We start from the raw sequence: 53,954 nt of genomic DNA, 5'->3' as shown, positions 1-53,954 counted from the left end.
TACAAAGACGCACTCATTCCGTGTTTGAAAAGAGGCGCGTGGCGGAAGCATTCCGAGCTGATCCGCGGGAGCCGGATGGTGGAACTCGAGGACGGGCCTGGGACGGAACGGGACCTCGAAGCGGTTCGATCCGTGCATTCGGACGTATGTATTTCCGTGGGCATACCGCTAAACGGTGGAGCGGCTTTGCGGGCCCTCGAACTCACCCGCTCGGGCGTAGACACGCTGCACTTTTATGCGGACGATCACGGCAACGAGCGCGGCGCGGAAAATCCCCGCTTTCTGAAAGAGACGATCACCGAAATACATAATCGCCTGGTGGACGATTTGGTCCGACAACAGGTGAATCTCCTGTTTTCCGGCGGCATCGCCATGGCCGAGCATATGGCCAAGGCGATTATTTGCGGCGCCGACGGGGTCACGGTGGACTATCCCCTGCTGATCGCCCTCGAATGCCGTTTGTGCCGCAGGTGCGTGCAAGGATTGTCGTGTCCTGTAGAGATGGATCGGGTGGAACCGGAATGGGGACGGCAGAGGATATTGAATCTCATGGGAGCTTGGCGGAATCAGTTGATCGAAGTGATGGGCGCCATGGGCATGCGCGAGGTTCGAAGGATGCGGGGCGAGACCGGTCGGTCCATGAGTTTCCAGGACCTCGAGCGGGAAAACTTCGGGCCGCTGTTTGGCGAACGGAAAGTACCGGGACTGGGAATATAGATGAGCAACAAGAACGCCACATACCGACTTCCCGAAGCGGTGGAAACGGTTTCCCGATTCAGGAATAGTATCGGTAAATATACGATCCGAAGAAACTCGAGGTGCATCTCCTGCGGAACGTGCGCCGAGGTTTGTCCCTATGGAGTGCATCCGCGATACGATGCATATTCCAATACGCTGCGTCCAAAGGAACACAAGTGCATCGGATTCGCCTGCCGGACAAGCGAATACTTCTGTGTGGATCGCTGCCCCGAAAAGGCCTTGACGCTGAGGCTCAATCCGATTCTCGAGACGCTGGGCGATTATCGCTGGACTCCCGATATGCTGATTGCCCATTGGGAGATGGCTGAGACGGGCAAGTTGCCGATTCCCGATCTCGAATACGAGCTCGGTTCCTCGGGGGGAGGATTCGACAAGATCCGGTTCAGAACGCCGCTCCCGGGCGAACAGGTGGATATCCGGGACGAGGACATCGACACCGGCATCACCCTCAACAAACGACGGGACGGCGCACCTCAGAGAGCGCTTTCCATTCCCTGTTACGGGGGCGGGATGTCCTTCGGCTCCACGGCCTTGCCCGTTATGGTGGGCAGAGCCCGCGCGGCTAAAGCCTTGAACACGCTTACCTGCACGGGCGAGGGCGGATATCCTCTGGACCTGGTGCCCTATTCGGAGCACGTTATCACCCAGGTTGCCACGGGCCTTTTCGGAGTGAGAGAGGAAACCGTGCTCTACGCGCCCATGGTGGAATTCAAGTACGCCCAGGGGGCTAAACCGGGACTGGGAGGGCATCTGCTGGGCGACAAGGTGACGCCCGAGGTGGCCGCCATACGGGAAACCGTGGTGGGGAACTCCCTGTTTTCGCCCTTCCCGTTTCACAGCGTCTATTCCGTGGAAGATCACAAGAAACATGTGGATTGGGTCAAAGCCATCAATCCGAAAGCCCTGGTCTCCGTTAAGGTCTCGACTCCCACGGACGTGGATATGGTGGCTGTGGGCAGCTACTATGCAGGCGCCCATGTGATTCATCTGGACGGAAGCTACGGGGGAACCGGAGCGGCGCCGGATATCGCCAAAAAGAACATCGCCATGCCCATCGAGTACGCCATTCCAAAAGTGCATCGGTTTCTGACCGAGGAAGGCGTCCGGGATCGGATCTGTCTCATTGCCAGCGGCGGCATACGCAATGCCATGGACGTGGCGAAGGCCATCGCCCTGGGAGCCGACGGCGCGGTCATCGGCACGGCGGAACTAGTGGCCCTCGAGTGCGTCCGATGCGGCAACTGCGAGAGCGGACGCGGCTGCGCCCGAGGCATCGCCACAACGGATCCCGAGCTGGGTCACATGATCACCGCCAAATGGGCCGGGCAGCGCATCGTGAACATGTACCTGGCCTGGCGAACACAATGGTGCAACCTGCTGAGGACCTACGGTTTGACGAGCATGCGGGAACTGGTGGGTCGTACCGACCTGCTGGTGCATATGGATTACCTGGAGGAAGCGGAACGGGCTCGATACAAACGCGCACCCGAAGTACATCCCGTAATTTAGTATTAACCAGTCCTAAGCCGAAGAGTGTTCGGCCGCTCCGCCGAAGGCGGTGCGGACACGCTCAAAACATTTGAAGGGAGTCTGAGGGAAACTTAAAAAAGTTTCCCTCAGTATCATAAAATATGGGCCAATGTCTTGAAACCGTTCTTGAACGGATACTCACTTCCAGGGGTACACTGCCGAACGAAAAGAACGTTCGGGGAAAATCCGCCGAAGAAGGCGGTTGCGGCGTCACCGGCTTCATCTCGTCCATTCCCGTCAGCGGCCGGCACATCTTCGAGCCTTCGGTGCAGATGCACAACCGGGGCAATGGTAAGGGCGGAGGAATCGCGGCGGTGGGGTTGTTCCCGGACCACCTGGGAGTCAGCCGGGACGTATTGGAATCCCACTATCTGCTGCAAGTCGCTCTCCTGGACCCGGAAAGCCGGCTCGAAGTCGAGGCGTCGTTCATTGACCCCCATCTCGAGGTGCACAAAGCCGAACGTATTCCCACCGTGGACGATTACAGAGATATCGAGGGGTTGGAGGTCCGACCTCCGGACGTGTGGCGCTACTTCGTGAGGGTCAAGCCCGAGGTACTGGATCGCTTCGTTTCCGGGCATCGGCTCCTGGATCTGGATCCACGCAAAGCGGAAGATGAATTCATCTATCAGAACTCGTTTCGCCTGAATCAGCAGTTTTACGCTTCGCTGGGCCGGCAGCGGGCCTTTGTCCTGTCCCACGGCCGCAACATCATGATTCTCAAGATCGTCGGCTATGCGGAACAGGTGGCCCAATACTATCTTTTGGACGATTTCAAAGCTCACGGCTGGATCGCGCATCAGCGCTATCCCACCAAAGGCCGCGTCTGGCATCCCGGCGGCGCGCATCCTTTCGCCGGCATGGACGAGGCCCTGGTGCACAATGGCGATTTCGCCAACTACCACGCCGTGTGTCAGTATTTAAGGCAGCACAACATCTTCCCCCAATTCCTTACGGACACCGAGGTCTCGATCCTGTTGTTCGACCTGTGGAACCGTGTGTTCGAGTATCCCTTGGAGGCCATTATCGAGGCCATGGCGCCCACCACCGAGCACGACTTCGACCTGCTTCCCCCCGATAAGCAGAGGATTTACAAAGCCATCCAATCGGCTCACATGCACGGATCTCCCGACGGTCCCTGGTTCTTCATCATTGCCCGGAACGATCCGTATCGGAGGCGCCTCCAGCTCATCGGCATCACGGATACGGCTATGCTGCGTCCCCAGGTATTCGCCATTCAGGAAGGCGAGGTACAGATCGGTCTCGTGTGCTCGGAAAAGCAGGCCATTGACGCTACGCTGCAGAGTCTTTCCAGGGAGGACGCCCGCTTCGGCCCCATTGCGGACAAATACTGGAACGCCAGAGGCGGCAGCGCCACGGACGGAGGTGCGTTTATTTTCACCATCGAAGACACCGGCAACGGGGACGGAACCAAAAAACTGGTGTGCACCAACAAGTTCGGAGACGTGGTCCAGACTCCCGCCCATCAAACGTCCTCCGGAGTGTATGAACTCGCGGCTCCTTCGCCGGGCGCGGACCGGATTGACCGGACCGTTGCGGACGCGTGGATCGCCTCCGACCTTTCCACCTTGAAAGAACTCCTGCACCGACACCTGGCGACGTGGAGCTTTGAGTCCATCCGTCACCTGTGCGAGGGCGTCGTTAAAGAGTCCCTCGAGGGGGACGACCGCAGAGCCAAGGCGATCGAGATCCTCACGTACTTGAATGACCGGAGGATCGACACCGGCTCCAAAAAGCGAAGTTCCATTTTGAGTATCGTCCGGGAAACCTTGTCTCGGGTCTTTGCCGCCTGCCCGAAACTCGATGAAAACAGTTCCAGTTCGTACCGATCCCTGGATTGGGCAAGCCGATCCACGCTGCGCGGTCCTTCAAGTGGTGAGGACGTACTGGTCATAAACGCCCATGACTTCCCACCGGAGGGACCCGACTGCGACGCCATGTGGCTTCGCAAAGCCAAGGACCTGGGTTGGCGGCGGTTCATCTGTTACGGATACAAAGGCCAGCGTTTTTGCGGGTGCGGCCTCACCAGCTCCGACGATATCCGGATCGACGTGTATGGAAGCTCCGGAGATTACCTCGCTTCCGGCATCGACGGCCTCGAAATGTACGTGCACGACAGCGCTCAGGATCAGCTCGGACAGATCATGAAGCGGGGCAAACTAGTGGTGCATGGAGACGTGGGGCAGACCTTCATGTACGGCGCCAAAGGGGGAAACGTGTACGTCCTGGGCAATGCGGCGGGGAGACCTCTGATCAACGCCGTAGGCCGGCCCCGGGTGGTGATCAACGGCACCTGCCTGGACTATCTGGCCGAATCCTTCATGGCCGGAGATCCCTTAAGAGGCGGAGGATTTGTCGTCCTGAACGGCATCGGGTTCGACGACCATGGAAACATCCGGGATCAGCCCACACCCTATCCGGGATCCAATCTCTTCTCGTTGGCCTCCGGGGGCGCCATCTACCTGCGTGATCCCCACGGCAAAGTAGTGAAGGCTCAGCTCAACGGGGGCGAATTCATGGACATGAAGCCCGACGATTGGGACCTGATCCTGCCGTACCTCAAAGAAAACCAAGCGCTTTTCGGTATATCCGTGGAAGACCATTTGCTCACTGTGGAAGGCCGGACGCGGGATTACGGGGCCGTGTATCGGAAAATACAGGCCGTGAAACTCGACGTGCTGGCCAAAGAATCCCAGGTGGTCGAGGAATACGACGAGGACTGGGAAGAGGGAAAACAGTAGAATCCTTGTGGGGGAACGGTGTTCCCCCTGTCACCCTCCGTCAAGACTTCGCTCCCGGCTGCGCCTGATAAACCGGAAGCCCTTGTTATGACTTCCAGTCTTTGGTAACGACGGGGTGAGGGCCTGAAGTATTACCATCTGCTGAAGGAGATCATCCTTTTAGGAGTGTTCGAAAAGGCTACGGCCTAACCATTGCACATTTATTCGCCAACTCTTTTGCTTTCCATTCTCACGTTCTTCGGTAAGTCAAATTACTTTACTGTTTGTAAAAAATCTTGACAGTCCGCGGGTTTCGTGGTCTTGCGGAAGTACATCACAGATGCGCACACAGGGCTTGGTCGAGCGGGTTTCGGGCTCCGGTCGTTTGCTCCTTTGATGGCACGACCCTTGCTGCTTCGAGTCCAAGACATTCCTTCTTCGCAGCATGGGAAGCGGTTGCGCATACGCGGGGTCCCCCCATCCTCCAGAGGCCTGGTTTGACATGGAACCAAAAGATACGTTTAAACAAGAGAGCGAATTCCTGAATGCCGTTCTCGATACGGCCGGCGCCATGATCCTGGTGCTGGACCCCAAGGGACGCGTGGTTCGTTTCAACAGCGCATGCGAACAATTGATGGCCTGCACCTATCCCGAAGTTCGGGGAAAACCGGTTTGGACCCTCTTCCCCAACGAAGAAGATGCCGAGTTCCTGAGGACGGCTTTTAACGATCCGGGAGAACACGAATTCCCGGTGGAGTTCGAGCAGCACTGGAATCTGCCGGACGGACGCTACCGAAAGGTCCTATGGTCCAACAGAACCCTGAGAGACGGAAACGGCGAAATTGAATTCATCGTGGGTACCGGGTGGGACATAACGGACCGCCATCGCGTGGAAAAGGACTTATCTCGAGCCAATCGGGCCCTTAAGACCCTCAGCAAGTGTAACCGGGCGCTGTTTAAAGGCGCCGACGAGCAGGATTTCCTGACGCATGTCTGCGATATCATTGTAAACCAGGGCGGCTACCGTATGGCATGGGTGGGATACGCGGAACACGACGAGAAGAAGACGGTTCGACCCGTGGCTCAGGCGGGCTACGAAGACGGCTTTCTCGAATCGATCAGCGTGACCTGGGCGGATACGGCCCTGGGACAAGGGCCAACCGGAAAAGCCATTCGGTCCGGCAAACCGTACGTTCGGCGCAACATCATCATTGACCCGGACGGCTCCCCGTGGAGGGAGGAAGTCCTGCAAAGGGGATACGCCTCATCCATTTCTCTCCCGCTCAAGGCGGAGGGCCAGACGTTCGGCGCTTTGGGCATCTACGCGAAAGACCCCGACGCCTTTGACAGAGAAGAGCTGAAGCTGCTCAGCGTGCTCGCGGACAGCCTCTCATTCGGCGTGGTAGCCATCCGTAACCGCGCCCAGCGAAGGCAGGCCGAAGCGGAACTGCGACAACGCACGAAAGATCTCGAGCGCACGGTCAGAGAACTGAATTGTTTCTATGCCATTTCGAACCTGGTGGAAGAAAACGACGTCTTTCTGGACAAGATCCTCCAGGGCACGGCTGAATTGATCCCAACGGCGCTACGTTTTCCTGAAAAGGCATGCGCCAGGATTACGGTGCAGGGGCAGTCTTTTCAAACATCCGGTTTTAGGGACACCCCGTGGAAACACACGGAAGAGCTGTTGGTTAATTCCGAGAGGGTGGGAATCCTCGAACTGGCCTATCGGGAAGGCATACCCGAGATTCTGGACGAGCCCTATTCCATTTTCGAGAAAAACCTGATCAGGGCCATTGCCCAGAGGCTGGTGAAGATCATGGAACGGGCGCAGAGCGCCCTCGTGCTCAGAACATCGGAAAAGTGGGCGTCCGCGGGCAAACTCGCCGCCGGAGTGGCGCACAGCGTTCTGAACCCTCTCACGTCCGTGAAGATGAGACTCTTTTCTCTGACCGAATCGTTGAAGGTCACTCCGTCTCAAAAAGAGGATTTTGAAGTGATTTCCGAGGAAATTCGGAGGATCGATACGATCTTGAAGAACTTCCTCGAGTTCACGCGGACCCCCAAACCGAAACCTCAATTGCTCAGTCCCTCGACCGTGGTGGACAAAACCATCGAGCTGCTCCGGCACCGTCTCGAGTCCGGAGGCGTGGAAGTCCATATCAGCCGGGAAGAACCGCTTCCTCCCATGCGCATCGATCCGGACCAGCTCAAGGAAGTTCTGGTGAACCTGCTCATCAATGCCCTCGAGGCCCTGGTGGGGGGTGGGAGAATCGAGATCCGCGAGTTGGAGAGCGTTCACGAGAGGCTGGGGCGTGTGGCCGTCATCGAGGTGAGCGATAACGGACCGGGAGTACCGGAATCATTCCGGGAAAGGATATTTCAGCCTTTTTTCAGCACCAAAGAGGAAGGAACCGGATTGGGTTTGAGCATCCTCTCGCGCATCATCGAGGAACACGGAGGAACAGTGGACCTGGACTCGAGGGAGGGAGAAGGCGCTTCTTTCCGTGTGACGCTCCCGTTCAACGAAAGCATGTATTGATGGTGGTTCCGGAGAATCCATCCGGGCGCCGCCGAAGGCGGACCCAGACTCGCCAAGGAGGAGCCTCTTGGGAACGATTCTGATTATTGATGACGATCCGCAATTGAGGTACAGCTTCGAAAAGTTGCTGAGCCGGAAGGGACACAAGGTTCAAACGGCTCCCACCGGCGAGGCCGGCATCGACATGATTCGTTCCATGAATCCGGATCTGGTCATTTCCGACGTTCGCCTTCCGGGTATGAGCGGATTGGAATTGTTCAGAGCCGTACACGGGATATGGCCGAAACTCCCGGTGATTATCATGACCGCCTACGGCACAACCGATACGGCGATCGAGGCTACGAAACTGGGCGCGTTTGACTATGTGCTCAAACCCTTCGAAATTCCCGACATGCTGAGCCTGATCGATCAGGCCCTGGACACGGCCTCTTCCATGCGATCCCAGCAGGAAATGAAAGACGTCCCCGCCATTCCCTCGCATGACGCCATCGGCGGCCACAGCAGGGCCATGCAGGACGTATACAAAGCCATCGGTCGGGTGGCTCCCACCGACGCCACGGTGCTCATTCGCGGCGAGTCCGGAACCGGAAAGGAACTGGTGGCAAAAGCGATTCACCAGCACAGTCTGCGTTCGGAGAGACCATATGTGGTCATCAATTGTGTCGCCATTCCGGACACGTTGCTCGAGAGTGAGCTTTTCGGATACGAAAAAGGAGCCTTTACGGGCGCGCCCAGCCGCCGCGTGGGAAGGATCGAACAGGGTTCCGGCGGCACCGTGTTTCTGGACGAGATCGGTGACATGCCCTTGAGCATACAAGCCAAAATCCTTCGCCTGCTCCAGGAAAAAACCATCGAGCGCCTGGGTGGCAACGAGGCGATCAAGGCGGACGTTCGTATTCTAGCCGCCACCAACCGGGATCTGGAAACAGCGGTCGCCCGTGGAGAATTCCGAAAGGATCTCTACTACAGGCTCAACGTGGTCACCATTGCCCTGCCGCCTCTTCGGGAACGCGACGACGACATCGACCTCCTCGCCGATATGTTTCTGGCTCGATATTCCAGACAGATGGGCATGCCTAATCCCGGCATGAACGAAGAAGTCAGAGCCGTGCTGCGAACCTACTCCTGGCCCGGCAACGTTCGGGAACTGGGTAACCTGGTCCAGATGGCGCTGATCTTCAGCCGCGGCAGCGTCATAACCCTCGAAAATAAGTTTCTCCAGGCTATACGAGACACGAGCCACGGCCAGAAGCGGGAAAGCGAACTATCACAGGAAACCATGCGCCACTATGTGCGGAGCACTCTGCAATCGAACGAGGAAAAGGATCTGTTCGCGTCCCTTATCGACCACTTTTCCGGCATCATTATCAGCGAAGCACTGAACCTCACCGGCGGCAACCGCAGTCAGGCGGCAAAACTGCTCGGCCTATCCCGACCTACGCTTCTGGCCAAAATCGAGAAGTACGGCATCACCATCGAAGCCTCGGCCAAAATGAGTTAGTGCGCCGGGGGAACACCGTCCCCTCGGACACCTTATGAGGGCTTCATCCTGTTCACGCGAAATGAAGCCGCGTGCTCTTTAGCCATGGCCTGAAATCCACGGATCAAGGCGGTGACGAAGTCATTGAACCTGTCTGCCTGCAGAGTGCGCGTCGCGTAACTTGTTGTTTCAACCGGTCCGGGCGGTGGCCTTCGAAGGAACGTGGGAGCGATATTTTGTGGGCGACGTTAAACACTCTCAGGAGAATGTTTTCTTAGGTCATAAGGTATTGTTCATTTCCGTGCGGCAACTCCGGAGACCTCCGATGAAAAAGGTGAGGTATGAAGCGACACGTCTTTCTGTTCTGGATTTCAATCGTTCTTCAGCTTACCTTTAGCTTGTCGTCCGCCCTCTCACAAGGCCTGTTCGGCGAGGAAGAGATTTCATCCGCCAAGGGACCGACACTCGAACGGGCCGTGTTATGCAAGGAATTAACGGGATGCATCCCCAAGAACAAAGCCGTGATCTTCTCTATTTCGTATGGCAAGGTCATCTGTCTGACGGAGTTCGATCGCGTGCCGGAATATACGACCGTTCTGCACAAATGGTTTCGCAAAGATATACTTGTGACCTCGATCAAGCTGGCTCTCGAGCCTCCCCGATGGTCGACATTCAGCAGCATAGAGCTTAGATCGGCCGACAAGGGACCTTGGAGGGTGGACGTGGTCGACGAGACGGGTAAGGTGTTGGCCGCATTACGTTTCAGCGTAACGGACTAGGTTATGGGCGATTTGGCGACCTCTTATGCCGCGGTTCGATGGCAGGATATTGTCGATATAGCATTGAACAGCTATATTCTCTTCCGGTTCTATGTCCTGTTTCGGGACACGAACGCGTTCAGAGTGCTCCTAGGCATAACCCTTCTTTGGTTCTTGAATAGGATTTCCTTTTCTTTCGGATTGATCGTAACCAGTTGGGCCTTTCAGGGCATCACCGCTGTCGGCGCATTGATCATCATCGTGGTGTTTCGAAATGAGATCCGATCCGTGCTGCAGGTCAGAGACCTGAGGGCCCTGTTATGGGAACTGCACCCAAAAGCAAGCCGCTCGCCCGTCGGCGTTATGGCGGACTCCGTGTTCGCGCTCTCACGAACATATACCGGTGCTCTGATCGTGCTCCCCGGCATGGAAGAAATCGATGATGTCGTACACAGCGGAATACCATGGGACGGCAAGGTGTCCAGAGAGATGCTCATGACCATATTCTGGACCGAGAGTCCGGTTCACGATGGAGCGGTGATCATTCAGGACGATCGGGTGAAAGAAGTCGGGGCCATCCTTCCGTTATCACAGCGACAGGATTTTCCTTCCTACTATGGGACCCGCCATCGGGCCGCGGCGGGGCTGAGCGAAGCCAAGGACGCTCTCGTGGTGGCGGTGTCCGAGGAGCGGGGAACCGTTACGGTGGCCAAGAATTCCCATATGGCGACGGTCAGCCGGAAAGAACAGCTCGAGGAAATGATCATGCATCATCTGGAGGGAAAACGCGGCCGGCGGACGTACCCCGGAAAAGAATACCTCGAGCTGGGTACGGCCCTGCTGCTGTCCTTCTTCATCATCACGGGGGTATGGTATAGTTTTACGAGGGGCAGAGACACCACGGTGGCCTTCGACGTGCCGATCGAGTACATAAACCGCAGTCCGGCAGTGGCTATCTCGAATACCTCCACGAATGAACTCCGTGTTTTTCTGAGCGGATCGAGATCGTTGATTCAGTCCGTCCGGCCTGAACAGCTTCGGGCGCGTATCGACATGACGGGGACCAAGGAAGGCTTGAATATCGTTAAAATAACGGAGGCCGACATTGAATACCCGCCGGGTCTTGCCCTGAAAGAGATTCACCCTGAAGAAATCGAAGTCCTTCTGGATGCGTACGGTAACAAAACCTTGCCTGTCCAGGTAGATTGGACAGGCAAGCTTCCCGGTGATTTGAATATGGAAAAGGTCACCGTTGCGCCCGATAAGGTCGTTATCACAGGTCCAAAGAAAATCCTGGAGCAGATGTACACCCTGTATACGGAGAAAGTGCCCCTGGACGGCTTAAAAAAATCCGGCAAAATCACCGCCAGGATAGTACTGGATCCGGTGTCGCTGACACTGGCCCAAGGTTCAAAGGATACGGTTACCATAGAGTATGTACTGGCGGAGAAAGAACGATGAGCCGGACATGCAGGCACGCGCATGAAATGAACAAGCTCGACGGGGGAGCCCTTTTCCGGAAGAGGCTCCCCCTATCGCCTCGCTTCGCTATGTGTATTTTGCGAATCTCCTCTACTCAAATTCCATCAGAGCCATAGGCGATTCCTCCCTGACCGGAAGCATGCCCGATGCGGTCGCCAGGAGGAATTTCTTGCGGGCGTATGCTTCGGTTCATCGCTCGACTTTCTCACTGGAATCGGCCGGGCACGGCGCTCCGGCGTCGCGCCACTGTTTTACCTTCGAAACGAACTCGTCGTGAGGCATCGGAACCGGATCCCGACCCTCGCCGGGATTCCAGCCCCACAGGACCAACCTATCGTTTGCAAGGTGATCGACGATCTGCTCGACGGTGCGATCACCATTTTCTTCCGGGTCCTTTATCGACCGGCAAATCCGTGCATCCGTCAGACCCTGCCAAATCATGGGCATCTCCGGCGCCGGCAACCTCCAATGCGGGGCTCCGGGCGGCATGTGGGCGCCGGCAAGATTGTGCTCCTGATGGCAGGCGCCGCACTTTTGCGCGGTCACTCCCTCTCCGTCGGGACCACGTCGAATGTTCATGGTATGCTGGTGACCATCATCTCCCTGACGGGGGAAGTCGCCATCCGAATGACAGTTCAGGCAGCGCGGGTCCCGCAGTACGGAAACGAAACCTGCGAACAACGTTCCGTCTCCGTCCGGGGCTTCCGCCGCGCTGATCCAGCGCGAGAGGCAAATCGCCCCCGTCAGGATCAGACCAGCCACAACCGTTGCGATCGGTAGGAACCTGAATCGATGGTTCATATGGCCTCCGTCATGCGGATCGGCAGTTTGCGGATCCGCTTTCCCGTCGCGGCGAAAATCGCATTGGCGATCGCCGGCGCCGTGCACGGCACCCCCGGCTCTCCAATGCCGCCCGACTCCTCGTTGCTTTCGACAATGTATGTTTCAATGTTCGGGCATTCGTGCATGCGCAGGAGAGGATACGTATGAAAATTCGTTTGCTGCAATCGGCCGTTCTCGAAGGTGAGTTCTTGAAACAGGGCCGCTGAAGCGCCGAATATGGCGCCGCCCTGCAGTTGCGCGTCAATGATGTCCGGGTTCACGTAGCGGCCGCAATCCACCACGCTTACGATCCGATGCACCCGCACCTCTCCCTTTGTGACCGAGACTTCAGCTACCTGCGCGTTAAAGCTCTTAAACGATAAATGCACTGCGATGCCCCGGCCTCGTCCCTTGGGCAGGGGCTTATCCCATCCGGCCTTTTCCGCCGCGAGTTCGAGAACTCGACGATGTCGGGGATGCTCCGGCAGCAAAGTGTGCCTGAACCGGTAAGGATCCTTGCCCGAGAGGGCGGCGAGTTCGTCGATGAAACACTCGACGGCGAAACCGGTGTGAGTATGCCCCACCGATCGCCACCACTGAACCGGAACATGGACTTCAGCCTGGTGATACTCGATCGCCAGGTTGGGAATCGCATAGGGAAGATCTTCGACGCCTTCAACGGCCGATGGATCGTATCCGTTCTTCTCGATCATGCTTTCGAACGGAGTTCCCGCAAATATGGATTGGCCGACCAGACGCGATCTCCAACTGACCGGTTCGCCGTTCGCATCCAGGCTGCCCGCGATCGCGTGCAGGAACATCGGCCGATACCAGCCGCCCTGCATATCGTCCTCGCGCGTCCAGAGCACCCTGACGGGCAGCTCCGCTGTCTTTGCCACATGGACGGCTTCAACCACGAAATCCGAGTTCGGGTTGGCGCGACGGCCGAAACCGCCGCCCAGAAACGTGGTGTGTATCCGGACCTTTTCATCCGGGAGTCCGGCGACCTTGGCTGCGTTCGCGCGGTCGAGGCTCTGGAACTGGGTCCCGGTCCAGATCTCGCAAGAGTCCGCCCGCAAATCCACGGCGCAATTCAGCGGTTCCATCATGGCGTGTGAGAGATACGGAAACTCGTAGACCGCCTCGATCTTTTGGGACGCCTTTGCGAATGCCGCATCGGGGTCGCCTTCGCGGCGCACGCTCTTGCCCGGAGTGGTCGCATGCTCACGGAATTGCTGCATGATCCGATCGGTGTTGAAGGAACGCATCGGTCCTTCGTCCCAATCGATTCGAAGGGCGTCACGCGCGGTCTTGGCCTGCCAGAAGGAGTCCGCGATGACCGCGACGCCGGAGGGCACGGCCACGATTTTGCGCACGCCGGGCATACCGGCTGCGCGGGAATCATCGAAGCTCTTCATCGTTGCGCCGAAGATCGGCGCTCGGGCAAGGACCGCCGTCAACATTCGAGGCGGCTTGACGTCGATTCCGAAGACCGCCTGGCCATTCACCTTTTCCGCGGTATCCAGGCGTTTCATCGGCTTGCCGATGAGCTTGAAGTCCTTTGGGTCTTTCAATGCCGCTTCAGCGGGCGGTGTTAGTTTCGCCGCGGCTTCGGCGAGCCGGCCATAGGATAGCTTTCGATTATTGGGGTCGAGGACTGCGCCGGACTCCGTGCGAAGCGTTGCGGGATCCACGCTCCAGTGTTGTGCCGCGGCGGCCACGAGCATGGCGCGGGCCACGGCGCCGGCCATGCGAAATTGCTCGAATCCCGACCACACGCTCGAACTCCCCCCGGTCATTTGCATGCCAAAGACCGGATGGTAGTATACCGGATCGACCGGCGCCGGTTCAAAGCCGATCCGGTTCCAGTCCGCATCGAGCTCCTCCGCAAGCAGCATGGGCAGCGACGTATAAACGCCCTGTCCCATCTCCGAGTGATTCACGATGACGGTGATTCGCTCGTCCGCGCCGATCCGCACAAAGGCGTTCGGCATGAAATCGACGGCCTGCTCTTGCGCATGAGCAGGTCCGCTCTTGCCCGGAAAGTACAATCCGATCACCAGCCCGCCGGCGGCCGCAAGCGAAAATCGGAGGAATTGCCGGCGCTCCATCGCGAGAGCGTTCATTTGGCGCCTCCCTTCGCGATCATGCCGGCCGCACGGTGGATCGCCTTTCGGATGCGCGGGTAGGTGCCACATCGGCAGAGGTTTCCCGCCATCGCCTGATCGATGTCTTCATCCGTAGGCTGTGGTTTTTCGCGCAAGAGCACGGCCGCACTCATCAGTTGTCCCGATTGGCAGTATCCGCACTGCGGCACATCTTCGGCAATCCAGGCCTGCTGCAATGGATGACTCAGATCGGGCGAGAGACCCTCGATGGTGGTCACCTCTCTGCCGATGGCCCGCGACACCGGCGCAACGCAGGAGCGAACCGCCTCTCCATCCAGAAGTACGGTACAGGCGCCGCACTGGGCCATCCCGCAACCGAATTTGGTTCCCGTAAGTCCGAGGCTTTCCCGGATCACCCAGAGAAGCGGCGTATCCGGGCTCACGTCTACCTGATATCTTTTTCCGTTCACTGTTAATGAGATCATGCAGACCCCCTTTCCAGAAAAGGTGAAAACTGCTCGCTCTGAGTTCGGTCTATGTCGGGATCACAAAATGACCGGGATTTCTTCGATGGTGTTGCACTCAGCCAAATGGCGGATCGGCGCCGTCAAAAGGAACAGAACGGTCATTTGTCTTTCTTTTCAGCTCACGGGAGTCACCAACATCGCCGTTTCGCTCGTGAACCGACCTCAGACCTCAGCATAAAACATTACTGATGCTTCGGACAAACGAGAATAAGGTAAACTCCTTATTAACTCGTAAAGACTGCTGTATTTCCGCTCGGGCTGAATCACTGATGTATGATCCGGGTCAGGGCTACGGGGGCAACGAACGAAACACCGAGTTCGCCTGCGGGAGGATGCGGTCTCCACACGATTATTCTCCGGGAACGATCGCCCCGCCCCGGCGCCTTTCCGGTTGATCGATCAAGCGCGATTTGTTAAATATCAAGAGGCCATACAAGGGATGGTTTAGCCGGTAACCGGGAGCGCCCGTTATGATCGGCTTCCCTCGAACTTGCCTACCTGACGTTTCGAGTGCTTTTTTTGGCCACTGCGACTAAAGCGGCTCTGATACTAGATTGCATGGCTAGGTATTACGGGATGCACGCGACGTTGGGGGTAATCCGATATGTTCTCAGCGACGTACCCGCTCCGCCGAAGGCGGTGCGGAAATGCTCAGAGGATTTGAAAGGAGTCTGAGGGCTCCGCCTCCGGCGGGTTGACGTTTTCCTCAGGGCAACAACAACATCCATCCTCATGATAGGATCGACCCTGACTTCCTTCGAATGTTCCCTTTGACCGGGAGTTCACATGCTGTCCAAAGTGCTGAGTTCGGCCACCTTAGGTATCGACGCCTATATTGTTGAAGTGGAAGTGGACATTGCCAGCGGTCTGCCCTCCTTGTCCACTGTAGGCCTGGCCGAGGGCGCGGTCCGGGAGAGCAAGGACCGGGTCAAGGCCGCCGTGAAAAACGCGGGATACGATTTTCCCGTTGACCGCATCACCGTGAACCTCGCTCCGGCCGATCGCCGCAAGGAGGGTTCCGGCTTCGATCTGCCCATAGCGGTGGGGATTCTGGCCGCCACGGGCGCGATCAAAGGGGCCATGCTCGACCATTTCGCCATGAGCGGCGAACTGGCGCTGGACGCACGGGTCAAGAGCGTGCGGGGCGTGCTCCCCATGGCCATCGAGGCCCGGACCCGAGGCCTCAAGGGCGTCCTGGTGCCCAAGGAAAACGTGCCCGAGGCGGCGGTGGTGAAGGGCATTGGCGTGTACGGGGCTGAAAACCTGATCCAAGTGGTCGAGTTCCTGAACGGCAACGACGCCATACCGCGTGTGGAAGGAGGAACCCTCGATGAGGCGCCCGCTCCGCCTGAACACATGGTGGACTTCAATGAAGTGAAGGGCCAGGAGCAGGCCAAGCGGGCCCTCGAGGTGGCCGCCGCCGGCGGGCATAATGTCATTATGGTAGGGCCGCCCGGGTCGGGCAAGACCATGCTGGCCAAACGCATTCCTACCGTGTTGCCCGTGCTTTCCTTCGACGAATCCCTCGAGTGCTCGAAAATCTACAGCGTCATGGGACTCATGCCCCAGGGGGCGGGCCTGGTGAACATCCGGCCGTACCGTTCTCCCCATCACACCATATCCGACGCCGGCCTCATCGGCGGAGGAGTGATCCCCAAGCCGGGGGAGGTCAGCTTGGCCCATCACGGGGTCCTGTTTCTGGACGAACTGCCGGAATTCAAGAAGAACGTCCTCGAGGTATTGCGGCAGCCCTTGGAAGACGGCGTGGTCACCATTGCCCGGGCCTCCTCGAGCATCACCTATCCGGCTCGGTTCATGCTCGTGGCCGCCATGAATCCCTGCCCCTGCGGATATCTGGGGGACCCCAAGCACGGGTGCACGTGCAGCTCCCAGGCCATCAACCGGTATCACAACCGTATTTCAGGGCCCTTGTTCGACCGCATCGACATTCAGGTGCACGTACCTGCCGTGCAATATAAAGACCTGAGCGCGGACACGGCCGGGGACCCGTCGAGCACGATTCAGGAACGGGTCCAGCGGGCCCGCAAGCTCCAGCTCGAACGGTTCAACGGCGTTCCCATCTTCTCCAACGCCCAAATGACGAGCCGGCTCATCCAGCGCTTCTGTAAACTCGATACCGAAGGCCGCACCCTCCTCGAACGGGCCATGGAGCACCTCGGCCTGTCCGCCCGGGGCTACGCCCGGATCCTCAAAATCGCCCGCACCATCGCGGATCTTCAGCAGGAGGAACACATTTCCGCCGTGCACCTGTCCGAAGCCATCCAGTACCGGAGTCTGGATCGAAGGAGGGGGTAGGGGAAGACTAGAAGAGCGTTTTCGAGGTAGTGTGGGTAACCCCTCCCAAAACTTTTTGAGTGCGGGTCACCCCGCGTCCCGCGGGGTGACCCGGCGCCGATGTGAGCCTTGGGGTACCGAGGCGCTGTTTCTCGGGCTGGAGGCTTCTATTACACGCAGGACGGATGGGAAGTTAAGTTGCAATTCCACCCACACCCACGGGTGCGGGGTCTCAGCTTCCCATTTCCGAAATCCAGGATCGGATGAAGTCGAGATATTCAGGCACGGGCATCATATTGAGATCGTCGTCGGCGAATCCTTCTTTCTTCCTCGTATCGAAAAAATCAGACGTGAAATCCGTAAACCGATACCAGATTACGGCTGGGCCGGCTATGTTCTTAACACCGACGGTCTCTAAGAACCAGTTTCGAACGCATCGGACAACTTCTTTCGGATCGTTGTTATGATTTTTTATGTCAACACCGGACAAATCTGATAAGGCTTTCATGAACTCAAAACGCTCTTTTTCCAGAATAAGGCATTTCTTTTGTTTTAGCGCATCAGACCCAAACAATCGAGAACCGTATTCGATCCCCAACTCGAAAGGCATATTCATGCGGTAATATTCATCCACCTTTTTTGCTTTGAGTCGAGAAAGGTCATGAATGCTGTAATTGGATTCACGAATGAGGCCGCAAATCTTGTCAATACGGATCGCCGCGGTGGCGGAATCTTATCTTCTGCTGGGGTGTTTCTATCCTTTGCTTTAAATGCAGAACCCACTGCGTCTATCGGAGCTCGTTCTCCGGGGGCGCCTGACTTCTCCATGGTCGGGTACCCACATCTGCTTCTCAGTGCGAGTGTGCCTGCGAATGGTTAGTGTACTTGATCAGTGCTTTGCTGCCTTCAATTCTTTGCAAAAGGGAAGGATATTCGCTTTCTTGCCTTTAGAATACGTGCAAAATTGCCGTATATTCAGTATTTGCTCAACCGGGTGAGGAGATCAAAATGGGAACAAGGTTGCAAGGGCGGGGATCTATTTGGTATCAATAGAAAAGGTTGCTTTTAACCGGCAATGTGGAGACGTGGGCGATGAGCCGAAAATCCAAGTGGTGCAAGCCTAAGGTTGAAGATGGTTTTGGGCAGGTTCAGTTCAGTTCTTGGAAGCGCTTTTATGAGTACCTGAATGAAGAGATGCATGAACACGGATCGTGCATTTGGCGGGGGCAGCGATGCGATAATTGGCGGGCGAAATCCACCTTTGACCGACTGTTTAAGAAACTTGACCATAGAGACATGAGAAGTTCGGCGTTTAAGCAGTCTCACCTTGAACGGATCCAATTTGCTTCACGAGGCAGAAGAGGTTCAAATCCTCCTGAGCTTGAAGAAAACCAATGGTGGGCGTTAGGCCAGCACCACGGACTCGCCACTCCCCTATTGGACTGGACCACATCGCCCTTTGTTGCCGCTTTCTTTGCATTCGCTGAGCTTGGTGAAAAGCAGACTTCACATAGAGCCATCTATGCACTCAACAAACCTCTCGTGGAAGAGAAGGGTAGGGAGCTATTCGACCCTGTGGAAGAAACATGGGTCGGGCTCACAGCGAGTAGGGGGGTCGAGTTCATCAAACCGATGTCGAACGAAAATCAAAGCTTGATCGCTCAAGGCGGAGAATTCACTAAGACGCCGATTAATACTGATTTGGAATATTGGGTTAAGAGTTGGTTCCAAGGGGAAGAGACGTACATCCTTCTGAGGCTTTTAGTGCCAGACAAGGATCGCAAAGAATGTCTACGGGCACTCAATAGGATGAACATTAATCACCTTAGTCTATTCCCGGACCTTTATGGTGCATCCAAGTACTGTAATCTATTCGCAGAAATTGAGAATTATTGAAGAGCTCGGATTCATTGAACAGAAGAGCTTGGTGTTGAAATATTGAATTATGACTGGACGTAAACGAATGTATGTCTATAAGTACCTACCGGATCAATTGGATAAGATTGGTGATATAATTGTTAATAGACGGGTCTATTTCTCATCTCCGTTGAACTTCAATGATCCTTTCGACTGTGCCACAGGCATTCGGTTCCCTAATCCAACAGAGCTAACCGAGTGAGATCGAAAGACATAAAGACCCAGCTTGGATCTCCGAAGCTGAGGAACGTATTGAAGAAATGGTTCAGGACGCAGGTCGCAAGAGGGGAGTATTTTGTGTTTCAAAAACAAAGGAAAGCGTTAGTATGTGGGCACACTATGCTTCAAATCATCGAGGCGTCATAATCGAATTCGATCATGGAGCCCTTGTCGATGAAGAGCACCAAGTTAGGTCCTTTAAGGTGAATTACCAGGACTCGCTGCCAAACCTATGCCAATATAGAGCGGCTGTGGAGTCGGGAGATCCTGTAGAATTTTCTAAGTTATTTTTCTGCACCAAATCAACAGAATGGAAAAACGAGCAAGAATGGCGCTTTTTCACCGAACCCGCGGATAGTTTCCTGGATCTGCCTGAGGGATCCATTACGAGGGTTATCCTCGGTGCCAAGATGCCTGACATGACCAAGAATTTGATACGACAATGGATACGGAGTAGCGATCAGAAAATCATTCTGTCAAATGCTTATCCTTCAAAATATTCGTTCAAAATCATAGCGAAGGACCGTCTCGGGGATTAGGTCGGCTTATTCTATTCACAACGTCATCATGGTGGATCCCCCTGGGATCGGGCAAAAAATGCCGGCCAAGCGCATTCCCACCGTACTGCCCGCCCTTTCCTTTGACGAATCCCCCCGAAGGCTCGAAAATCTACAGCGTCACGGGCATCATCCCCCACAGCGCCGGCCTGGTGAACATCCGGCTCTTCCGTTCGTCCCATCACACCCTATGAACAAGGGCCAAAAATAGATCCGATCCCATTCTGAATTCGAAAGCGAACATTGACAAGTCGATGTTCGCCAACTAAAATGATATTAAGATATCCAAATCATAATGATATCAGATATAAGGTGACGAAATGAAGGCGATCAGTATTCGTAACGTTCCGGACGATGTGTATAGCGCCCTCCATACCATGGCAAGGGACAATCGTCGAAGCCTCCAGGAGCAGGTCAAATACATTTTAGAACAGGAGGTCAGGCTGACGAAAGGATCTTCCATGGCCAAGGCCAAGGAATGGAGGGACAGGCTCAAGAGGCGGCAGCATAGCGATACTGTTTTAAGTGTGAGAGAGGACCGGCAAAGATGATCGGGGTCATCGATACTTCGGCCCTGATACGGCTTTTTGTACCGGATGGACCCATACCGGATGGACTTGATGAATTTTTTCAAGGGGTTGAGCGAGGCCGAAATATTGCTATTGCCCCGGAACTGATCGTGGTGGAATCCGCGAATGTGATCAATAAGAAACGTAAAGCCGGCGAAATCTCTGAAGAGGAAAGCCGTCAGCTCTTGTTGGATATTCTTGCCATGCCGATTCGGCTTTTTCCTCATAGGCCTCTAATTCAGCCTTCTTTTGACTTGGCCTCTGAATATGAATTGACACTATATGATGCACTTTTTCTTGCCTTGGCGACAGCACAGGGGGCAATCGTGTTTTCCACTGATGAAGCCATGGTCAAGGTTGCCGGGCTGATGAATTTATAACAAAAGGGTCAAGTTCGCCGGATCTCGAGGAATACGAATCGATTTCTCTGGAAGACTACCGGACGAATAAAAAGGACCAGCGGTTTGTGGAGCGAACGCTCCAACTCGCCTGCGAATGCTGCCTGGACAGGGTAGCGGCCCACCTCGTTTCACGGCTGGGCTACAGGGAACCCAGGGACAACAAGGATTTGTTTGCCGTTTTGTCCGAGAATCAAGTTATCACCGAGCCTGTCCATGAAGCCACGGTCAAGATTGCCCAATTCAGGGAAGTTGTGGTGCATGACTACGCCCGAATCGACCCTGAAATCGTCACCGGCATCCTGAGAAACCATTTGGCGGATTTCAAGCGGTTCGCCGGGGAAGTCATCGGTTTTATCGAAGGACACGGAATCTGATTTAAAGGAGGACCGGAGGACGGACCCGGCCGGACGGGCCCATCCTCTTCCCCAGAAATGCGTATCGTTCCGGAACCTCATGTAAAAATAGCGTTGTTTTCCATGTCCATAGTGCATTCCGAGCGTTCGACGTCGGCTCGCTCCGAATTATTCCAGGGGGACACCGGATATCACGCCGGGTGGAACCTCTTCTTCGTAAGGTTGCACATAGTTCTGATCCATGGCTTCCGTCAGAATAGTCTGAAAGGTGTTGAAATCGACATCCAAATTCGTGGCGGATGTGCTACCGCCCGGAATCAGCAGCTGCATTTTTGCAGGTGGATTCTCGAGTGTAAGCGGCGTCAGATTGCGCAGTTGGTCGAAGGTTTGGGCGACGAAGAACACGCGAACGAGGTACTCTTGCGAATGTTTCGACTGTCGCAGTTCGAATACGAGTGCTCCGCCCGGAGGACATAAATCCGGTTGATAGCCGGGCAGGGTCCAGTGCATCTTAAGAAGTCCCGCCAATCCGACCACGTAGGCATCGGAAGTGATAATAACCAGCACCCGTGATTCCGGGTCTCCAAATTCTCCGAGCATGTCCTCGCCGATTACGGTTTGCTCCATGGTGCGAAGTATGTGCGAGGCGGCGTTCGAGCTTTGCACCTGGTTGAGGTAAGGCGACTGCAATTCAATTCTAAAAAGCAGGGTGGTAATTCGAGTCTGTTGGGAAAGGGCGTCCAATGAAAGTCGGCCCCAAGCCACATCCTCGAGAGGGAAGTTATCCGCATATTGCATTACAAAGGGGTCGGTCGCTGAAGATATGGCATCCAGTCCGCCCACATTAATCACACCTCCCGTATACAATATCGTTGTACTCGCTGAGAACGAAATCGGCAGGGCGGTTGGATCGACAGATCCATTGAGCGCGCCGTTTGTCGGCTGTGTTCCCGGCGGATAGAGCACGTTACGGATCAGGGAAAGCTCGCCGCTGTACGCGGATGCTGTCGCCGTCCCGGTACCGAAAACTCCCTGAACTTCGGTCAGTGCGCGGACAGGGTCAACGGTCGCCACGTTCGCCAAAATGGGATCGAAAACCGGGTCGGGCTCGGCAGGCGTGGTGCCGTCGGCGATCCTATAGGAGTGAACCGGTATGGTTGCACCCGGGAACAACCCTTCCCCGAATTTGGCGGCGGTAATGTTGGTGCGCTGGATGGGTTCGGCGCGGAAATACGAGCGCGATAGATCCGTTTGAGCGTCGCCCGTGAGAAGGCCTTCATTGAGCAGATAGTCGCGGAAATAGGAGCCAAGCAAGCTTGCCGCCTGCCGGCCGCGCGGGGTCAGGTAGCCCTTCGGGACCCCGACAAAGTCGGGGTAAGGGTCAGCCGCAAACTGGGCCAAGCCGGATGGGTCGGATGTGGGTGCGCGTATGCTGTGGCGGCCAAAGACGATGATCTGTTTAAGAATTGTGCCGTCATCCCCAACCAGTACAACGTTGGAATATTGGCTGACTCCGGTATTATCGCGAGCTTGGACGGCCGCGTAGAAGGCGGCGCCCGCCGGTAGTTCGCCCGACAAGCTTCTTTGTGTTCCCATATCCACGCTTACGATGGAAGCCGGATCCGGGGAGGACGTTGGGACATAAGACAGGGTATAACCCGTTGCACCAGGGACTTCGGCCCAGGAAAGGTAAAACGATCTCCCATTGGTGACACTTAATACCGGGGGTTGTGGCTGAGCCAATGCCGTGCCGGATATCAAAATCATGAAGGCACAGGCCATCAACAAATAAAATTTCTTCAATTTCATGCCGTACTCCTTGGTTTTCATGTTGGTTCTTTGTGCGTAAGCGTTGACGTTGTTTCAATGTCGAGTCGTTTTAGGTTGAAGCGCCTGCGGAATCGCGCCAACGGCTGCCATCGGATCCGCATCTTTCCCCGTCCCTTGCACCGACCGGCTGATGAGCCGGACAAGCTTTTTGCATGCGAGCTCGGGTACAGAACCTATCGGCCGGGAGGGCGAATCAGATAAGTTATTTATTGGACTGAAAGGCCGTTTTGAGCAACCGAGGGCCATTCAATGAGTAGGCCCGCGCATCTTTCTCGAATAGTCCATCGAGCACCTGGGCCTGTCGGTCCGCGGCTACGCCCGAATCCTCAAAGTCGCCCGCACCATCGCGGACCTTCAGCAAAAGGAACACATTTCCGCCGTGCACCTGTGCGAAGCCATCCAGTATCGGAGCCTGCATTGGAGGGGCGGATGAGATGTGGTTTCTCAGAGACCCTTGGGGACCCTTTTGGGAAAATCCCGCCGGAGGCGGGACCAAACCCCTCCCAAAAGGTTTTGAGTGGGGGGCACCCGGCGTGTCGCGGGGAGACCTGAGGATACTGGCGGCCTCCGCGTGAGCCGAACCGACGGGTTGATGAACTGATTAACCTGTTGTCTAAGGGTCAAGGGCGGATATTGCGTGTCCCCGAGAGATCAGATCGAAAAGCCATGATCAGGGTAGGACGCCCTATATCGGGCAAGACGGTGCCTGCTTTGGGCATTCTTGCGGGAGTTGTCTTGCTGTCTTTGGACAAATCCCTCGAGTGTTCGACAAACGGCTATTGACAATTCCAATACTTACAGGTAACCATGTAATTGCCTGTAGCGTAGGCTGCGGGGAAGCACACAGGATGTCAACACTGAGGCTGAGATCTATCTTGGCCCGCCAGGCTGGCATCCAGACAGTGGTCGAGATTACTGTTCCAATAGTGAGCATGATTTCCTCCACAGTGCTTATAATAAGCATTTCTGACAGATGCGGCGCACGCGAATCGTGTGGAAAACGTTGTTTGAAACGTTGAGCTAAGCCGGGAGCGACTATAGGATGGCCGCGGTCCTTCTCTCCCGGTTTTGCAGATGCCCCGAAGACCAGCATGTCTCCCAAGAAAGACATTCCCCCTTGGTATCGGCCTCGTCGTTATCTCCATTTTGACCTGCCTATCACCTTAAGACAACCTGAGCTGCTCGTCACAAACCCGACGAGGGTGCAGCAGCACGCGTTTTATCCGTTTATTTCGTATGACATCAAGAGCGAAAAAGTGGAGGTCAAGGAGGATGGTTTGTTCGAAAGAAAGAGGAAGGATCGCCCTGTTTCTTATGCATCCCATGTGGATTCTCATGTTTATTCCTATTATGGCTGGCTGCTTAACAAAGAGTACGAGAAGCGTGTAAGTATTTTGGAAATTGGTAAGAATGTTCTTGCCTTCCGAGATTATACAAACGCAAAATCTATGAAAGATATTCTCACTTGGGAAAACGTAATTTTATAAGTTACGCGCTTCGTAGCGCGAAAGGAATGAACTCAAGTGCCATCAGAAAGCAAATCAAACCTCTTTGGAATCGCCTGCAGGAGGTGATAGATATACCCTAAACCAAGACTATGTCCACTGCATCAGTTGATTTCTACTATGGTTATGACATTTCGAAACAGAACGGATACACGGCCAGCGGGGGCTACTTCTGCGGATTTTGAGAGGCGCTTTTCAAGACATCTGCCCCTTCTGCGTAATCATCTGACTTCTAGTGTCGGACCGTGGAATCACTCAAAATGAAATCCGCCATCGAGCAAACACTGAATCAGGACGTGCCGCGACTGATGCGCCGCCACTTGGCGGTCCGGTCCGCCTATGTGTTCGGATCCGTGGCCACGGGATTCGAACGTGTGCATAGCGATGTGGATGTTACGGTAAGGGTGGACAGAGGTCTTACGCCGGTGGAGATGTTCGACCTCAGGCTGAAGATCGCCGACGCGCTTGAGGATCTTCTGGGCCGTCCGGTGGATGTGGTGGTGTTGAACACGGCGTCGCTGAAAATGATCCATCAGGTCATGACCACCGGCCGCAGGCTGTATGCAGCGGATCCGGAAGAAGAAACCGCCTTTCGCCTTCAGAAGAGGAAGGAGTATTTCGATTTTCAATACTACCTGAAAGACGACCGGAAGGCTTTAAAAGCATTCTATGGGTGCTGAACACGGCAGGTGACGCAGATGATAGAAACGGACGTGATCGAATCCAAACTTCGGTTTTTGAAAGAATATCTGGTGGATCTCGAGGAATTCGAAACGATTTCTCTGGAAGACTACCGGACGAATAAGAAGGACCAGCGTTTTGTGGAGCGAACGCTCCAACTCGCCTGCGAATGCTGCCTAGACATAGCGGCCCACCTCGTTTCACGGCTGGGCTACAGGGAACCCAGGGACAACAAGGATTTGTTTGCCGTATTGTCCGAGAATCAAGTTATCACCGGGCCTGTCCATGAATCCATGGTCAAGATGGCCAAGTTCCGGAACATTGTTGTGCACGACTACACTCGCATCGACCCCGAAATCGTCGTAGGAATCCTGAGAGACCACTTGGCGGATTTCAGACGATTCGCTAAAGAAATTATAGACTTTTCAGAAGATTGGCAGAGGGTTTGACACGCGAATAGAGCCCCTCAATCAGCTTGGTTGAAAGAACGAACATCGAAATATCGAAAGGCCGGAATGTCCGGAAGCAGGTTTAAAAGCTCACGAATCTCCTGAACAAGAGTCAAGAGCGGACGTATGTCATGGTGGACTACAAAAAGAAGCAACGGCTCATATCATTAAATGACAACTACAAGGAGTATAAGAGGGTCTTCGCCGCGCTTTTGTCCAACCTCAAAGACGTGATCGCATCCGAGCATGAACTGGGTGTAACGGTGGAAGATGCAGAGGCCGGCCATTTGATATTCAGCTATTTGGATGCCCGGTTTGAAGCGGCCCTCGGCGTTCACCTGGCAAAGACCGGAAAGCCGTTCGGCAAAATCACCTTTTCAAAAGTACAATCTGACGATCCGAAGGAACGGTTCCTGCTAAGCACTTTGTATTTCAATGACATCGGCAATGCGACGTGGAATGTGGAACAGCCGTATCCGGATATGAACATCGAAAAGAGGGATAGCGCGCATCATCTGCTGGTCGAGTGGCTGAATCAGTTTCTTGAAAAAGGGTTCAAATCTGCTCTTGAGTCTTGACGCATCGGTTCAAAAGGCGGAGAAAGCAACGGCACGAGGGATGCCATGGGTATCCTGACCGGTCGCTCTACCAGAGGTACGGTCCATACAAGACGCCCTCATCCGCGGGATGGATTAGCGCGCATGCCTTGAGGTGAAGAGCATCGGAGACCCGTGTGCGGCGAGGCGCCTGTGGAAAGTCTCGACAAGAAGGGAAAATCAGCTTTATAGTCCGGGCTCTACCCTCATCGCTGCTTCTTTCTGCAGGAGAAACACAACAACTCGATGCGGCCGTCTTTTTCGGAAGGATGGACCGTGCGCATGCTTTCACGGCAGTTCTCGCACACCAAAGGATCCAGCCGGCGCGTCACAGGGTTCCAGATGAGCTTGAGAGAACGCTTGAGGCTGCTTAGCTGAAGATGGACCATGATCTGGGCCACGGGAACAAGTAACCGCATGGCTGCCCGGGCGGTCACTACTACACGAATCCTGTACTTGCGCTCCAAGTCCCTCGTTTTTTGCGCCATTTCGTCGGGAAGCCCTCTCAGCTTGGCCTCCCTGTCCAGCCGCTGGGTCTCGCCCAGGTTGGGATTGGAAAGGCCGGCCGCCATTTCGTTTCCAAGGGCTTCGTAATACTCGCGGGTGTTTCTGACATCGCGCGCCAACCGCCAACGCATGCTGGAGAAAAAGCTGGAGAGCTCTTGGTCGGTGGCAACCCGAGCTTCCTTCAGGGCCGCCGATACCGCGAGAGTGAGGTCGATGGGGAAGTGAGGCGGAATACTTCCCGGAGCGAAAAACTGCGGCTGAAAACCGGCCCATTCTTGTTCCAGGCCGGCAATGATGGAGCCGGTGTTTTCGTGAACGGTGACCCGGACCAGCCCTTCCTTGCGTTCATCGCTGAGGGCTACATAGTGGCAGGCAAGAACCATGTATGTGGTCCTCGCTTCGGCCCGGACGCCCACGGAGGCTCGGCCCGCCGCAAACCCAATGTCCTTCCCGAGCAGGTTCTCAAAGCCCTCTTTCTTCAAATAGGGCGCCTCGAGTCGCGCATACACCAGGGGAACCCTGCCGGTGGCCAGGTCGATCAGCCGATCCAGTAAAGTTCCTCCGTAGAGAAGCGGTTCCCCCCCGTCACCGAGTTGAACTTCTTCAGGAAGTTGTAGAACGCTACAAAGATCGGGCGAGAGCAAAGCGAAAACGTGGTCGGATCGCTGCTCCACATCGCCGCCGTGCTTCTGAATCACCTCGGCCGCAAAGCCGAGCAACTCCGGGTCCGCCGTCATACCCCAAAATCCTGTTGAAAGAGCTTTTCGTCGAGGTCCTTACTCTTTTCATAGGCTGTCTTGGCCCGCTTCAAGCGGGATGCCAGGGCCCCGAAAGCGATTCGCCGCTCCGTTTCGTCGGTGTGTTGCACCCAGATTTCGTAAACGAGATCGCTGAACTCCTGTTCTCCCTGGAGGCGGCCCAGAATCATGTCGATCTCTCCAACCACAAGCTCGAACATGTTGATCTTCCTGTCGAGCACCTCGAGGATATGGTCTTCTATGCTCCCCAAGGCACAGAAGTTGTACACATGCACCTCCTTTTCCTGACCGATCCGATGGATGCGGCCGATGCGCTGCTCGATCTGCATGGGGTTCCAGGGGAGATCGTAGTTTACCATTACCTGGCAGAACTGCAGGTTATGCCCCTCCCCGCCTGCACCCGTGGATAAAAGAACCGGCGCGCCGTTTCGGAACTGCTCCATGACGCTCTGTTTTTGACCCGCGGTCAAACTACTATGAAACACGACGTGGGCGATGTCCCTTTCGAGAAACGCGTGGTGTAGGTGCTCCAGTGTTGAAAGGTAGTTCACAAACACAATCTTCTGCTGGGAGGAGGCGTGAATGAGATCGATCACCTTTTGAGTCTTGATCCCCGTGCCGATGTTCCTTCCAAGATCGAGCAATTCGTTCACCCGGCGCTTTGAGCCATCCGTTGTGCGCTCCGCGATTCTCTCGAGCATCTTGATCGCCGCTTTCGGCGAAGAACCAGCCGCTTCCAGAAGCTTGCGCAGCGTCAACTTCGGAAGGTCCACGGAGCGAAGATTCGCATGTTCCGCCACAAAGGAGCTGATCCCTTGATAGAAGGACACCTCCTTCCGAGAGGGGGAGAGGCTCGTGGTGTACGCGAAGCGGGGAGGCAGGCGCAACTGCGTGACGGAACGCGTATTGCGGATCATGACCTCCTTCAAGAGGTCCCGTAACTTTTCCCTGTTGCGCGGATCCGTGGGATTACCGCGGCTAACGAATTCCTCCTTGAAGGCTCTGAGCGTTCTTAAATGACCGGGCTTCAGAAGGGTGACGAGGTTGTACAGTTCTTCCAGCTTGTTTTGTACCGGCGTGGCTGTGAGCAGAAGCAGGAAGTTTTTCTGTATAGCGTTCACAAGCTTCCAATTCAGCGTGGTCCTGTTCTTCAGGTGGTGCGCTTCGTCCACGATCACGAGGTCGTAGGAGCGGGACGTGACCGGGTCGAAATGTCGGTTGGTCCGGGCTGTCTGGATGGAGCAAAGAATCAGGTCTTCTCGCCAGAACCTTTCGGGATCCTGACGGGCAAGAGGATGGTTGGAAGTGGTGAACCGAAGGTCGAACTTCCCCCGAAGTTCCTCATCCCATTGATCCACCAGGGAACTGGGGGCAAGAATGAGGACTGAGCGGACTAAACCCCGCGCCAGGTATTCTTTCAACACAAGTCCGGCTTCAATGGTCTTGCCCAGACCCACCTCGTCCGCCAGGATGGCGCGGCCTCGAAACGCCTTCATGACCTTTCGGGCCGTTTCCTCCTGGTACCAGAAGGACTGAACGTTTCGCAAAGAAGCAAGGCTGAGGATCTGGTCATAGGAGGCGAGAAACGAGAGCTTATAGGCCCTCATGGCCAGATCCAGGGCGGCGCGGTCGGCGATTTCATGGTTACGGACGGCCGCCAGAACCGGCTCTCCATCCGTTTCAAAGGCCACCTGGAGCTCGGGCTGTCCTTCGCCCTCCGTTTCCTTGGTCTGCCTTGTTTCTTCCTCGCCTTGAGAGTTCCCTACGGGGGCTGCGGTAAGGGCGGCTTCAGAATCGTCCCCCCGATGGGCGGAACTTGCGCTCGAACTTCCCACAGCGGATTTTGGAGAGAATTCCAGGAGCAGCAGGCGACATAACCGTAGATACTCCGCCACCTGTTTTCTTGCAGCCTTGGGAAGTTGGCCCAATAACGGCGTGGATTTCACTTCCAGTTGCCGGAATACTTCTTGCGCGAGGGCGTATGACTTGTTTTGGAAAGCCAGTTCTCCCAGCTGAAGGCAGTCCAGCTTTGTAACCAGCCGCCCCTGTTCCCAGGCTTGTCGCAACAGCGTAAAGAGCGTGGATGTTTCGCCCAACTTGCGGGCGCACATGACCGCGATTTCCCACGCGTATGGGCTGGGTGTCTCCATTTTGAGTCGCTTGATGGATAGAGCCAAGGCCGATCGATGATTTCCGGCCATTAGATCTTGATATGCAAGGAAGTCAAGGTCCTGCTCTTTTCCCCTGCGAGCGATGCGATCCAGCTCTCGGCGGCGGACCTTTCGCTTTTCTTCGCGTTTCCGTTTTCTCTTTTGCTCTCGATCCACTCCCACGGCCGGTGGTCCTTGTATCTGTGAAGTTCGGGGCTACCGGGAGTTGCAGTCCGGCTGCAACAATCCATACCAAAGTTGTATCCGTCCACCATTGCGCTTGGGGAATCTTCCGCACGCATCCACCGTCCCGGAATTTCCATAGTTATCGCAAATCCGTCCGATGCGCAACCGTTAATAAGGGGTCAAATCTACTCTTGACTCTTACTGCGCATTCATCGTAGGATTTGCAACATGTCACGACCGCTGCGAATCGAATATCCCGGCGCCTGGCATCACGTGATGAACCGGGGGAGAAGAGGCGAGCCCGTTTTTACGGGCCGGCCGGATTATGCAGCGTTTACTTCCCTCCTCAAGGAAGCCTCTGAACTGTGGAATTTGCGAGTTGCCGCCTATTGCCTCATGCCCACCCATTATCACCTGCTCGTGCAGACGCCTGAAGCCAACATATCCCGCTGCATGAGGCACATCGACGGGGTGTACACGCAGCGATTCAATCGTCTCCACCAGTTTGACGGACCGCTGTTTCGGGGCCGATACAAATCGATTCTTTTGGACGCCGACAGCTACCTGCTGCAACTGGTCCGCTATATTCACCGGAATCCGTTGAGGGCCGAATTGGTTGATCGATTGGAAGCATACAAGTGGAGCAGCCACAGGGGATATCTCTCGCGCGCCAAGGGATGGAGCTGGCTCCACAAGGCGTATGTCCTGTCGATGCTTTCAGCCCGGCCGCGGGGCAGGTTGGAGGCGTACCGGAATTTTATGCGTTTGGAAGACCAGGCGACCCTACTCGGTGTATTTAATCAGAAGAAGTGGCCCTCGATTCTGGGCTCGGAAGGTTTTATCGGTCAAATCAAGGAACGGTTCTTCCCGGGGAAGACCCATGATGAAGTTTCCCAGTCGCGGGACCTGGCCCCCGAACCCGAGCGAATCAAGCAAGTGGTGTGCGCGTTCTACCAGGTGGACGAGAACCGGTTGATGGTTTCAAAGAGAGGTGTTTTCAACGAGCCAAGAAACATGGCCATTTACCTGATGAGGCGGCTGAGGGGAGCCGGCTTGAACGAGATAGGGAAAGAGTTTGACATGCACAAATACAGTTCCGTGAGTAGTGTAATTGAAAGAATGAACGTCCAAATATCGAGAGACCCAGACGTGCGAAAACGGGTTGATAAACTCAGGAATCTGTTGGGCAAGAGCCAAGAGAAGACCTGACCCCTTCCTTTTCTTCCTTTTCCACAGACCATCCCCCCAACTCTAGCCTCCGGGTCGAGCCATGCCGGCTCGGCCCGGAGGTAAGGCCATTGCCCCTATCGATGGCGGTCGAGGCCTGCCGCCGGCGGTGGCGATCTACACCGGGATCCCCGGCGTCAAGCCGCCGCCCGAGGGCGAGGGCGACATCGTCCTAGTGGCATGCTCGCAGACCCAGGCGTCATTCTCCAGGCGGGAGAGGCGGATGGAGCCGTCCTGGCCGCGGAAGGTGACCTGGGGTCCGGTCGGGGTCACGAAAGCAGTGGGGTCGGCGGCGGCCGAGGCGCAAACCTCGCGCCATTTCACCGTGCCTGCGTCGTCGAAGATCTCGATGATGGCGCCGTCGACCGCGCGGTAGAAGACCCGCTGGGTGTCGGTCGCGACCGCAGTCGGGCTACCGGCGGCGTTGGGGGCGCCCGGTGTCCCGGCGCCGTCGCCCGTCGCCTTCACCGCGAGAGCGGAGAGGTTCCGGGCCCGGAGCGTGTCCCGCTCGATCTGCCAGATCGGCCCTCGCAGTGCGCGGAACACGATGCGGGTCGCCTGGCCGGCGGGGGTGTAAGCGGCCGGGCGGTAGGTCGCAACAGGGGGCGGCTGATTCTGCGCGTCACGCGCGGTGGCCGTGAGGTCAACCATGGCGGGGTTCAGGTCGAAGAGGTGTCCGTCACCGCCGGCGCGCGAAACGGCGTGCAGCGCGTTACCGTGCTCGTAGGCAACGGCGGCCCCTGCCGCTACCCCAACCGCGAGCCGCTCGGCGTGCCAGGCGCCGGCGGTCCGGGAGAGATGCGCATGGTTGTCGAAGCGGTCCCAATACAAGACGTGTAGGTCGCCGCCGCTGGCAGCTACGAAGGGATCGCCTACCGCCGCGCTGCCGGTGATGTCGGCGACGGTCCAGTTGCCGCTCGAATCGGTGAGAGAGCGGCTGAGGGCGTAGATGCGGGAGTCCTGGCCGCGGTAGACGATGACCTGCTCGTTGCCGAGGCCGATCGCGGCGGGGTCGCCTGCGGCGAGCGGCGCGGTGGGGGCACTCGGGAGGACATCGATGCTGCGCCAGACCCCGCTGACGAATTCGAGGAGGTAGAGCTTCCCGTCGGCCTCGGTGTAGGCGATGCAGGGTAGGTTGCCGACCATGTGGGGGGAGGTTCGCCCGAGGTCGGCGAGGCCGCGCAGGGAGTGGAGTCCGCCCTGAGACACGTCTACGTCGACGGACATCTCATTAAAGGGCCGGTTGTTGAGGAGCACGCCGGGCGTGTAAGGGCTATACTGAAGGATGGCGAAATCGGTCCAAGGTAGCGGGATCGCGGGCTGCAGCGTCTGGCGCTGCCGGTACTGGTCATCCGCCCGGTCGGCGGCAGCCCGGCGGAAAGACGCCGTGAGTGGGGCCGGCGGCGTGTCGAGGTCAAGTTGGATCGTTGCTCCCGGGTTAGCCGGGTCCGGAACCGTGACGAAACGCGGCCCGAAATAGTGCTTCACCCACAGCGGATAGTCCTTGAAGCGGGCGAAGTCAACGGCCTGGAAATTCGCGTTGTTGGTGATGTGGCCGTCCCAGGCCGAGACGCTTGTGTAGATGAGAGGCGTCCGCCCCAGCTTCGTCTCGATCGCGTCCAGGAAAGCCTCGATCTCGGTGCGCCAAGCGGGCGCGGTCGGCTCTGCGCTCCCGGTGGACACGGCGTCGTTCTCAAAATCGAGGGACGGCGCGAGATCGCCCGGAACCAGCCGCCCGACCTGAGCGACGACCCGGGCGGCCGGCACATCGCCGCCCGCCCCGTTGAGATGGCGGTAGTAGTGGTAAGAGCCGCGGATGACGCCGGCGGCGCCGGTCGCCTCCCAGCGCGTCTTGAACTCGACGTCGTCGATCATCCCGCCGCCCTTCGTGCGCTCCGAGGACTTGTGGATGACGAAACGGATCCCCGCCTGCTTCATCGCCTCCATGGTCGGCATGTTGTTGCCTTGGTAGATGTCGATGCCGTCCTGGCGGGCCCCCGCGCCCGGGGGGATCGACGCCGGCGGGGGCGCCGTCGGGGCGCTGGCGCCGGGCGCGCCGGATGAGGTTCCGCCGAGTGCGACGCGCAGCGTCCCGTCGGCGGTCGTGGCCTCGATCGTGCTTCCGGGTTGCCCTGATGCGGCGAAGACGGCGCGAGAGAGGACGGGATCCTGGTGCGGCGCCACAGGGGTCGGGGAATGAAGCCCCTCGAGGATGCGCGAGGCGTGTTGCTGAGCGTCGACCTGTGGTACGAGGTTCTTGTCCACGGCGCGCTGTACAGTGGCGAGCTTTTGATCGGCGGCTTGCGTCGTGTGCGCGTCCTTGGCGCCTTCGGCGAGCTTCAGGGCGGCAGCCTGAGCGCCGAAGCTCGAGGCGAGGGACGCCGCAGCCTGGAAGCCGGCGGCGGCGTTCGCTTGTGTGCCCGCAAGCCCCGCCATGTCGCGGAAAGCGTTGGCGTTTTGGACCGCTGCGAGGGCGCCGGCGAGGCCGCTCGGGGCCGGCATCTCCGGCGCGTTCTGGAGGTTGATGATGGTTTGAGGGAAGGGCGTCGGCGTGGTGCTCACCGGCTCGGCGCGGCGGCTCGCTAGGAGCTCGGGCGCGATGGTGCCGAGTTCGGGGTCGGGGTCGTTAAAGACCCAGTCGGTGTTGCCGAAGTGTTCCTCGAGCGCCGTGCACTCGTCCATCAGCGTCTGCGCGTAGAGCCCATCGGTCGGCAGACTCATGAGCATTGGCTCGGAGATCGCATCGCGCGAGACGTAGTAGTTGAAAAGGTCGGCGGGCGTCTTGAGGTTGCCTAACCCGAGGAAGGAGCCGGCCGAGACGCGGAAGACCACGGCATTGCCGATGATCGCGATCGGGTCGCGCTCCACCACCGAGGCGATGCTGACACCGTTGGCGCCGGGCGCAAAGAAACCGTCGATCAGCATGAAGAGCCTGTCGCGGTCCATATACCACCAAATGAGCTTGTGGTAGTACTCAACGTGCTCGTTGAGGTGCTCTACGAGGTTCTGCACTGCGGCCGTCATCTCGGCGCGAACATCACGGCGCTCCCACGCGTCGGGGATCGTCGCGACCGTCGCGCCCGCCGTGTCGCGCACCCCGGTCTCGACGACCACAAGGTCGCCAGCGCCCTGGCTGGCGCTGATCGTATATTTGAACTGATCGGTCTCGTAAGTGAAGGTGAGACTCTGTAAATTGGCGATTGAGCCCGGAGGCAGGTCCTTCGTCGCCGTGATGCGGATCGACGACATCAGCTCGCGCGTGACCGGCGTGAGGCCGGCGGGGATCGGGATGGTGAAGTCGACTCGGACGACGCGGTTGAACTGGTAGCGCGTCGCGAGGGTGAAGTCGGCCGGCAGAGGGACGGCGACTCCGCCGACTTGGATCTTCAACGTGTTGATCCAACTCGCGGCGATGGTCGGCGCCTCGTCTCTCTGGAAAGCCGCGTCGCGCAGAGCCTCGCTCAGCGCTTTTAGCTTCGAGTAGACCGAGAGCGCAGGCGAGCCGAGGAACGGGTGCAGGACCACCCAGGTGATCGGATCAAAGCTGCCATCTTCCTTGTCCTTCGGACGGTCGATGGCGAGCTGCACAAAGAGCGAGCCGAAGACGTACCGGATCGGCTGATCGGAACGCCTGCCCGGCGGCACGTCGGAGCTTGCGAAATTGGTGACCACGTCCTTGAGGTATTCGATCGCCGCCGCCTGGCGCCGATCTCGCAGACCCATGCTGATGAGATCACGCCAGCGATAGGCTCGCGGGATCGTAAAAGGCCGAATGGCGAAGGGCACGAAGAGGCATTCGCGAACGCCGGCGATGTCCGTCTCGATCTTGAGATGCCGCAAGATCTGGTAATAGATGACCGTCAGCGAGTGCCCGTAGTTCCGGTTTCGGACGAGCTCGGTCGTGCCGGTCGTCGTCTCTTCCTGGGTTACCTCGCTGACGACCATGCTCTCGAGCTTTCGCAGCGCATCGCCGTAGCGGCGGATCGAATCGCGGAGCCGCTGCTGCTCGTTAGCGGCCGTGCGGCGTCCGCCCTCCTGGGACGACGAACTCTCGGCGTTGCTGCCTCCGCCGCCACCGCCGATAACGAAGCCGCCGCCGGCGAAGCCGAAGCCGCCGGCCGCGGCAGACATCGACGACTCCGACCGGCCGCGCGACCATTCGGAGAGATTGGCTTGGACGGCATCGTCATAGTCTCGTGATTGGAGGACGGCATCGGATACGCGATCGGTGAGCTGCGTAGTCTCCGTGCGACGGCTGATCTCGGAACGCTGCCATTCGATCTTCTGGATGCGCTTCGTCTGCCGTGGCGCGAGGGTGAGCGATTTGGCCACGGTGCCGAGCGAGTACCCGTTCGACCGCCACCGCATCCGGTATTCAAGGATGTGACCCCGAGCGACCGTCGTCGCCTGGTATCGGCTCGCATCGCTTTCCCACTGGACGGGATGGGCGGCGTCCATCCCCGTCCGTCCGCGATGGAAGCGCAGCAGCATGTCGATGTAGGGGGTCGGAAGGGCGTGGCGGAAGAAGGAAACGTCGGCGGTGTCGGAAACGACCGAGCCTGCCGGCGTACGCGCCGCGCCCGTGGTGTCGCGTGCGCCGGCCGCGCTGAAGCTCGCTGTCGCCGCCTTTGCCTCATACGCCAGCGTCGGAATCGGATCGACCACGACCGAGGCTTGGGCGCTGATGACCGGCTGCTCGGCACGCAGAATGACAAAAAAGCTTCGCTCGCCCAGCACGCGCTCGGGGTTCTTGAACGGCTTGCAGAACTCGCCGGGATCCTCGGTATACATCTCGGGATTGGCGGCGAGCTCCGACTCCGTCACGTCGCGGGGTACGCGGCCCGGCTCCTCGGCCGAAGGGGCGGCTCCGGCGAACGGAGGCAGCACCACGCCGATGCGGACTGCCCGGACCGCTGCAAGGTCGTCAATCACCACGCCGATGGCCGGGAGCGGCCCCGTGAGCCACCAAAGCCATGCGTCTCCCGCCCCCTTCACGACCGAGAAAGCGAACTGCCCGTCGATCCCGAGATGGACCGAGGTCAGGGCAATCGCCCCGGCCCCGCTCCAGCTCTCCACCGGAAACTGCATCGAGGAGGTGGCCGGCGAATCGGCTTTGAAGAGTTGGTCAAGGCCAAGCATCTCCCAGCCGCCGCCGGAAACCGTGATCGGCGCAACCTGCAGCGTCGATGCCTCGAACGGCACTCGAACGTCGCTCACCGGGACGAAATAGGCGCGGCGATCGAGTCGAGGCGTCGACGGTTCCGGCTGCGGATCGGGTGTGGTGACGGCAATGACCTCGGCCTTGTCGAGATCCACCGCGAGCCGCTCGGAGTCTCCCGGCTGCGCCGATTTCTTGAGGCGTACCGAGCCGTTTGGGCCAAGGAAGCACAACTCGACGGGCGACCCCGGGGCCACCTCGGGGAGCGTAAAGGAGCCCTCGAGGTTGGCTCCCAGGTTAAGCCGCAAAGTCTCCTGGATCGTGCCGGGCAGGTCGGAAACGCCCGAACCGGCTCTGCCCTCGATCTTGCGGCTGTACACGGCATCGACGAAGATCGGGCCGGCGCCGGCGGGTACCTCGACGGCGGGCCGAGGCGCAATCGTTACCTGCAACGTGCTCATGCTCCCTCCTGCTGGTTTCTGTTGAGGACGACGAACTCGAACCAACGTAAGCGGTCGCTACCCCTGCAGCCTGTCGCCGGAGGGTTCCGGCTTCCCCGCCATTCACGCGACTCGACCTGCCTCGGGTCCCTCGCTGTCCCTTCGGGGATGGGGGTAGGGCGTCCGACCCGCGTTTTTCCGCCCGTTAACGTATGTCTTGTCAACCCGACCGTCTCGGTTCCGCACCCAGGTGGGTGTCGAGGAATAAGCAAGAAGAAACAGAAACTCTGGAAAGAGAAATAAGGAGGAAGAAATAGAACTGAGAAAAATGAAACAAAGAAGAATAGGAAATTATTCTATTAATAAAAAATGTATCACCCTCTGCTTTCGGCTGTCAAATGGAATTTGACGCATCGAGGGGGGAGTAGATTTCCAGTCGGATTCTTTTCTCAACCAACATCAAGGGGATGGCGGGTTAATGCATGGGAGAAAGAAGAGGGTGACCGCTTGGAAAGACCCTCGGACAAGGACAAGTACTTTCCCTTTGCCGGAAAACGATTTTTCCTACGGACCTGGGCGTTCGAGTCGGCGGCTATGGGATTCCGTAAGAATTTCTATCGGATCGGAAGAACCATTAATCGATTCGGAAAGAATATCATCGTGACGGATAATATGGATTGGAGCACGGATGAGATTGCACGGGCCAGCCTGGATCGGTACATGGTGGAGAAAGCGTTCCGGCAGACCAAGGACCAGGTGTCCCTGTTCCCGGTCCGCCATAGGGCGGACCGGGAGAATCCGGCGCCATATCCTGACCTGCGTTGTCGCTCTCACCTACCTCCGAATGATCGAACTCCGATTACAGCGCGCCGGCCTTTCTCTCTCCGCCTCAACCGTCATGCAGCGGATGCAAAAACTCCATTCCTGACTCTGCTTCAGTCCGACAAAACGAAAACCCCTCCACATGATGGAACAACCGAACGACATCCAGGCCTAAATCCTGGCCGCCTTCGGCTTCCAGGTCGACGACGGAGGGGTCTTACAAACGATTTAAGCTTAACCCTTTGCTTTTATTTACTTTTCGGACTATTCTGACGGTGTAATTCTTAAACTCCTGTCAAACAGGTGATTCCTTCTTGTCAAATAATCCGCCGCTCTACTGATGCATGCTTGGGCCAGGTTTCGTATGTGTATCGCTCGTTATCTCGACCGGACCAGGAAGAATCCGAGAGAAAGGAGTCTGGAATCTCTGGAACAAAAGATCAATGTGATATATCATGTGCTTCCATGGAGATCTGCACACCGGGCTGAGGCCCAACCGATACTTGCCGCCGGCTACAACGCGGGAACGCTGCAACCCTGGTGCGAGGACCGCTTCAAAACGTTTCTCCGGAGCCTGTTCGGTGCTGATGAGGAGTCCCTTATGGCGGAATTTCTGTTCTGGCTGTACCTGATTAATGCGGTGTTACTGATCAATCACGAAATCGATTCCGCCTATTGGAAGGAATGGGAACTGTTTGGCCTGCCGGGAGGCGAAGCCGGTTTCCTGCTCATGCATTTTCCCTTGTTGCTGTTTATTCTGTACGGACTGGTGCTGGTTTCCCGTGCTTCAGTCGCCGGACTGGTTTTTTCACTGATCCTGAGTTTCGGCGGTCTGTTTGCCTTTGGCATCCACACCCATTTTCTCGTAAAAGAGCGACCCGAATTCGATACGGCGATCTCGAAGTTGATCCTTTTGTCGATACTCAACGTGTCCATTGTTCAGCTCGTGGTTACACTTTATTTAATGGTGACTCACTGAGCGGCCGCTCCGCTGAAGGCGGTTCGGTCAAGCCCGGCACGTTTGAAGGGAGTCTAGTCCCGGCTTCGGCGGGATTTCCAACGTGTCTCTCAGACCAATCTATAGGACCAGATAATTGCAGCGGCCGGGAGGTTTTGTGGAGGACAGACGCGGCTTTCATTGGGCCTGGGTGATTCTGGCCACCTGTTTTGTGAACCTGTTTATCAACTACTCGGTCCGTCTCGGCTACGGGGTGGTGCTGCCGGAAATGATCCGGGACCTGGGTTTCAGCCGGACGGCCGGAGGTTCGATCTACAATTCCTACCTGTTCGCCTATATTGCCGTGACTCCTTTGACCGGCTACCTGACGGACCGGATCGGGGCGCGCATGGTCATAACGGCCTGCGCCTTCATTCTGGGAGTGGGCGTGCTGCTGATGGGAACCACCGACACCCTGTGGACCTCCTGCCTGTTTTTCGCCATCGTGGGACTGGGGGCCACGGGTATGTGGGCGTCCGTCATCACGGTGGTTCAGCGATGGTTCGTTCCCGCTCGGAGGGGATTGGCGCTGGGCATCCTTTCCACGGGCTACGGTCTCGGATTCGCCACTCTGGGGGCGGTCTTCCCCTCGATCGTGCTGCATTTCAACTGGAGGTACGCCTGGTACTTTTTGGGAGCCGCGGCCCTGGTCATGGTTGTCGTAAACTTCCTGCTCTTGAGAAACGATCCCGAATCCGCCGGATACAAACCCTGGGGAAAACCGGACGACACGGTTGCCGGCAAAGCGGGCCCTCCGGCACGGACCAAGATATCTCTGGTATCCGAGGTGTTCAATCAGAGGACGTTCTGGTTGATCGGCGCCTCCTATTTCTGCATTTCCTATGGCCTATACGGCATTACCACCTTTATGGTGGATTACGCCAAATACGAAATGGGCATGCCTCTCGAGAAAGCGAGCCTGCTGGCGACCATTCACGGCGTCTGCCAAGTGGCGGGCGTTCTGACGGTGTTGCCGTTGTCCGACGTTCTCGGGCGTAAGAAGACCATTTTCCTTTCGAACTCCGTCATCACCGCCTTGCTGGTAGGCGTGTTGTTCGTCGGGCATTCCTGGAGCCTGTTGTTTCTGTTGGTGGCTATGGCAGGAATGTTCTACGGCGTGACCTTTCCCATGTATGGTGCATGCGCGGGAGACTATTATCCCAAACAAGTCATCGGTACCGTGGTGGGAGCCTGGACGCCGTTCTACGGCCTGGGAGCCATAGTAGTGCACTGGGTCAGCGGGTTGTTACGGGATGCGACCGGCAGTTACCAACAGGCGTTCGCCATCAACGCGGTCATGGCCGCCGTGGGGCTGCTTCTGATCTCCAGGGTCCCTAATGCGCCCTTAGCCGCGGCTCGGGAAAAGTGATGCCTCGAATCGGCCCTTTCGGGGGGCGGGTAGATAGAGGTGTGTGTGGGATCGCCGAGCGCGGGGAATTCTTTAAGTTCGCCTGAGACGGACCGTTCGAACTCGCTTCCCAGGTCTTTCGAGTTTGCTTCGGGCGCACGGCCGTTGCGACCGTTTAGGGGGGCGGCCTGACCCTGAAGGCGAGTACGAATCGATTTCCCGTCTTTTTCCGGAGACGTCAAAGATGATGGATGAGCGCACCTGCGAGCAACTCAATCAAAAGGTCAGAGACCTTGAAGAGGCTCTGAGGGAATCGGAAGAAAAATACCGCGTCATTATCGAGGGCATCGAGGATGGATATTATGAGGTGGACCTGGCCGGTAATCTGACCTTTTTCAGTGATTCCATCTGTAACATCTGGGGATACGCCCACGAAGAACTGATGGGTATGAACTACAGGAAATTCACGGTCGAGAAAGACGCCGAAGCCGTTTATCGCACGTTCAACGGCGTGTATACCACCGGAAGGCCGACCAAAGCGTATGCGTGGGAAATCATTCGGAAAGACGGCGAGGCAAGAGAGGTCGAGCTTTCCGTGTCCCTGACCAGGGATCCGGAAGGAAAACCGGTGGGTTTTCGAGGCATCGCCCGGGACGTAACCGAGCGCAAGCGGGCTGAAGATGAACTGAGGAGGCATCGCCATCATCTCGAGGAAATGGTGACGGATCGCACGGCGGAGCTGCAAAAAACCAACGAACAACTCAAACGGGAAATCGCCGAGCGGAAACAGGTCGAGGAAAGTCTCCTCGCGGAAAAGCATTTCTCGGAGTCCGTCATTAACAGTCTGCCGGGCGCTTTCTATGTATTCGACGAAAATGGAAGGTTCCTGAAATGGAACAAGAACTTTGAAGAAGTCACCGGTTACGGCGCCGGCGATCTTTCGACCATGTCCTCCCTGGATTTTTTCGAAGGGGAGGACCGGCAGAGAGTGGCCGGCAGAATTCGAGAGGTGTTCGTTCGCGGCAGCGCTTTTGTGGAAGCCCACATGAGATCCAAAGACGGTAAGAAAACCCCCTTCGTGTTCTCGGGTGTTCGCATACGCCTGGACGGCAACACCTATCTCGTGGGCATGGGAATGGACATCACTCAACGCAAGCGAGCCGAGGAGGCCTTGCGCGAATCCGAGAAAGAACTTCGGATACTCTCCACGCAACTGCTCACCGCCCAGGAAAACGAGCGCAGGCGTGTGGCGCAGGAGCTTCACGACGGTATCGGACAGGCGTTGACCGCCATCAAGTTCAGCATGGAGAACACTCTCGCGAACATGCAAAAGACCGCTTCTTCACCTAATATTGAACTGCTCAAGTCACTTATACCCGTGATTCAGCGGGCCATTGATGAAGGGCGCCGGATTTCCATGGACTTGCGGCCGTCCACCCTGGACGATCTCGGAATCCTGGCCACCATCGCCTGGTTCTGCAGGGAATTTCAGAGAATCTATTCCGGCATAAGCATTGAACGGGAGATCCGGCTGGAAGAGGGTGACGTACCGGAAGCGTTGAAAACGGTCATATACAGAGTCTTGCAGGAAGCGTTGAACAATGCCGCCAAACACAGCCGGGCGAGCCGGGTGCGCCTCTACCTGGGTATGGAGAAGGATACCATCGACCTGGTGATCGAGGACAATGGAACCGGGTTTGACCTGGAGAGCGTGATGACTTCGGACAGCCGCACGAGGGGATTCGGCCTGGCTAGCATGAGGGAACGGACGGAGCTGTCCGGCGGATCGTTTTCCATCGAGACCGGCGCGCCCGAGGGAACCGTCATCCGGGCGGCATGGCCCGGGGTATGAAATGTTTCAGTGGTTCATGGAGCACCTGGGGAACCCTTTTGCAAAAGAGTTCCCCAAAACCCCTCCCACAACCTCTTGGGCAGTAGTCATTCCGCGATCTCCGCGGTGTGAATGACAAACCTCCCTCATGCGGCAATTCAAACAAGGGAACCGCTCTACTTCCGGATGAGGCCTTTCTCGATGGCGAAGGACGTCACCGCCGAAATGCTGTGGAGGTCTAGCTTTTTCATCAGGTTGGCTCGGTGTTTTTCGGCTGTTTTGATGCTGATGCACAGAACGTCTGCGATCTCCCTGTTCTTGTAACCTTCCGCCACGAGTTTCAGAATTTCTCGTTCCCTCGCGGTCAGGGTATCCCAGGATGTTTCTGTTTTCAGTGTCTTTTTCCCCTCGAGATATCCGTCGATGACCAGGTCGGAAACCCCCGGACTGAGATAGCGTTTTCCGCTCAGCACGGTTCTAACGGCCATTTCCAGTTCATTCCGCGTGGCGTCCTTGAGCAGGTATCCGCCGGTGCCGGCATCGAGGGTGGCGAGTATGTACTCTTCGTTCTTATGCACCGTGAGCACCAGAATCCGGGTTTCGGGACACCGGCTCCGAATCTCTTTGATGGCCTCGATCCCGTGCATTCTGGGCATGGACAGATCCAGAAGGATCAGATCCGGATGCAGTTCTTCGACTTTTCGGACCGCATCGAGGCCGTCTTCCGCTTCACCGACTACTTCAAAGTCCGGATGCGATGACAGTAAGGCTTGGAGTCCTTCCCTCAAAATCGTAGTGTCTTCGGCTATGACGATTCGGTAGGCATGCTTCATGAGAGCGGACCTTTTAGCAGTATTGGGGCGGCCGCCATAGAAAACCGCGAAAAACTACGGTGTTTCCTCTAAATAAATACGAAGTTCCCCCACTATACTAGTAAGCGCGCGTCCGGTAAAGTGTGCACCATACACGTAACGGGTGCAAGGCGAAAAAGGGGACTTCCCCCGGAGCGATGGAACTCCCGCTCAATGCCCGAGCCTGCCACATAACCCCCGGTTTCTTCTCGATGGGAGAAACGCCATGTTCACCACGTTGATCGTGGAGGACAATCTTTCCTTTCGTCAGTCGTTACGGACCATGTTATCCGAACGGTTCCCGGAAATGAACGTCGCCGAGGCGGGAGATGCGAAAGAGGCTCTCGAACGGATCGAGGCCCCGCTTCCGGACCTCGTGTTTATGGACATTCGCCTGCCGGGAGGCAACGGTCTCGAGCTGACCGGAAAGATCAAACAGAACCATTCCCGAACAACCGTCATCATACTGACCAGTTACGATTTGCCCGAATACAGGGAAGCCGCCCGCGAGTATGGAGCGGACTTTTTTATAGTCAAAGATTCGACATCCTTGGAGGAGATCCGCGTCCTCGTGGAATCCGTTTCCACGAATCGTGCGAAGTTCTGAACAGGAACATCCTTCGACATAACCGGAAATGCATCTTTAACTCGAAAGGAGGAGATCCCGTGCCGACCATCGATGATTTCGTTCGTCCGAAGGAATGGGTGTCGGATTTTGTTTCCGATTTGGGGAAAGTCCTTAGACGATGGGGAGAGGAGAGGTACGTTCCCATCAGGCAGCAGGTGGACGAGGATTGGAGGGAGCACAAACTGATCGAACCGATGCTCAAAGAAGTGCTGGTGGATCTGGGACTCAACGCCGCCTTTTTCCCGGCGGAAGCCGGGGGCACGGACATGCCCGAGCCGGTGACCCTGGTCACCGTGATATGCGAGGAGTTGGCGCGCATAGACTCGGGTTTCTGCACCGCGTGCATCTGCTCGGTGTGGGGATTGATGCCCATCCTGTTGAAGCCTCACCGCAACATGGAGTTGTCCGTCGAGTTCGGAAAGAAGTTCTGTGGGGACGAGTTGTACATGGGTTGCCACGCCATGACCGAGCCCTCGAGTGGAGCCGATATCGAGAACATCGGCCGCATGCGTGGAAAGACGATCCAGACCACGGCAACCCTTGACGGCGACGAGTGGGTGATCAACGGTCACAAGTTGTGGCCGTCCAATTCGGGCAAGACCGGAGATCTCTTCTCCGTGGTCTGCACGACGAAAAGAGGATCTACGGATCCCAACGACTTTGCCCTGATCATGGTTCCGGCGGACGCGGAAGGAGTTTCCGTGGGCGGTCCGTATCAGAAATGCGGGATGAACGCGGACATGAACACGGACATCTGGTTCGAGAACGTGCGTGTGCCAAAAAGGTACAGAGCTCACGGGCCCGGTGATGACCTCAAATACTGGAAGCGGGCCATTTCTCTTGGAAATGTGGGTTCGGCAGCCATGTGCGTGGGGATCATGAAAGCCGCGTATGAGATCATCAAGAAATGGACGTCCGAGCGGGTGATCGGAGGAAAGCCGCTGAAAGAACATAGCATGGTGGCGGAGATGCTGTGCGATGTGGCCATGAGCATCGAGTCCACCTCCTCGTGGATGTGGGCCTATGCCAGAGAGATGGACAACCCGGATATCTACGGCTGGCAGCCCTGGGACGAGCGATTTCTGCTCAAAAGCCGGGGCCTGGCCCTGCATGCCAACAATGCGGTCGAACGGGTCTGCAGCCGGGTGATGGATTATATGGGTTCGTACGGTTACTCGAGAGAGTTTGATATCGAGAAACACTGGCGCGATCAGAAAGTCATCGGCATCTGGATGGGCGGAAAGGGTCTTAAAACCCTCGAAAATGCCCGCTACTGGTTTGATCTGGAGACGCTTTAGCCCGGGGCATTCAGGAAATCTTTCGCCGGCGCCGAGCCGGATGGAAAGATTTCGCTTTAACCAAGAACGAACAGGAGGAAACGATCATGCCGTTGTATCCGTCTCAAGAATGGTGCGAGGCCTGGAAGGACGCGCTCAACAACGACCCTGCGGTTCAGGAGACCGGGAAAAACTGGGGCGTGGGTTTTAACGGGAACTTCGTTTTCGAGGTGCAGCCCGGAGGAGGGCTCGACAAGACGCATTATGTCTACTTGGAGGCGTCGGCCGGCAAGTGTTCGGAAGCCGTCATGCTCGATGACCCTTCAACCAAGAATCCGGGCTTCTATGTCATCGGATCGTATGCGAACTTCAAGCCCGTGGTAAAGGGTGAAAAAGACTTCATCGAGGGCGTGGTGAAAGGCCTTTTCAAACTGAAAGGAGACATGTCCAAAATCATGCGGAACGCCAAATTCATTCGAGCCGTAGCCAATTCCATCAGCTCCTTCGAGAATACGTATCTGGGTGAATAGACATTCTGCTCAAGCTCGCCGAGCGTTTGCACGATCTCTGTCATGGCCGGCCGGTGGTAACCTCAGCCGGCTGTGCCGGACGGCGCCCGCAACGCCACGGGCCTGGCGGATGGAGGGAGGGGATTCATGGGGCATCTCGTTGGCAAGGATCTGTATCGGCGGCTCGGCAGGAAGATAGACAACCTGCACGTCAGAGCGCCCTGGAATGAAACCTTCTACCAGCTCATCAAGGAGCTTTACTCGGCCGAGGAGGCCGAAGTCGTAGTCAAGATGCCCTATCTGCTCTCGAATCTCGACCGGATAGCGAACATCACCAAAGTGGAACCGTCACGCCTTCGGACGATCTTGGAAAACCTGTGTGAAAAGGGTCTCGTGATGGATGCGTATCTCGATGACGAGACCCGGTACATGCCCTCCCCTCTGTTCGTGGGAATCTTCGAGTTCACCATGATGAGGACGGACGGAAACGTGGATTTCAGCCATATCGGTCCCCTCTTCCATCAATACATGGAAGAAGGCGCGCCCTACAGGGCGAACTTCTCCGATGGCTCGAAGACGTCCATAGCCCGCACCGTGCCTCACGAAGAAGCACTTGGTGACCACGTGGAAATCCTGGACTACGAGCGCGTGGCGTCCCTCATCGATGAGACGGACCAATACGCGGTAGGCATCTGCTCCTGCCGGCATAAACAGGAACATGCAGGCGAAAGGCAATGCGACGCGCCCTTGGACACGTGCACCACCTTTGGCTGGGCGGCGGATTACATGGTGAGGCGCGGCCTGTGCCGCCGCATTTCAAAGACGGAAATGCAGGAGATTTTCGCCCGATCCAGGGAACTGGGACTGATCTTCTCGGCGGACAATGTGCAGAAGAGGATCACCTTCGTCTGCCATTGTTGCGGCTGTTGCTGCGGCATCATGGCGGGGCTTAACAAACACGGCCTCACCTCGACCACCGTGACCTCGAGTTTTATTGCCCAGGTGGATGAGGAAAAGTGCGCAGGCTGCAAACAATGCTTGAAAGCGTGCCATGTGAACGCCATCGAAATGGCCCCGGTGGAATCCGCCGATACCAATGGAAAAAAGAAATCAAAAGCGGTTATCGACGAATCCATCTGCCTCGGTTGCGGGGTGTGCGCCTTGAAGTGCAGCACGGGAGCCCTCAAACTCGTTAAAAGGGAGGCGAGGGTCATTCACCCGGAAACCACGTTCCATCGTGTCATTCTGCAATGCCTCGAGCGAGGCACCCTCCAGAACCAAATATTCGACAATCCGGAAAGCATCACGCAAGATGTTCTGCGCTATATTGTCGGTGCATTTTTCAAACTTTCGCCCGTCAAAAAGGCGCTCATGAGTGACGCGTTGAGATCGGCTTTCCTGAGTGTCATGGGTTCCGGAGTAAAGGTGTTGGGAAAAGGATACATCCACGAGCTTTAGAAAAGCAGCGCTTGGAGAGAATGCCATGACGGAAGTCCAAGTCATAGGAGAGGACCTGAACGGTCTGGGCTGGACGCTGAAATCCCTGATCGATCAGAACATCCGGAACGCCAAGGTGTGGGATACCGTCAGGAAGATCCGCGGAACGTTGGTCGTGAGAGAGACGAGCGCGGACGTGATGTCCACGGTGATTTTCGACAAAGGCGCCCTGAGTATCCGGGACGGCGCCGTGGATAAGCCCTCGGCCTACCTGGCCGGAAGTTTCGACGAACTATCCGAGGTGACTGCAGGCGAGATCGGTCCGGTCAAGGCCTTGCTCACGGGCAAAATCAAGGCCCGAGGGAATTTGCTTAAGCTGCTGAAGATGGCCAAGGCGATTATCATCTGTGACTAGGCGTAGCCCGGACCACTCATGAACTCTTTCGCCGCGCTCTGCAAAAGACGACCGGAGAAGCGGTCGTCTTGAGTCCGTCGGGAGCCGTTCAGCAGGGGGGCGATCGAGCCTGAACAGGGGCGGATTTCAACCCTGAGTTCCATGGAAGGGCTGAGGCATGGTCCGGCCCCCGGAACGGGTGCGGCTTGAGATGGATGCGCGAGGAAAGAAGGCTCCGCGTAGCGCCAAGGCGGCGCGGACGTGTAGCGTCACTCAACGTTTACAACCGATCGGCAAAGGTGATGGGAAATGAACGGATTTATGGGAAAGATCCTCAGAGTCAACCTTTCGGACGGGGCCGTTTCGGACGAACCGTTGCCCCCCGAGGACGCCCGAATGTTTCTGGGCGGCAGCGGACTCGCCTCGAAATACTTGTTCGATGAGGTGGCTGCAGGGGTGGACCCGTTGGGACCCGGAAACAAACTGATCTACATGACCGGACCGCTGACCGGCACCATTTCGCCCAGTTCGGGCAGATTCAGCGCGGTGGCCAAATCGCCTCTCAGCGGATTCTGGGGCTCGGCCAATTCCGGCGGGCGATGGGGCCTCGATCTCAAGAAGAGCGGCTACGATGGAATCATCTTCGAGGGTGCGGCTCCCGGACCGGTTTATCTGGTTATTGATGACGGACATGCGGAACTGAAGGACGGGGTCCAACTTTGGGGCAAGGGGGTTGCCGAGACCACCGCCGTACTGAAGAACGAACTGGGAAAACCGTTCAATGTTTCTTGCATTGGCGTTGCCGGAGAGAAGCTCGTGCGGTACGCCGCGATTATGAACGATGTACACCGTGCTCTGGGCCGGTGCGGTCTGGGAGCGGTGATGGGCTCGAAAAACCTTAAGGCCGTGGCTGTGGGCGGAAATCAGAAGATCCGGGTGGCCGACAAGGACGCGTTTGACGAAGCGGCCAAAGCCGCCGCCAATTTCGTGAACGAGAGTCTGCTGAAAATGACCCTCGAGGTCTACGGAACCGACATGGTGCTGGATCTGGTGAACGTGAAAGGCGGTCTCCCCACGCGTAACTGGCAGTCCGGCTTCTGCTCCTACACCGACAACATCAACGGCCCTGCCATCAACGAGAAGATCCTGAAAGGACGCTCCGCGTGTTTCGGTTGCCCAATAGCCTGCGGGCGGCTGTCGGAGGTGTCTTCCGGGAGATTCGCCTGCAAAGGCGAGGGTCCCGAATACGAGAGTGTGGGAGCATTCGGACCCATGTGCGACGTTAGTGACCTCGAGGCCATCACCTTTGCGCATCTGTTGTGCAACGACTACGGTTTGGACACCATCTCCACGGGCAGCACCATAGCCTTTGCCATGGAATGCTTTGAAAAAGGCATACTCACTAAAGAAGATATGGACGGAGAGGCGCTCACGTTCGGCGACGCCGACGCCATGACCCGGTTGGTGCACAAGATCGCCAAAAGAGAAGGCATCGGCGATCTTCTGGCTGAAGGTACGAGGAAAGTGTCCGCAAAACTGGGCAAGGGCAGCCAAACCTTCGCCATGCAGGTCAAGGGTTTGGAACTGCCGGCCTACGATTGCCGGGCCACCAAAATCACGGGTCTGGGTTTTGCCACGGCCAACAGGGGCGGCGATCACATCACCGCCTACGTCCAAGGGCCCACCTTCCTGGATATTCCTTTTCTCATAGTGGAAGAAAGCACCATCGAGGATCCCCTGGTGGAAAATCCGGCCGAAGCCAAAGTGGTCAAGGGTCTCGAGGACGCCTTGACGGTGTTCGACTCCGTGGGTGCATGCAAGTTCATGGGCATGGCCCTCATGGCCGAGGACGTGGCGCCCGTGATTGCCGGTGCTACGGGATGGGAGTTCGAAGTAGCGGATTTCAGGCAAGCCGGGGAACGGATTTTCAACCTGGCCCGGTGTTTCAACGTGCGGGAAGGCTGCACGAGGGCGGACGATACTTTGCCCGAGCGATTGCTGAAAGAGCCTCTGTCCGATGGACCGGCCGCGGGTCTCGTGGTGGATCTGGCCCCGCTTTTGGACGCCTACTATGAGGCGAGGGGATGGGACAAGACCACGGGAAAGCCCAGCAAAGAAAAGTTGGAGGAGCTGGGTCTGGGAGGTCTGACGTACACCCTCGGGATGGACGGATGAACATGAGCGTTTATAGCGAGAAACCATGGACCAAGAGCTACAAGTTGGGTCCTTTCGATATCGCCCGGACCATGGCGCCGTATCCGAAGGTTCCCTTGTTCCAGTATCTGGATGAATCCGCCCGGCGCTTTCCCGGGCGCCCGGCGTGTCTGTATTTAGGAAGAACGCTGACTTACCGAGAGCTGAAGCAGCTCGTGGACCGGTTTGCATCAGCCCTCAAAAGCCTCGGAGTGGAAAAAGGCCACAGGGTGGCCACCATTCTTCCCACCTCTCCCCAATTCGTTATCAGCGACTATGCCATACAGAAGACCGGAGGCGTGCACGTGCCGTGCAGCCTGTTGCACAAGCAGAGAGACCTTGTGTACGAAATCGGGGAGTCGGAAGCGGAAACCATCATCTGCCTGGACCGTTCCCTGGATCTGGTGAAATCGGTCCGGCCCGAAACAAAACTGAAAACGCTCATCACGACGAACTTGCATGATTTTTCCTCGAACGAACCTGACCTTGTGGAAACTTCAGGCGCCTGCTCGATGCGAGATCTCATTGCAGCATCCGACCCTGAACCGCCCCGGGTGGACATCGATCCCATCGAGGATCTGGCATCATTGGTGTTCACCGGTGGAGCCACCGGAAAACCCAAAGGCGTTATGCTCACTCACTTCAACCTGGTGTCCAATACGGTTCAGTCCCTGCCCTGGGTGATGGGGCCCCTTCAGGAAGGCATCAAAGGCAAGTCATCCATCCTGATCGGCATTCCCACGTTTCACGCGTATGGACATTGGGCCGTGCGGGCAGCCGTTCATTGGGGCCTCCAGATGATCCTGCTGCCCGATCCGAGAGACACGGACGCCATTGTTCAGTACTTGAAAAAGAACCGGCCTTTTATGGCGCCGTTGGTGCCCACCCAATACATGCGGCTCATCGAGAAGAACATCGGCCGCACGAACACCACGTTTGCATCCGGCGCGGCGCCGCTGCCCCCGGAGGTGACCAGGAAGTTCAAAAAGGTTACGGGTATGCCCATCACCGAGGCTTACGGCCTCACGGAGACAGGGCCCCTGACGCACTTCAACCTGTCGAGTTTCGCCAAGGTGACGGGGTTCATGCCCTTTGAAAAGACCGGGTCCATCGGTGTGCCCGTGGTGGATACGGACGTGAGGGTAGTGGATCCGGTGACCGGATTAGACGCGCCCATCGGAGAAGTGGGCGAACTGTATGTCCGCGGTCCGCAACTGATGAAAGGATACTGGCCCGAACCCGGCTTGGGTCTGAAGGACGGCTGGCTTGCGACGGGAGACCTGTGCCGCATGGATGAAGACGGCTATTTCTTCCTGGTGGATAGGAACAAGGACATGATCAACGTGTCCGGGCACAAGGTCTATTCCACCACGGTGGATGAGGTGCTTTTCGAACATCCGGACGTGGCTTCGGCCGTGTGCATCGGAGTTCCCGATCCCGAACGGCCGGGCAGCGAGCGGGTGAAGGCTTTCGTGGTTCTCAAAAAGGATCGGCAAGGCGGGATCACGGCCCAGGACCTGATCGCCTACTGCAAAGAAAAGCTGGCGGCCTACGCGGCGCCCGGAGAAGTGGAGTTCCGGGAGGCATTGCCTCTGACCGTGACGGAAAAGCTGTTCAAAAAGCAATTGCGGGACGAGGAAATTCGCAAACAACAAGATCAGGGGAAATAATACGGATTCGTGAAGAATTCAGAATGGAGGCAGGCATGAACGCATTGGATGAACTGATGAGGTTGCCCGATCGAAAGGAAAATCCGTACCTCAGAGAGTGGAAAGAGGATGGAGGCCGGGTTGTGGGTTTCGCATGCGGCTATGTGCCGGAAGAGATCATCCACGCCGCCGGCCTGTTCCCGTACCGGATGGAGGCCAGGGGCGCCACGGAAACCGGATTGGCCGACATCTACATGCACCGTTTCAACTGCACGTTCTCGAGATGCCTGCTGCAAACCGGCCTTTCCGGCGAGTACGACTTCCTCGACGGGTTCTGCCTGCTCAACGGCTGCGAACAGATCCGACGCCTGTACGAAATCTGGGAAAAACACCTGCGCACCGACTACCTGTACATGGTGACCGTCCCCCATTCTCTGAACAATGCCGGGTTGGAGTGGTACGAAGAAGAGATCCATAATTTCAAGGAACATCTGACGCACAATTTCGGAGTGCGATGTTCCAGCGCGGATCTGACGAACTCCATCAGAGTCTACAATGAAAGCAGACGCCTCATCGACGAACTGTACGAACTCAGAAAAGCCGAAGCCGTTCCCACGGACGCGCTGAAGATTCTGCTCGCGGCAGGCATCATGCCCAGGGAGAAGTTCAACGAACTGCTTCGCGAGGCTCTCGATGAAGTTCGGCAACGGGCGGGCGTTACGGACTACAAGGCCCGGCTCATGATCGGAGGCTCGGCCCTGGACGACGCGGCCCTGATCGGTATTGTCGAAGGTTTGGGAGGAATGGTGGTCACGGATTCCTTGTGTTTCGGATCCCGGCACTTCATGAACCCGGTGGCGGAGGACGGAGACCCCGTGAAAGCCCTTGCCGACCGATATTATTACCACAACCCGTGCCCGCGCATGCTGGGCGAGTTCAAGAGCAGGGAGCGGTTCACCGAAGAGCTGGCCCGGGGAGCCGACGTGGACGGTCTCCTGCTTCAGAAAATCGTCTTCTGTGACAACCATGCGGTGGAAAGCACCATGCTGGCCGAGGATCTCGAGCCCAAAGGCATACCGACCCTGATTCTGGAGAGGGAATACATGCTGTCGGACGTCGGGAGGCTGAAAACCAGGATCGAGGCCTTTTTGGAAAGAATCGCCAGGAGGTAATCAAGATGACCGACAGAAAAGACAGGACCATATTCGATACTTGGAAGCTCACCGGAGAGCTGGCGAAGTTCATTCTGGGCCAGGAAGGCCTCACCTCATTGGACGACTGGGGCGGGAAAGAGGTCGTTCGCGAGATTCTGCCCGAGGACTACCAGACGAATTTCGACAAGGTTCAGACGGATCTGGTAAACACGATTCTCAAGGACAAGAACCGCGGCAGCGCGTTCGCCTTCGTGGACAATATCATGAAATATGTGGACTGGGCCAATGCCCGGCTGGACGAGGGAAAGCCGGCCTGCTACCACTACTTCCCCATCAGCGTGGAAATCATGCTGGCCCTGGACGTGGTGCCCATCTGCTACGAAGTGGTCTGCGGCCTTACCTCGGCTCTCTACACGGACGGCGCGGAAGAGGGCGTGGACCGAATCGAAGCCGAAGGCTATCCGGACCATCTTTGCTCGACCCAAAAAGGTACGGCCGGCTTTCTCCTGATGGGCGTGGTTCCCCACCCGGACCTCCTCATCAAGACGGCTACACCCTGCGACGCGAGCAACCGGCTTTACGAATGGACGTCCCACAAGTTCGACACCCCTCTGGTGGTCGTCGAGACGCCGTACTATCGTAACGAACGCGGCCAGAAGTACATGCTCGGGGAAATCAAGCGGATGATCGAACAACTCGAGAAGCTGACCGGGAACACATTGGACGAAGACAAGCTGCGGGAGTACATCGGCTACGGCAACCAGGCCATGGAATACATCTTGAAAACCCAGGAGCTGAAAAAGAGGAGGCCTTGCCCGGATACGGGGTGGCACCGCCCGGCGGACACCATTTTCATGACGCAGATCGGAACGCCCATGGGAGCGGCCTATTTCAAGGCGCTGTACGAGGACGTCAAAGCCAGGGCGGACCGGGGAGAAGGCGTGATTCCGGAAGGCAAGAAGGAACGCAGGGTCACCTATGGATACACCTGGGAATGCTACGACCTGCCCTTTTTCGACTGGTTGGAGGAAGAACACGGCGTGAGCTACATCACGGATACGCTCACGTATTTCCCTCCGGACGTGGGGCTGGTGGACACCACCAGCATGGACACCATACTCGAGGGACTCGCCTGGAGAACCATGCAGATGCCCATGGGCCGGCAGACCATGGGCTTTTCCGACATATGGATCAACGATTTCGTCCATGTGGTCAAGAACTTTAAGGCGGACGCCCTGATCCTGGGCGGCCACATGGCGTGTAAGCATTTCTGGGCTCTCAACAAGCTTCTGAGCGACAAAGTCAAAGAAGAAACAGGCGTGCCCACGTTGCGATTCGAAATGGATATGTTCGACAAGAGGTTTACTCCTCCGGCCGAACTGAGACGTATTATGAACGAGTTCTTCACCACGCTTTGATGCGCTTCCTTTTTATGCAGGCCTTGCGTTTTCTTTCGGTGATAGGGAGGTCTGCCGGAGGTAGAGAACAAACACCATGATATCATTTCCGGAGAACATGCATGATCAGTCTGGGTTGTGACATTGGAGCCATTGCCACCAAAACCGTAATCCTAAAGGGCGACCGTTTGGCCGCTTTTGACGTCACGCTCAACGACGGAAAACTCGCCGACGCCGCGCGAAGATCGGTCCTGAGCGTTCTGGGCCAAGCCGGTCTCGATTTAGAGGAAATCCCGCATTTCGGAGGTACGGGCTGGGGAGAAAAGTATATTTCGTTTCCGCACAGCGTCGAAAGCTCCATCCGCTGTCTGGCTCGTGGGGCCTATTGGAGCGTTCCGGCGGTTCGGACCGTGGTGGATATCGGAGGCCTGAGCACGACCATCATCAGCGTGGACGGGAAGAACGGGAAAGCGCGGGAATACCGGACCAACGACCGGTGCGCGTCCGGGACGGGGTTCTTTCTGGACCTGGCCGCTCAGGCCCTCGAGCTGAAAGTGGAAGAACTCGGCCCGGTTTCGCTCGCGGCCGGAGGCAGAGCCCATATAAGCGCCCAGTGCGCCGTGTTCGGTGAGAGCGAGATCGTCACCCACGTGAACGAAGGGGCCGAGCCCGCGGATATTGCCGCGGGCATCGTCTACTCGATTGGAACGAGCGTGGCCACCATGGTGCTCAGGCTGGGTGCGGAAAAGGAGATCGTCGCCACCGGAGGCGTGGCCAAGAATAAGGCCGTCATCAAAGCGCTGGAAGAAAAACTCGGACTCGAGACCGTGAAACTCGATGTGGATTCCCAAATCATAGGCGCCATCGGAGCGGCGCTGAACGCTCAGGCTCGAAACGCGGAATAGGGGACTGTGGATATG

The 53,954-nt window shown here is 57.1% G+C and carries 42 protein-coding genes; 33 read left to right on the top strand and 9 right to left on the bottom strand.

The features are described from left to right. From HY788_10185 to HY788_10155, 7 genes are all read left to right on the top strand, one after another. A partial coding sequence (locus HY788_10185; protein MBI4774531.1) for a hypothetical protein occupies positions 1–717 on the top strand: 717 nt, incomplete at its 5' end. Next, complete coding sequence (locus tag HY788_10180; protein MBI4774530.1) at positions 718–2,268, top strand: 4Fe-4S binding protein; 1,551 nt, start codon at positions 718–720, stop codon at positions 2,266–2,268. A gap of 122 nt (positions 2,269–2,390) precedes the next feature. Further along, positions 2,391–5,051: a glutamate synthase gene (locus HY788_10175; GenBank protein ID MBI4774529.1), complete on the top strand. Its 2,661-nt coding sequence runs from the start codon at positions 2,391–2,393 to the stop codon at positions 5,049–5,051. Between the two features lie 481 nt (positions 5,052–5,532). Then, positions 5,533–7,572, top strand: a complete 2,040-nt coding sequence (locus HY788_10170; GenBank protein ID MBI4774528.1) for a GAF domain-containing protein — start codon at positions 5,533–5,535, stop codon at positions 7,570–7,572. A gap of 67 nt (positions 7,573–7,639) precedes the next feature. After that, positions 7,640–9,073, top strand: a complete 1,434-nt coding sequence (locus HY788_10165; protein ID MBI4774527.1) for a sigma-54-dependent Fis family transcriptional regulator — start codon at positions 7,640–7,642, stop codon at positions 9,071–9,073. Positions 9,074–9,393: 320 nt separating this feature from the next. Continuing rightward, positions 9,394–9,831, top strand: coding sequence for a DUF2914 domain-containing protein (locus HY788_10160; protein ID MBI4774526.1), 438 nt, complete (start codon positions 9,394–9,396; stop codon positions 9,829–9,831). Positions 9,832–9,834: 3 nt separating this feature from the next. Continuing rightward, on the top strand, positions 9,835–11,271 hold the full coding sequence (locus HY788_10155) for a DNA integrity scanning protein DisA nucleotide-binding domain protein (GenBank protein MBI4774525.1): 1,437 nt from the start codon (positions 9,835–9,837) through the stop codon (positions 11,269–11,271). A gap of 210 nt (positions 11,272–11,481) precedes the next feature. On the opposite strand, the gene HY788_10150 is transcribed toward HY788_10155, so the two are convergent. From HY788_10150 to HY788_10140, 3 genes are read right to left on the bottom strand one after another with little or no spacing between them, the layout of a single operon-like run. After that, entirely contained in the window at positions 11,482–12,093 is a 612-nt protein-coding gene (locus tag HY788_10150) for a hypothetical protein (protein ID MBI4774524.1), read from the bottom strand. Beyond that, positions 12,090–14,240 carry a xanthine dehydrogenase family protein molybdopterin-binding subunit gene (locus HY788_10145; protein ID MBI4774523.1) on the bottom strand — a complete coding sequence of 717 codons (2,151 nt, stop codon included), beginning with the start codon at positions 14,238–14,240 and terminating at the stop codon, positions 12,090–12,092. Before HY788_10145 ends, HY788_10150 begins: the two co-directional genes overlap by 4 nt. Next, entirely contained in the window at positions 14,237–14,707 is a 471-nt protein-coding gene (locus HY788_10140; GenBank protein MBI4774522.1) for a (2Fe-2S)-binding protein, read from the bottom strand. The genes HY788_10145 and HY788_10140 overlap by 4 nt, the downstream gene beginning before the upstream one ends. A gap of 828 nt (positions 14,708–15,535) precedes the next feature. Between HY788_10140 and HY788_10135 the strand changes: the two genes are divergently transcribed. Continuing rightward, the gene (locus HY788_10135; GenBank protein MBI4774521.1) at positions 15,536–17,065 is read left to right on the top strand and encodes a YifB family Mg chelatase-like AAA ATPase; all 1,530 of its coding nucleotides are present in this window, start codon (positions 15,536–15,538) and stop codon (positions 17,063–17,065) included. 211 nt (positions 17,066–17,276) lie between these two features. On the opposite strand, the gene HY788_10130 is transcribed toward HY788_10135, so the two are convergent. Further along, entirely contained in the window at positions 17,277–17,552 is a 276-nt protein-coding gene (locus tag HY788_10130) for a hypothetical protein (protein MBI4774520.1), read from the bottom strand. A gap of 584 nt (positions 17,553–18,136) precedes the next feature. Here HY788_10130 and HY788_10125 point away from each other — a divergent pair. From HY788_10125 to HY788_10100, 6 genes are all read left to right on the top strand, one after another. Next, positions 18,137–18,940, top strand: a complete 804-nt coding sequence (locus tag HY788_10125; protein MBI4774519.1) for an FRG domain-containing protein — start codon at positions 18,137–18,139, stop codon at positions 18,938–18,940. A gap of 281 nt (positions 18,941–19,221) precedes the next feature. Then, on the top strand, positions 19,222–19,719 hold the full coding sequence (locus HY788_10120) for a DUF2971 domain-containing protein (protein ID MBI4774518.1): 498 nt from the start codon (positions 19,222–19,224) through the stop codon (positions 19,717–19,719). A 28-nt stretch (positions 19,720–19,747) separates the two neighbouring features. Continuing rightward, a complete protein-coding gene (locus HY788_10115) occupies positions 19,748–19,948 on the top strand; it encodes a hypothetical protein (GenBank protein ID MBI4774517.1) in 201 nt (66 codons plus the stop codon). Between the two features lie 109 nt (positions 19,949–20,057). Further along, on the top strand, positions 20,058–20,288 hold the full coding sequence (locus HY788_10110; protein ID MBI4774516.1) for a hypothetical protein: 231 nt from the start codon (positions 20,058–20,060) through the stop codon (positions 20,286–20,288). After that, positions 20,285–20,686, top strand: a complete 402-nt coding sequence (locus tag HY788_10105; GenBank protein ID MBI4774515.1) for a type II toxin-antitoxin system VapC family toxin — start codon at positions 20,285–20,287, stop codon at positions 20,684–20,686. Before HY788_10110 ends, HY788_10105 begins: the two co-directional genes overlap by 4 nt. Beyond that, entirely contained in the window at positions 20,683–21,081 is a 399-nt protein-coding gene (locus HY788_10100; GenBank protein MBI4774514.1) for a DUF86 domain-containing protein, read from the top strand. The genes HY788_10105 and HY788_10100 overlap by 4 nt, the downstream gene beginning before the upstream one ends. A gap of 147 nt (positions 21,082–21,228) precedes the next feature. Here HY788_10100 and HY788_10095 read toward each other — a convergent pair whose 3' ends face one another. Then, a complete protein-coding gene (locus HY788_10095; GenBank protein MBI4774513.1) occupies positions 21,229–22,869 on the bottom strand; it encodes a hypothetical protein in 1,641 nt (546 codons plus the stop codon). A 304-nt stretch (positions 22,870–23,173) separates the two neighbouring features. Between HY788_10095 and HY788_10090 the strand changes: the two genes are divergently transcribed. From HY788_10090 to HY788_10070, 5 genes are all read left to right on the top strand, one after another. Further along, complete coding sequence (locus HY788_10090; protein MBI4774512.1) at positions 23,174–23,323, top strand: hypothetical protein; 150 nt, start codon at positions 23,174–23,176, stop codon at positions 23,321–23,323. 658 nt (positions 23,324–23,981) lie between these two features. Next, entirely contained in the window at positions 23,982–24,377 is a 396-nt protein-coding gene (locus tag HY788_10085; protein MBI4774511.1) for a hypothetical protein, read from the top strand. 278 nt (positions 24,378–24,655) lie between these two features. Next, a complete protein-coding gene (locus tag HY788_10080) occupies positions 24,656–25,075 on the top strand; it encodes a nucleotidyltransferase domain-containing protein (GenBank protein MBI4774510.1) in 420 nt (139 codons plus the stop codon). An 18-nt stretch (positions 25,076–25,093) separates the two neighbouring features. Then, positions 25,094–25,525, top strand: coding sequence for a DUF86 domain-containing protein (locus tag HY788_10075; GenBank protein ID MBI4774509.1), 432 nt, complete (start codon positions 25,094–25,096; stop codon positions 25,523–25,525). Positions 25,526–25,656: 131 nt separating this feature from the next. Then, positions 25,657–26,103, top strand: coding sequence for a hypothetical protein (locus tag HY788_10070; protein ID MBI4774508.1), 447 nt, complete (start codon positions 25,657–25,659; stop codon positions 26,101–26,103). Between the two features lie 224 nt (positions 26,104–26,327). Here the strand turns inward: HY788_10070 and HY788_10065 are convergent, their stop codons facing one another. Both HY788_10065 and HY788_10060 read right to left on the bottom strand, forming a co-directional pair. Continuing rightward, positions 26,328–27,365, bottom strand: coding sequence for a hypothetical protein (locus HY788_10065; protein MBI4774507.1), 1,038 nt, complete (start codon positions 27,363–27,365; stop codon positions 26,328–26,330). Continuing rightward, on the bottom strand, positions 27,362–29,719 hold the full coding sequence (locus tag HY788_10060; GenBank protein MBI4774506.1) for a DEAD/DEAH box helicase: 2,358 nt from the start codon (positions 29,717–29,719) through the stop codon (positions 27,362–27,364). Before HY788_10060 ends, HY788_10065 begins: the two co-directional genes overlap by 4 nt. Before the next feature lie 231 nt (positions 29,720–29,950). Between HY788_10060 and HY788_10055 the strand changes: the two genes are divergently transcribed. Beyond that, entirely contained in the window at positions 29,951–30,931 is a 981-nt protein-coding gene (locus tag HY788_10055) for a transposase (protein ID MBI4774505.1), read from the top strand. 135 nt (positions 30,932–31,066) lie between these two features. On the opposite strand, the gene HY788_10050 is transcribed toward HY788_10055, so the two are convergent. Beyond that, entirely contained in the window at positions 31,067–36,568 is a 5,502-nt protein-coding gene (locus tag HY788_10050) for a hypothetical protein (GenBank protein ID MBI4774504.1), read from the bottom strand. A 1,165-nt stretch (positions 36,569–37,733) separates the two neighbouring features. Between HY788_10050 and HY788_10045 the strand changes: the two genes are divergently transcribed. The 3 genes from HY788_10045 to HY788_10035 all read left to right on the top strand — a co-directional run bounded on the left by HY788_10045 (position 37,734) and on the right by HY788_10035 (position 41,566). After that, positions 37,734–38,348 (top strand): hypothetical protein, encoded by a 615-nt coding sequence (locus HY788_10045; protein MBI4774503.1) that lies wholly within the window; start codon positions 37,734–37,736, stop codon positions 38,346–38,348. Positions 38,349–38,484: 136 nt separating this feature from the next. Continuing rightward, on the top strand, positions 38,485–39,735 hold the full coding sequence (locus HY788_10040) for an MFS transporter (GenBank protein ID MBI4774502.1): 1,251 nt from the start codon (positions 38,485–38,487) through the stop codon (positions 39,733–39,735). A gap of 223 nt (positions 39,736–39,958) precedes the next feature. Further along, entirely contained in the window at positions 39,959–41,566 is a 1,608-nt protein-coding gene (locus tag HY788_10035; GenBank protein MBI4774501.1) for a PAS domain S-box protein, read from the top strand. Between the two features lie 155 nt (positions 41,567–41,721). On the opposite strand, the gene HY788_10030 is transcribed toward HY788_10035, so the two are convergent. Further along, positions 41,722–42,378, bottom strand: coding sequence for a response regulator transcription factor (locus HY788_10030; GenBank protein MBI4774500.1), 657 nt, complete (start codon positions 42,376–42,378; stop codon positions 41,722–41,724). Positions 42,379–42,622: 244 nt separating this feature from the next. On the opposite strand from HY788_10030, the gene HY788_10025 reads away from it, so the two are divergent. The 10 genes from HY788_10025 (at position 42,623) to HY788_09980 (ending at position 53,939) form a co-directional block, all read left to right on the top strand. Further along, positions 42,623–43,003, top strand: coding sequence for a response regulator transcription factor (locus tag HY788_10025; protein ID MBI4774499.1), 381 nt, complete (start codon positions 42,623–42,625; stop codon positions 43,001–43,003). A 59-nt stretch (positions 43,004–43,062) separates the two neighbouring features. After that, positions 43,063–44,322 carry an acyl-CoA dehydrogenase family protein gene (locus HY788_10020; protein MBI4774498.1) on the top strand — a complete coding sequence of 420 codons (1,260 nt, stop codon included), beginning with the start codon at positions 43,063–43,065 and terminating at the stop codon, positions 44,320–44,322. Between the two features lie 86 nt (positions 44,323–44,408). Then, positions 44,409–44,831, top strand: coding sequence for an SCP2 sterol-binding domain-containing protein (locus HY788_10015; GenBank protein ID MBI4774497.1), 423 nt, complete (start codon positions 44,409–44,411; stop codon positions 44,829–44,831). A 126-nt stretch (positions 44,832–44,957) separates the two neighbouring features. Further along, positions 44,958–46,268, top strand: a complete 1,311-nt coding sequence (locus HY788_10010) for a 4Fe-4S dicluster domain-containing protein (GenBank protein ID MBI4774496.1) — start codon at positions 44,958–44,960, stop codon at positions 46,266–46,268. Between the two features lie 25 nt (positions 46,269–46,293). Continuing rightward, entirely contained in the window at positions 46,294–46,662 is a 369-nt protein-coding gene (locus HY788_10005; GenBank protein ID MBI4774495.1) for an SCP2 sterol-binding domain-containing protein, read from the top strand. Positions 46,663–46,950: 288 nt separating this feature from the next. Then, complete coding sequence (locus tag HY788_10000) at positions 46,951–48,816, top strand: aldehyde ferredoxin oxidoreductase family protein (GenBank protein MBI4774494.1); 1,866 nt, start codon at positions 46,951–46,953, stop codon at positions 48,814–48,816. 2 nt (positions 48,817–48,818) lie between these two features. After that, positions 48,819–50,504, top strand: coding sequence for an AMP-binding protein (locus HY788_09995; GenBank protein ID MBI4774493.1), 1,686 nt, complete (start codon positions 48,819–48,821; stop codon positions 50,502–50,504). 35 nt (positions 50,505–50,539) lie between these two features. Beyond that, entirely contained in the window at positions 50,540–51,655 is a 1,116-nt protein-coding gene (locus HY788_09990) for a 2-hydroxyacyl-CoA dehydratase (GenBank protein ID MBI4774492.1), read from the top strand. 5 nt (positions 51,656–51,660) lie between these two features. Next, positions 51,661–53,055: a 2-hydroxyacyl-CoA dehydratase gene (locus HY788_09985; GenBank protein ID MBI4774491.1), complete on the top strand. Its 1,395-nt coding sequence runs from the start codon at positions 51,661–51,663 to the stop codon at positions 53,053–53,055. 101 nt (positions 53,056–53,156) lie between these two features. Next, positions 53,157–53,939 carry a 2-hydroxyglutaryl-CoA dehydratase gene (locus HY788_09980; protein MBI4774490.1) on the top strand — a complete coding sequence of 261 codons (783 nt, stop codon included), beginning with the start codon at positions 53,157–53,159 and terminating at the stop codon, positions 53,937–53,939. Positions 53,940–53,954 lie beyond the last annotated feature (15 nt).

The organism is Deltaproteobacteria bacterium (assembly GCA_016208165.1).
GTDB lineage: Bacteria > Desulfobacterota > Desulfarculia > JACQYL01 > JACQYL01 > JACQYL01.
The sequence above is the reverse complement of the archived record's forward strand: the minus strand, read 5'-3'. Positions and strand labels throughout refer to the sequence as shown.

Excerpts from the sequence above, each read along its gene's own strand:
- HY788_10070 (MBI4774508.1), top strand. The coding sequence starts at position 25,657 with ATGGTGGACTACAAAAAGAAGCAACGGCTCATATCATTAAATGACAAC.
- HY788_10160 (MBI4774526.1), top strand. The coding sequence starts at position 9,394 with ATGAAGCGACACGTCTTTCTGTTCTGGATTTCAATCGTTCTTCAGCTT.
- HY788_10105 (MBI4774515.1), top strand. The coding sequence starts at position 20,285 with ATGATCGGGGTCATCGATACTTCGGCCCTGATACGGCTTTTTGTACCG.
- HY788_09990 (MBI4774492.1), top strand. The coding sequence starts at position 50,540 with ATGAACGCATTGGATGAACTGATGAGGTTGCCCGATCGAAAGGAAAAT.
- HY788_10075 (MBI4774509.1), top strand. The coding sequence starts at position 25,094 with ATGATAGAAACGGACGTGATCGAATCCAAACTTCGGTTTTTGAAAGAA.
- HY788_10180 (MBI4774530.1), top strand. The coding sequence starts at position 718 with ATGAGCAACAAGAACGCCACATACCGACTTCCCGAAGCGGTGGAAACG.
- HY788_09995 (MBI4774493.1), top strand. The coding sequence starts at position 48,819 with ATGAGCGTTTATAGCGAGAAACCATGGACCAAGAGCTACAAGTTGGGT.
- HY788_10045 (MBI4774503.1), top strand. The coding sequence starts at position 37,734 with ATGTGTATCGCTCGTTATCTCGACCGGACCAGGAAGAATCCGAGAGAA.
- HY788_10155 (MBI4774525.1), top strand. The coding sequence starts at position 9,835 with ATGGGCGATTTGGCGACCTCTTATGCCGCGGTTCGATGGCAGGATATT.
- HY788_10120 (MBI4774518.1), top strand. The coding sequence starts at position 19,222 with ATGGTTCAGGACGCAGGTCGCAAGAGGGGAGTATTTTGTGTTTCAAAA.
- HY788_10080 (MBI4774510.1), top strand. The coding sequence starts at position 24,656 with ATGAAATCCGCCATCGAGCAAACACTGAATCAGGACGTGCCGCGACTG.
- HY788_10140 (MBI4774522.1), bottom strand. The coding sequence starts at position 14,707 with ATGATCTCATTAACAGTGAACGGAAAAAGATATCAGGTAGACGTGAGC.
- HY788_10170 (MBI4774528.1), top strand. The coding sequence starts at position 5,533 with ATGGAACCAAAAGATACGTTTAAACAAGAGAGCGAATTCCTGAATGCC.
- HY788_10050 (MBI4774504.1), bottom strand. The coding sequence starts at position 36,568 with ATGAGCACGTTGCAGGTAACGATTGCGCCTCGGCCCGCCGTCGAGGTA.
- HY788_10030 (MBI4774500.1), bottom strand. The coding sequence starts at position 42,378 with ATGAAGCATGCCTACCGAATCGTCATAGCCGAAGACACTACGATTTTG.
- HY788_10035 (MBI4774501.1), top strand. The coding sequence starts at position 39,959 with ATGATGGATGAGCGCACCTGCGAGCAACTCAATCAAAAGGTCAGAGAC.
- HY788_10005 (MBI4774495.1), top strand. The coding sequence starts at position 46,294 with ATGACGGAAGTCCAAGTCATAGGAGAGGACCTGAACGGTCTGGGCTGG.
- HY788_10175 (MBI4774529.1), top strand. The coding sequence starts at position 2,391 with ATGGGCCAATGTCTTGAAACCGTTCTTGAACGGATACTCACTTCCAGG.
- HY788_10015 (MBI4774497.1), top strand. The coding sequence starts at position 44,409 with ATGCCGTTGTATCCGTCTCAAGAATGGTGCGAGGCCTGGAAGGACGCG.
- HY788_10095 (MBI4774513.1), bottom strand. The coding sequence starts at position 22,869 with ATGAAATTGAAGAAATTTTATTTGTTGATGGCCTGTGCCTTCATGATT.
- HY788_10085 (MBI4774511.1), top strand. The coding sequence starts at position 23,982 with ATGTCTCCCAAGAAAGACATTCCCCCTTGGTATCGGCCTCGTCGTTAT.
- HY788_10025 (MBI4774499.1), top strand. The coding sequence starts at position 42,623 with ATGTTCACCACGTTGATCGTGGAGGACAATCTTTCCTTTCGTCAGTCG.
- HY788_10145 (MBI4774523.1), bottom strand. The coding sequence starts at position 14,240 with ATGAACGCTCTCGCGATGGAGCGCCGGCAATTCCTCCGATTTTCGCTT.
- HY788_09985 (MBI4774491.1), top strand. The coding sequence starts at position 51,661 with ATGACCGACAGAAAAGACAGGACCATATTCGATACTTGGAAGCTCACC.
- HY788_10130 (MBI4774520.1), bottom strand. The coding sequence starts at position 17,552 with ATGAAAGCCTTATCAGATTTGTCCGGTGTTGACATAAAAAATCATAAC.
- HY788_10150 (MBI4774524.1), bottom strand. The coding sequence starts at position 12,093 with ATGAACCATCGATTCAGGTTCCTACCGATCGCAACGGTTGTGGCTGGT.
- HY788_10010 (MBI4774496.1), top strand. The coding sequence starts at position 44,958 with ATGGGGCATCTCGTTGGCAAGGATCTGTATCGGCGGCTCGGCAGGAAG.
- HY788_10125 (MBI4774519.1), top strand. The coding sequence starts at position 18,137 with ATGAGCCGAAAATCCAAGTGGTGCAAGCCTAAGGTTGAAGATGGTTTT.
- HY788_10000 (MBI4774494.1), top strand. The coding sequence starts at position 46,951 with ATGAACGGATTTATGGGAAAGATCCTCAGAGTCAACCTTTCGGACGGG.
- HY788_10115 (MBI4774517.1), top strand. The coding sequence starts at position 19,748 with ATGGTGGATCCCCCTGGGATCGGGCAAAAAATGCCGGCCAAGCGCATT.
- HY788_10055 (MBI4774505.1), top strand. The coding sequence starts at position 29,951 with ATGTCACGACCGCTGCGAATCGAATATCCCGGCGCCTGGCATCACGTG.
- HY788_10110 (MBI4774516.1), top strand. The coding sequence starts at position 20,058 with ATGAAGGCGATCAGTATTCGTAACGTTCCGGACGATGTGTATAGCGCC.
- HY788_10135 (MBI4774521.1), top strand. The coding sequence starts at position 15,536 with ATGCTGTCCAAAGTGCTGAGTTCGGCCACCTTAGGTATCGACGCCTAT.
- HY788_09980 (MBI4774490.1), top strand. The coding sequence starts at position 53,157 with ATGATCAGTCTGGGTTGTGACATTGGAGCCATTGCCACCAAAACCGTA.
- HY788_10065 (MBI4774507.1), bottom strand. The coding sequence starts at position 27,365 with ATGACGGCGGACCCGGAGTTGCTCGGCTTTGCGGCCGAGGTGATTCAG.